Annotated in this window: 53 protein-coding genes (2 of these 53 only partly in view); 28 read left to right on the forward strand and 25 right to left on the reverse strand. The window is 55.5% G+C overall.

Annotated elements, in window-relative coordinates; translation table 11 throughout:
* Positions 1-376: the 3' portion of a bifunctional transcriptional activator/DNA repair enzyme AdaA gene (locus tag NKT35_RS05835; protein WP_254299711.1), read on the forward strand. Its footprint begins 821 nt before the window's first position; the window shows 376 of its 1,197 coding nt (coding positions 822-1,197); its start codon lies beyond the left edge, outside the window; its stop codon occupies positions 374-376.
* On the opposite strand, the gene NKT35_RS05840 is transcribed toward NKT35_RS05835, so the two are convergent.
* A complete protein-coding gene (locus tag NKT35_RS05840; RefSeq protein ID WP_254299714.1) occupies positions 358-1,674 on the reverse strand; it encodes an MFS transporter in 1,317 nt (438 codons plus the stop codon). The genes NKT35_RS05835 and NKT35_RS05840 overlap by 19 nt on opposite strands.
* 704 nt (positions 1,675-2,378) lie before the next feature.
* Here NKT35_RS05840 and NKT35_RS05845 point away from each other — a divergent pair.
* From NKT35_RS05845 to NKT35_RS05860, 4 genes are all read left to right on the forward strand, one after another.
* Positions 2,379-3,755, forward strand: coding sequence for a radical SAM/SPASM domain-containing protein (locus tag NKT35_RS05845; RefSeq protein WP_254299716.1), 1,377 nt, complete (start codon positions 2,379-2,381; stop codon positions 3,753-3,755).
* A 91-nt stretch (positions 3,756-3,846) separates the two neighbouring features.
* Positions 3,847-3,990, forward strand: coding sequence for a hypothetical protein (locus tag NKT35_RS05850; RefSeq protein WP_254299719.1), 144 nt, complete (start codon positions 3,847-3,849; stop codon positions 3,988-3,990).
* 85 nt (positions 3,991-4,075) lie between these two features.
* Positions 4,076-4,225, forward strand: coding sequence for a hypothetical protein (locus NKT35_RS05855; protein ID WP_254299721.1), 150 nt, complete (start codon positions 4,076-4,078; stop codon positions 4,223-4,225).
* A gap of 213 nt (positions 4,226-4,438) precedes the next feature.
* Complete coding sequence (locus NKT35_RS05860; protein WP_254299722.1) at positions 4,439-4,582, forward strand: hypothetical protein; 144 nt, start codon at positions 4,439-4,441, stop codon at positions 4,580-4,582.
* 432 nt (positions 4,583-5,014) lie between these two features.
* Here NKT35_RS05860 and NKT35_RS05865 read toward each other — a convergent pair whose 3' ends face one another.
* From NKT35_RS05865 to NKT35_RS05900, 8 genes are all read right to left on the reverse strand, one after another.
* Entirely contained in the window at positions 5,015-5,596 is a 582-nt protein-coding gene (locus NKT35_RS05865) for a LysE family translocator (RefSeq protein ID WP_254299723.1), read from the reverse strand.
* 78 nt (positions 5,597-5,674) lie between these two features.
* On the reverse strand, positions 5,675-6,646 hold the full coding sequence (locus tag NKT35_RS05870; protein ID WP_254299724.1) for an ornithine cyclodeaminase family protein: 972 nt from the start codon (positions 6,644-6,646) through the stop codon (positions 5,675-5,677).
* 21 nt (positions 6,647-6,667) lie between these two features.
* The gene (locus tag NKT35_RS05875; RefSeq protein ID WP_254299736.1) at positions 6,668-7,210 is read right to left on the reverse strand and encodes a carboxymuconolactone decarboxylase family protein; all 543 of its coding nucleotides are present in this window, start codon (positions 7,208-7,210) and stop codon (positions 6,668-6,670) included.
* Positions 7,211-7,230: 20 nt separating this feature from the next.
* Complete coding sequence (locus NKT35_RS05880) at positions 7,231-7,809, reverse strand: type 2 periplasmic-binding domain-containing protein (RefSeq protein WP_254299738.1); 579 nt, start codon at positions 7,807-7,809, stop codon at positions 7,231-7,233.
* Positions 7,810-7,829: 20 nt separating this feature from the next.
* A complete protein-coding gene (locus tag NKT35_RS05885) occupies positions 7,830-8,798 on the reverse strand; it encodes a branched-chain amino acid transaminase (RefSeq protein ID WP_254299740.1) in 969 nt (322 codons plus the stop codon).
* Positions 8,798-10,207 (reverse strand): phenylacetate--CoA ligase family protein, encoded by a 1,410-nt coding sequence (locus tag NKT35_RS05890; RefSeq protein WP_254299743.1) that lies wholly within the window; start codon positions 10,205-10,207, stop codon positions 8,798-8,800. The genes NKT35_RS05885 and NKT35_RS05890 overlap by 1 nt, the downstream gene beginning before the upstream one ends.
* 85 nt (positions 10,208-10,292) lie before the next feature.
* Positions 10,293-10,715 (reverse strand): DUF2000 domain-containing protein, encoded by a 423-nt coding sequence (locus NKT35_RS05895; RefSeq protein WP_254299745.1) that lies wholly within the window; start codon positions 10,713-10,715, stop codon positions 10,293-10,295.
* A gap of 26 nt (positions 10,716-10,741) precedes the next feature.
* Positions 10,742-11,098 carry a Dabb family protein gene (locus NKT35_RS05900; RefSeq protein ID WP_254299747.1) on the reverse strand — a complete coding sequence of 119 codons (357 nt, stop codon included), beginning with the start codon at positions 11,096-11,098 and terminating at the stop codon, positions 10,742-10,744.
* A 142-nt stretch (positions 11,099-11,240) separates the two neighbouring features.
* Between NKT35_RS05900 and NKT35_RS05905 the strand changes: the two genes are divergently transcribed.
* Positions 11,241-11,714 (forward strand): Lrp/AsnC family transcriptional regulator, encoded by a 474-nt coding sequence (locus NKT35_RS05905; RefSeq protein WP_254299750.1) that lies wholly within the window; start codon positions 11,241-11,243, stop codon positions 11,712-11,714.
* A 146-nt stretch (positions 11,715-11,860) separates the two neighbouring features.
* Here NKT35_RS05905 and mnmE read toward each other — a convergent pair whose 3' ends face one another.
* From mnmE to rpmH, 5 genes are all read right to left on the reverse strand, one after another.
* Positions 11,861-13,213 (reverse strand): tRNA uridine-5-carboxymethylaminomethyl(34) synthesis GTPase MnmE, encoded by a 1,353-nt coding sequence (gene mnmE, locus NKT35_RS05910; protein WP_254299752.1) that lies wholly within the window; start codon positions 13,211-13,213, stop codon positions 11,861-11,863.
* Between the two features lie 691 nt (positions 13,214-13,904).
* The gene (gene yidC, locus NKT35_RS05915; protein ID WP_254299754.1) at positions 13,905-15,536 is read right to left on the reverse strand and encodes a membrane protein insertase YidC; all 1,632 of its coding nucleotides are present in this window, start codon (positions 15,534-15,536) and stop codon (positions 13,905-13,907) included.
* A gap of 19 nt (positions 15,537-15,555) precedes the next feature.
* On the reverse strand, positions 15,556-15,765 hold the full coding sequence (gene yidD / locus NKT35_RS05920) for a membrane protein insertion efficiency factor YidD (protein WP_254299757.1): 210 nt from the start codon (positions 15,763-15,765) through the stop codon (positions 15,556-15,558).
* A complete protein-coding gene (gene rnpA / locus NKT35_RS05925) occupies positions 15,741-16,106 on the reverse strand; it encodes a ribonuclease P protein component (RefSeq protein ID WP_254299759.1) in 366 nt (121 codons plus the stop codon). Before rnpA ends, yidD begins: the two co-directional genes overlap by 25 nt.
* A gap of 4 nt (positions 16,107-16,110) precedes the next feature.
* Positions 16,111-16,245 carry a 50S ribosomal protein L34 gene (gene rpmH / locus NKT35_RS05930; protein WP_043571661.1) on the reverse strand — a complete coding sequence of 45 codons (135 nt, stop codon included), beginning with the start codon at positions 16,243-16,245 and terminating at the stop codon, positions 16,111-16,113.
* A 330-nt stretch (positions 16,246-16,575) separates the two neighbouring features.
* On the opposite strand from rpmH, the gene dnaA reads away from it, so the two are divergent.
* From dnaA to NKT35_RS05960, 6 genes are all read left to right on the forward strand, one after another.
* Positions 16,576-17,979 carry a chromosomal replication initiator protein DnaA gene (dnaA, locus tag NKT35_RS05935; RefSeq protein WP_254299761.1) on the forward strand — a complete coding sequence of 468 codons (1,404 nt, stop codon included), beginning with the start codon at positions 16,576-16,578 and terminating at the stop codon, positions 17,977-17,979.
* Positions 17,980-18,021: 42 nt separating this feature from the next.
* Positions 18,022-19,131 (forward strand): DNA polymerase III subunit beta, encoded by a 1,110-nt coding sequence (dnaN, locus tag NKT35_RS05940; RefSeq protein WP_254299763.1) that lies wholly within the window; start codon positions 18,022-18,024, stop codon positions 19,129-19,131.
* Positions 19,132-19,273: 142 nt separating this feature from the next.
* Positions 19,274-21,664, forward strand: coding sequence for a DNA topoisomerase (ATP-hydrolyzing) subunit B (gene gyrB / locus NKT35_RS05945; protein ID WP_254299765.1), 2,391 nt, complete (start codon positions 19,274-19,276; stop codon positions 21,662-21,664).
* A gap of 191 nt (positions 21,665-21,855) precedes the next feature.
* On the forward strand, positions 21,856-23,256 hold the full coding sequence (locus NKT35_RS05950; protein WP_254299767.1) for a 3'-5' exonuclease: 1,401 nt from the start codon (positions 21,856-21,858) through the stop codon (positions 23,254-23,256).
* A complete protein-coding gene (locus NKT35_RS05955; protein ID WP_254299769.1) occupies positions 23,253-23,945 on the forward strand; it encodes a DarT ssDNA thymidine ADP-ribosyltransferase family protein in 693 nt (230 codons plus the stop codon). The genes NKT35_RS05950 and NKT35_RS05955 overlap by 4 nt, the downstream gene beginning before the upstream one ends.
* The gene (locus NKT35_RS05960; RefSeq protein WP_254299771.1) at positions 23,942-25,726 is read left to right on the forward strand and encodes an ADP-ribosylglycohydrolase family protein; all 1,785 of its coding nucleotides are present in this window, start codon (positions 23,942-23,944) and stop codon (positions 25,724-25,726) included. Before NKT35_RS05955 ends, NKT35_RS05960 begins: the two co-directional genes overlap by 4 nt.
* A 175-nt stretch (positions 25,727-25,901) precedes the next feature.
* On the opposite strand, the gene NKT35_RS05965 is transcribed toward NKT35_RS05960, so the two are convergent.
* Positions 25,902-26,846 (reverse strand): Abi family protein, encoded by a 945-nt coding sequence (locus NKT35_RS05965; protein ID WP_254299773.1) that lies wholly within the window; start codon positions 26,844-26,846, stop codon positions 25,902-25,904.
* Positions 26,847-27,328: 482 nt separating this feature from the next.
* On the opposite strand from NKT35_RS05965, the gene NKT35_RS24150 reads away from it, so the two are divergent.
* Positions 27,329-27,550 carry a transposase gene (locus NKT35_RS24150; protein ID WP_371926493.1) on the forward strand — a complete coding sequence of 74 codons (222 nt, stop codon included), beginning with the start codon at positions 27,329-27,331 and terminating at the stop codon, positions 27,548-27,550.
* A gap of 11 nt (positions 27,551-27,561) precedes the next feature.
* Positions 27,562-27,783: a hypothetical protein gene (locus tag NKT35_RS05970; protein ID WP_254299775.1), complete on the forward strand. Its 222-nt coding sequence runs from the start codon at positions 27,562-27,564 to the stop codon at positions 27,781-27,783.
* Between the two features lies 1 nt (position 27,784).
* On the opposite strand, the gene NKT35_RS05975 is transcribed toward NKT35_RS05970, so the two are convergent.
* A complete protein-coding gene (locus tag NKT35_RS05975) occupies positions 27,785-28,108 on the reverse strand; it encodes a hypothetical protein (RefSeq protein WP_254299776.1) in 324 nt (107 codons plus the stop codon).
* 655 nt (positions 28,109-28,763) lie between these two features.
* Between NKT35_RS05975 and NKT35_RS05980 the strand changes: the two genes are divergently transcribed.
* The 8 genes from NKT35_RS05980 (at position 28,764) to NKT35_RS06015 (ending at position 39,195) form a co-directional block, all read left to right on the forward strand.
* Positions 28,764-29,687 (forward strand): hypothetical protein, encoded by a 924-nt coding sequence (locus NKT35_RS05980; RefSeq protein WP_254299778.1) that lies wholly within the window; start codon positions 28,764-28,766, stop codon positions 29,685-29,687.
* A 9-nt stretch (positions 29,688-29,696) separates the two neighbouring features.
* Positions 29,697-30,137, forward strand: a complete 441-nt coding sequence (locus tag NKT35_RS05985) for a hypothetical protein (protein WP_254299780.1) — start codon at positions 29,697-29,699, stop codon at positions 30,135-30,137.
* A 2-nt stretch (positions 30,138-30,139) separates the two neighbouring features.
* Positions 30,140-32,200: an AAA family ATPase gene (locus NKT35_RS05990; RefSeq protein ID WP_254299782.1), complete on the forward strand. Its 2,061-nt coding sequence runs from the start codon at positions 30,140-30,142 to the stop codon at positions 32,198-32,200.
* A 1,082-nt stretch (positions 32,201-33,282) separates the two neighbouring features.
* Positions 33,283-34,056 (forward strand): Tn7 transposase TnsA N-terminal domain-containing protein, encoded by a 774-nt coding sequence (locus NKT35_RS05995; RefSeq protein ID WP_254299784.1) that lies wholly within the window; start codon positions 33,283-33,285, stop codon positions 34,054-34,056.
* Complete coding sequence (locus NKT35_RS06000; RefSeq protein ID WP_254299786.1) at positions 34,053-36,089, forward strand: TnsB C-terminal domain-containing protein; 2,037 nt, start codon at positions 34,053-34,055, stop codon at positions 36,087-36,089. Before NKT35_RS05995 ends, NKT35_RS06000 begins: the two co-directional genes overlap by 4 nt.
* Positions 36,086-37,078, forward strand: a complete 993-nt coding sequence (locus tag NKT35_RS06005; RefSeq protein WP_254299788.1) for a TniB family NTP-binding protein — start codon at positions 36,086-36,088, stop codon at positions 37,076-37,078. Before NKT35_RS06000 ends, NKT35_RS06005 begins: the two co-directional genes overlap by 4 nt.
* A complete protein-coding gene (locus tag NKT35_RS06010) occupies positions 37,075-38,922 on the forward strand; it encodes a TniQ family protein (protein ID WP_254299789.1) in 1,848 nt (615 codons plus the stop codon). Before NKT35_RS06005 ends, NKT35_RS06010 begins: the two co-directional genes overlap by 4 nt.
* A gap of 15 nt (positions 38,923-38,937) precedes the next feature.
* Positions 38,938-39,195, forward strand: coding sequence for an XRE family transcriptional regulator (locus NKT35_RS06015; protein ID WP_254299790.1), 258 nt, complete (start codon positions 38,938-38,940; stop codon positions 39,193-39,195).
* A 734-nt stretch (positions 39,196-39,929) separates the two neighbouring features.
* Here the strand turns inward: NKT35_RS06015 and NKT35_RS06020 are convergent.
* On the reverse strand, positions 39,930-40,442 hold the full coding sequence (locus tag NKT35_RS06020) for a hypothetical protein (RefSeq protein WP_254299791.1): 513 nt from the start codon (positions 40,440-40,442) through the stop codon (positions 39,930-39,932).
* Positions 40,443-40,709: 267 nt separating this feature from the next.
* On the opposite strand from NKT35_RS06020, the gene NKT35_RS06025 reads away from it, so the two are divergent.
* Positions 40,710-41,078 carry a helix-turn-helix domain-containing protein gene (locus tag NKT35_RS06025; protein WP_254299792.1) on the forward strand — a complete coding sequence of 123 codons (369 nt, stop codon included), beginning with the start codon at positions 40,710-40,712 and terminating at the stop codon, positions 41,076-41,078.
* A gap of 63 nt (positions 41,079-41,141) precedes the next feature.
* A complete protein-coding gene (locus tag NKT35_RS06030) occupies positions 41,142-41,936 on the forward strand; it encodes a hypothetical protein (RefSeq protein ID WP_254299793.1) in 795 nt (264 codons plus the stop codon).
* A gap of 145 nt (positions 41,937-42,081) precedes the next feature.
* Here NKT35_RS06030 and NKT35_RS06035 read toward each other — a convergent pair whose 3' ends face one another.
* From NKT35_RS06035 to NKT35_RS06045, 3 genes are read right to left on the reverse strand one after another with little or no spacing between them, the layout of a single operon-like run.
* A complete protein-coding gene (locus NKT35_RS06035) occupies positions 42,082-43,269 on the reverse strand; it encodes a type VI immunity family protein (RefSeq protein ID WP_254299794.1) in 1,188 nt (395 codons plus the stop codon).
* A 13-nt stretch (positions 43,270-43,282) separates the two neighbouring features.
* Positions 43,283-44,461, reverse strand: coding sequence for a VRR-NUC domain-containing protein (locus NKT35_RS06040; protein WP_254299795.1), 1,179 nt, complete (start codon positions 44,459-44,461; stop codon positions 43,283-43,285).
* A complete protein-coding gene (locus tag NKT35_RS06045; protein ID WP_254299797.1) occupies positions 44,461-47,316 on the reverse strand; it encodes a type VI secretion system Vgr family protein in 2,856 nt (951 codons plus the stop codon). Before NKT35_RS06045 ends, NKT35_RS06040 begins: the two co-directional genes overlap by 1 nt.
* A gap of 418 nt (positions 47,317-47,734) precedes the next feature.
* Here NKT35_RS06045 and NKT35_RS06050 point away from each other — a divergent pair, with 418 nt between their 5' ends.
* From NKT35_RS06050 to NKT35_RS06065, 4 genes are all read left to right on the forward strand, one after another.
* Positions 47,735-48,103, forward strand: a complete 369-nt coding sequence (locus tag NKT35_RS06050) for a hypothetical protein (protein ID WP_254299799.1) — start codon at positions 47,735-47,737, stop codon at positions 48,101-48,103.
* Between the two features lie 119 nt (positions 48,104-48,222).
* Positions 48,223-48,543, forward strand: a complete 321-nt coding sequence (locus NKT35_RS06055) for a helix-turn-helix domain-containing protein (protein WP_254299801.1) — start codon at positions 48,223-48,225, stop codon at positions 48,541-48,543.
* A 437-nt stretch (positions 48,544-48,980) separates the two neighbouring features.
* Positions 48,981-49,352: a helix-turn-helix domain-containing protein gene (locus NKT35_RS06060; RefSeq protein WP_254299803.1), complete on the forward strand. Its 372-nt coding sequence runs from the start codon at positions 48,981-48,983 to the stop codon at positions 49,350-49,352.
* A 66-nt stretch (positions 49,353-49,418) separates the two neighbouring features.
* Complete coding sequence (locus NKT35_RS06065) at positions 49,419-50,750, forward strand: HipA domain-containing protein (protein ID WP_254299805.1); 1,332 nt, start codon at positions 49,419-49,421, stop codon at positions 50,748-50,750.
* A gap of 618 nt (positions 50,751-51,368) precedes the next feature.
* Here the strand turns inward: NKT35_RS06065 and NKT35_RS06070 are convergent.
* The 5 genes in view from NKT35_RS06070 to NKT35_RS06090 are tightly spaced (at most 17 nt apart) and all read right to left on the reverse strand, a layout consistent with a single transcriptional unit that may run on beyond the window.
* A complete protein-coding gene (locus NKT35_RS06070) occupies positions 51,369-52,463 on the reverse strand; it encodes a DUF8606 domain-containing protein (protein WP_254299807.1) in 1,095 nt (364 codons plus the stop codon).
* Between the two features lie 17 nt (positions 52,464-52,480).
* Complete coding sequence (locus NKT35_RS06075; RefSeq protein ID WP_254299809.1) at positions 52,481-53,338, reverse strand: HNH endonuclease family protein; 858 nt, start codon at positions 53,336-53,338, stop codon at positions 52,481-52,483.
* A complete protein-coding gene (locus NKT35_RS06080; protein ID WP_254299811.1) occupies positions 53,335-55,125 on the reverse strand; it encodes an AAA family ATPase in 1,791 nt (596 codons plus the stop codon). The genes NKT35_RS06075 and NKT35_RS06080 overlap by 4 nt, the downstream gene beginning before the upstream one ends.
* Before the next feature lies 1 nt (position 55,126).
* Entirely contained in the window at positions 55,127-57,103 is a 1,977-nt protein-coding gene (locus tag NKT35_RS06085) for a restriction endonuclease subunit S (RefSeq protein ID WP_254299813.1), read from the reverse strand.
* Positions 57,103-57,671, reverse strand: partial view of a class I SAM-dependent DNA methyltransferase gene (locus NKT35_RS06090; RefSeq protein WP_254299815.1) — the end only. Its footprint extends 1,207 nt past the window's final position; only the last 569 of its 1,776 coding nucleotides appear in the window; the start codon falls outside the window, past its right edge; its stop codon occupies positions 57,103-57,105. Before NKT35_RS06090 ends, NKT35_RS06085 begins: the two co-directional genes overlap by 1 nt.

Below are 57,671 nucleotides of genomic sequence, written 5' to 3' on the forward strand. Positions count from 1 at the left end.
CCTGGCCCGCCTGCGCGCCATGCTGGATCTGGCCGCCGATCCGGACTGCATCGCCAGCCATCTCTCGCAAGACCCTGTACTGGCGGAACGCATCGCCGACCGGCCCGGCCTGCGGCTATTGGGCGCCTGGAGCGCTGCGGAAGCTGAGTGGAAACAGGCTGGAACACGCGATGAGCAAGCCGAATGGCTGGCACGGCATGGCCATCCGCTTGCTGCCATTGCCGCGGATTTTCCCGCCATCCGCTACGCCTTTCCCCAGACCGGCCAGCTAGACGACACGCCGCGCCCCGCCGACCCCGACCATGGAGCCGCTTCGGCTCCCGATCTTTGGCGGCCTTGGCGCGCTTATGCGCAACGCTATGGCGAGCGCGTTTGAACAGCCTCGCCAAACACTTGCGGATACTCGCGCCGATACCAATCCGTCGCCTGCTCATGGTTCAGCGTCAAGAACTCCCGGAAGCGCGGCACCCACAGCATGCCCGGCACAGACGCCATCATCAGCAGTCCCGCCGCGCCGTACACCGCGCCCACGCTCCAATGCAGCAGGGCCGCGCCGACCAGCGCCGGGCCGATGGCGCCCGCCGTCTGGGTGCACAAGGCCGACACGGCGTATAGCCGCACCCGGTAATCCTTGGGCAAAGCCAGCGAACGATGGGTGGCGCCGACCAAGCTCATCGCCGCATTGCAGAAACCCGCCGCCAGCAGCGCGCCCAGCAGCCATGCGCCGGAGGGTGCGAACCCCGCGGCGGCGAAAGCCAAGCCCTCCAGCAGGCCCACGCCCAGCCTCACCCGATAGCGCCCCAATCGCGCCGCCAGCCATTGCGAGCCAAACGCGCTGCCCAGCAGCACGCCCAGCGACAAGGCGGCCAGGCAATTTCCCAGCCAGTCGCCGCTCAGGCCCAAGGCATGCGCCTTGAGCGGTATCAGCATGCCGGCCGACGGCCCCTGGAAAATCCACAGCACGAAGTTCACCAGCGTCCAGCCCCGCTCCATCGGCATCCGCCACTTGGCGCGAAAACCCTCGGCCAATTCCGACATCCAGGCCCGCGGACGCAGCGCCTGCCGGCGGATGGAAGTTTCGCCAGGCACCCACGCCATGGCCAGGCCGGCCAGCAGATACAAGCCGGCCGCCATCCACAATGCGCCGGAGATGCCCAGCCAACGCACGCCTGCCGCTGCCAGCAACGGCCCCAAAATGCCGCTGAGCGACAAACCGGTCTTGCGCCAACGCAGCGCTTGCGGCAAAGCCTCGGCCGCCACTCTTTCCGCCAGGATGGTGTTGCGCGCCTGATCGGCGAAGGCCCAGACCAGCATTTGCGCGCAGCCTAGCAACAGCACCGCATCCAGCCGAAAGCCGCTATGCGTCGCCAAGCCAGCCAGGGCCGCGCCCAAAATGGCCAGCAAGCAAGAAGCGCGGCCGATCTGCGCCGACTTGCCCCACTTATCCCCCAAGGGCGCCGCCAGCAGCACTGCGGCAAACGTGGCCGCCGCCATCGCCGCGCCGAAACCGGCCAAGGCGCTCGCGCCGCCTTGATTGGCGATCCACCAGGGCAGCACCGCGGCCTCGGCCAAGCTGGCCAGCGACAACAAGCCATCGGCTAACAGCAAGGCTCGCAGTACCCGATGGGCGTGTGATAGAGCGTCGCGATTCAAAGCGGGGGGAGGCGCATGCATGGAGGTCTCCCTAGGCGGGCGCCGGCAGGATCAGAGCATTCCCAAAACATATAAAAGCAAACAGCCCTCTGCACCGATGCGCCAGGGATGAAAGCAAGAAAATCACCTCCAGTACGACCAGCATCATAAAAGGAATGGCTCAAACCCAACCCTTCAATCCAGCACAATCCACTCATCACAACAAGAATATTAATTTTAAATTCCTTTAACAATGACGGACAGACAAGATTCGACCACAACCTATCATTTGTTGCATTGGCACAATTGAACACTAGCGTCATTGTGGTCGCTACCAAAAGCTCCTCTCCTAGCAATTTTCCAAATTAACTCACTCAGAGCCGATGTGCCAAAGGCAAATGGAAATTTGTCATCTTCTTAGATTCGAATAAGAACAGGAGCCCCTTCAACATAGACCGTATTATTTTCATATAAGTATAGATTTTATATTGAATACAATATTTCATTCGTACACCTCAATAAAATCTAGCAATTCAAAATTGATAGCACACACTTCTTAAAATACCAGTTCAGTTTATAACTAAAAATATTCGAAACAGAAAATTAAGGAAATCCCTTGAAAATTTAACTACGTATTTATACGTATTGATTCAATTCATCCTTACGTGATTAAAATTAATTGATATTAATGACATTGTTATTTTTAGCCTGCAGGAAATTTAATCAAAATATCGGAGAGGCACCTCGTGGAGCTAAAACTTACCGAATACCATGTAGCATCTGAAATACTACCTGGATCTCAAGATTCCCCAGCCAGAATCATCTATGTCACAAGAACAGGTAAAACCGTACGTCTACATGACCAGGCATATCTGGCTTTGCGAGCTGGAAAATTTGATAGTTTAGACCATCCCATTCTTAGCAAGCTAACTGAGATAAAACTATTAGTAGATAAAAATGAGAATGAATTCCAAACTGTTCTACTCCAAAATAGAGAAGAATTAAAAGAGAATAAGAGTCTCAATGTTACGATACAACCCACTGCCAACTGCCAACTAGGTTGTCATTACTGCGCTCAAGATCATAAAAAAATAAATGTAAATGATGAGATTGCCGATGCCATGATAAATCGCATCATTTCCAACATTGAAAATGGTAAGAAAAAATCCATACATTTAAATTGGCATGGCGGTGAGCCATTGCTCGCTTACAGGAAGGTTTTATATATCAGCGATGCGCTTATTCACTATTGTAACGAGCATGGCATAGAATTCCGGTCATCAATGGTGACCAATGGAGTGGGACTGAAGCCGAACATATTCAAAACACTTCTTGATAGGAAATGTCAATATTTCCAAATTACATTGGATGGCCCTGCTGAAACTCACGATAAAAATAGAATGACTAAAGAAGGCAAACCTAGCTTTGACATCATTCTCGACAATTTAATTGCAGTCACTAGCCTGCCTGAATATGAAGAATCAGGATGCAAGATTTCAATCAGAACTAATATTTCTAAAGAAAATGCAGCGGCGATTCCAACTCTGATCAATCAGCTCTCCAGTCTTAATCTTCAGGAGAAGATTGTTTTTGACTTCCAACCCATCAGAGATTGGGGCGGAAATGGAGCAGATCAGTCAAGTTTGGAAACCGATAATTTTGCAACAGCAAGATTGGGATGGATATTGCTCGCCATAAAAGCTGGATTCAAGTTTCAGGGATTGCTTCCGAAAAGAACCTTCGTTCCCTGTGTTGCAGCTGACCCGTCAGCTGAAGTATATGATGCAATGGGAAATGTATTTCAGTGTTATGAACAGCCTTTAGTTTCAGCATATTCTGACGAAAAAAATAAGCTTGGCCACATTCAGACTATAAAATTTGTACGCAATCATAAACCAGCCCTAGGAAACTGGTTAAATGACGTTGAGGGTGATATCGCACCATGTAAATCATGCTCTCTATTCCCTGTCTGTGGTGGCGGATGCTTTAAATACTGGCATGAGGGAGGAAGTGCTTGCCCGCTATTCAAAAGTGACATCAAAGATATGTTAGTGCTTGACTATTTGTTAAAAAACCAAAGAAAAACATCAAGCGCCCTTCATCCATCACCGCTTCCCGCATAAATTAAATTTAAATTCCATGCAAGTGTAAGTATGCAACTAAAGCATAAGCATGGCTTTGACGTAGTACCAATCTAAACAAAGGAGATCTAAGATGAGCAATATTGAGCTGAATATTAACCTGAAAGAAATGGCTGAGTTGGTTGATTATACCGCGCCTTGCGAAATCGGCGCGGAAGAGGTTGAAGAGATTTCTGGTGGCCACAACTGCATATTCCAGTTCATCTTTGAGCGATAAAAAATAATCTCCCTCATAACCGCGAGAGAGATATTCATACCCTATATTTTAAGATGCAAAGGCTAAAAAGCCATAGGAGATAACAATGAGTGCTATTGAAATCAACAAAAGTTTTCAAGATCTGGCAGAACAACTAGACTACTCCACTCCTTGCGAAATCAGCACTGCTGAAGTAGAAGAAGTATCTGGTGCTGGCGGCTTCATTTGCCTCATCCAAGTCATTTACACTTTTTAACATGCTAGCACTTCTCCTTATTGAGCATCATAAGGGGAAGCTTACCGAGTACGATTGCTGAAAATGGCCAATTTTAATGCCACACAAAGCAGTAAGGCAGGCTGAATGAGGTTGCTCTCTGCTGTAAACAATGCCTTCCTGATAGAATTTTTCATCAAAGAAAGCCATTATTCAGTAATCACCAACTTGTCTCTCTGAAAAAGGAAAAACATCATGACAAAATTCGAATTGAAAGTGAATTTGCAAGAACTGGTCGAGCAAGTAGACTACACCGCTCCTTGTGAAATTGGTGCAGAGGAAGTGGAAGAAATTTCTGGTGGCCATAATTGTCTATTTCAATTCATTTTTGAAAAATAAGAAATAGATATCAGCCCTCCATGCTGTTTCAGATGGAGGGCTGATCTTTAATAGATTCATTACAATCCTTAATTGAGGCATACCCTGTGATTCATTACAAAGGCATTGAATTAGCAGCTCAATGAAAATCAGACAATTGGTACTTTAAACAAGTCTGATCAAGATCAAAACCATTAGTCACATCCCAGCCAAACAATAACAACTTCCAACCAAAACATATCGCACCAACCAAGCTTGACGAAAAAAATTAAAATGGAAACCAAGAGAACGCATAATCAAGCAAAAGTTCAATTCGGCATACCCAAAGCATAATAGACAATAATTTGCGCACTGGCCGTAATGCAAGAAACCACCTCGCAAGGTGGTTTCGCATGCTGATTTTGCATGGCGACAGCGTGGAAGCTGTGCTCCGCGCGCTATCAACGCGGCGATCTAGAGCGTCTTCGCCACCATCCCAAACGCCGCCAGCATCATGATGCAGCCCGCGGAGCGGAATAACATGCGCTGCGCTTCCGCGCTGGTCAGGAAATGACGAATCCGGAGCGCGGCGAGGATGAATACCGCCCCCACCGCCAAAAGCACCAGAAAAGTCAGCGGCACCAACATCATGCCCCATATCTGCAAGGAAACATTGTCCAAAGAAATCACCAGCGGCAGGATCGCCAGATAAAACGCGATGGTCTTGGGGTTGCCCAGCGTGATGGTCAAGCCTGAAAACCAGGCGGACGCCAGCTGGCGCTTGGTCGCCTTCTGCTCGATATTGACGGCCTGCGGCTTATGCCGCCAAAACTGCCATGCCAATAAGCATAAATACAGCGAAGCGGCCCAGTTGATCAGCGTGAAAATAGAGGTATAGGTATGCGCCACCACCGCCAAGCCAAAGACCGCGATGGAAAGGTATATCAAATCCCCCAGGATCAGACCGGACAGCATGATAAAACCTGTTACCGCGCCTCCGCTTACGCTACGCGCAACCAGCGCTGTCATGCCAGGACCTGGAATGGCCGCCGCCAAACCCAAAGCGGCGATATAAGAGATGATTTGAGCGGTTCCTAGCATAGTTATTCCTGTCGACTAGAGATAGGGAAAGGATCATCCGGCCTGCGCAGCCACAGGCGGCTTGGACAAAGCCACCACAGCCCGGGCGAAAACCAGATCTTGGGCTGCCAGCCCAACTGACTTGAATAAAGTTTTTGGAGCGCCGCCTCCAGTTGAAGACTCGCTGTTCGCGATCAATTCGCCAATTTCCGTGCCAGCATCGCCATCCGGCAAAAAGCCTTGCTGCCTGGCTTGCTGCATACAGCTGGAGGCGTTCCATGCCGCCTCTCTGGAGTCCACGTACAAACGGACCGCGGCGTAGATTTCGGGCGATAATTCCTGAAAGCCGAGCGCGGAGGCGCCAATCGCATTGATATGGCAAGCGTGAGGCAGGTCCTCCCCATACAGGAATGCCTGTTTCGACGCCGTCACGCTGCAAATGATTTCAGCATCCCGCACCGCCTGGGCAGGCGTGGCCGCGACGGTCACGGCCAAGCCGAACTGTTGCCGGCACCAGGCTGCAAAGGCGGATGCGCCGGCCTCACTGCGCCCCCATACCGATACCTGCCGGATCGGACGAACCGCCAGCATCATTTTTAGATGATGCTGAGCCTGCACGCCGGTGCCAAGCATCGCCAGACGGCTGGCTTGCGCCGGCGCCAGCAAATCCGTAGCCAGCGCAGAGGCCGCGGCGGTGCGCAGCTCGGTCACAGAGGCCGCGTCCACCAAAGCCATTTCGCCCTCGTCGGCGGCATCAAACAGGAGAATGCTCCCCTCATGGGATGTGCGCTTGTCGCTATGGCTAAAATCGACCTTGACCGTTTTAACGCCAAATCCCGCGTAGGGCCCTTCCGCGATATAAGCCGGCATGGTGCCCATCAAGCAGCCGTGATCGGAAGCAATCACGCTGCGCAGGGTCTGCCTGACTTTGCCCTGGCTAACCAGGGCGAAAGCGTCGCGGCTCAACTGTAAACAGGCGGCTGGCGATAAAACTCGCTCAACTTGCTGACGATCAATGATCTGCATCGCGAATCCGTCCTGCCCTATTCACGCCGGCGTGGTCTGGAATTGCGGCTCAACCTGAGTGCCCGCGATACTGTTCAGCAGCGTGGACATCGTTTTTTGGGAGACGCCCAAAATCACATCCAGCACATTCTGCGAGCTATAGCCCGCGGCCCGCACGGCAGCAATCTCCTCTTTTGAGATCTGTCCCTGGGCCAGCACCACCTCGCGGGTGAAGCGATGCAATGCTGCCAGCTTCTCTGGCAGCGCCTCGGGCTCTTGCGCAAGCGCCTGCAGCGTCGCGGCAGGAACGCCCTTATGCTGCGCGATCCAAGTATGCGCCTGCACAGTATAAGCGCACTGGTTTATCGTGCCGGTTGTGATCCAGACAATCGCTCGCTCCTCCTCGCTCAGCGAGCAATTTGAAAACGCATCATGGGCAAACTGATAAGATGACAATAAAGCAGGCGACTCCGCCATATAAGCACTTTGCCAAGGAATCCAGCCGAAATTATCAATCGAGCTTTGCAACAAAGCCCGGCTACCGGATGGAGCGCTATCAAGATCATGCATTTTCAGCGTAGTCATTTTCATTCCTTACTGTGATATCAAATTACCGGCGCAAACACCGACCAGAGCATATGGATGGGGCGAGTTCTCGAAACAAACGCAAGACCATGCAGTTTGGCTGCGATTTCTGTCGTCAATGCCATATCCACCTCACCCTCCACTACCGCTTGCGCCGCGGCGCTTGTGGAAGATTTTTCCACAATGGAGCCAATACTCAAACCAACAGGCAGCAGCTCCTCGATTAATGGAGTGGGCGCCGGATGAGTGGCGATGGTCAAAGGCCTGGCAGGAAGCTCTTTATTGGCCACCAAGCCATACAGCGGCGTATCATAAAGAAATGAAGCCAATAATTTCAGGCTGGCATCCATATAAAAATCATTGATCTTTGCGTAAGCATTCGCAACCACCAGCAAGCCTTTATTATCTTTGATCTTGCTTCGCGCTAATTCATAAGACGCATTCAAATGAATTTCATCAGCATTCCTCGCATATCTTTCTTTCATCCAATTATGGAAGAACTGCGAAGCATACTCACTACTAGTTCCTGCAGGCCCCAATGTATAAACCGGAAAGTTCACTACATCGCCCAAACCCATATCCATAAAATGATGGCGCATTTTTCACCTAAATATTTGAACTAGCAAACGCATGTCAACCAATGGCTAAACGCATCCAGCTCTCCACGGACGATTTTTTTATATAAATCTCTGATGGTCAGCGATATGCTTTGTGGCTCCATGCTGCGTAACGGGTGATGATCAATCCGGAAAACCGGCGATATTTCAACGCCCGTACCTGTTAAGAAACACTCATCCGCGGTCAACAATTCAGACGGCAAGATGTCACGCTCGACAACTTTCAAGCCCAGCACATGGCTTGCAATGGCAATAACGGTATCCCGTGTGATGCCCTCAAGGATATGCGCGGTAATCGGCGGGGTAATCAGCGTCTGATTTTTTACGATAAAAACATTCGATGTCGTTGCCTCTGCAACATAGCCAAGGTTATTCAGCATGATCGCATCATCATGACCACCGATTTGCGCAGCCTCCATCGCCAGCGCGGAATTAACATAACTGCCGGTGATTTTTGCCCGCGCGGGTATCGAATTATCCGCAACGCGACGCCAGCTAGAGATAGTGCAAGATATTCCATCCTGCTTAACATATGCCCCCATGCTCAGGCTATTCACCGTCAAACCATTGCTGACGCCAGACAACTTCACGCCAAATCCGCTGCCGGGCAGCAAATTACGTTTGTACGCAATCGGTCGGATATAACAATCGCCGCTTGCCTCATTGCGCTTCAAGAGCGTCAGCACCAACTCCCTGAATGCCTCGAGCTTGGGCAAGTCATGGATCAACAATAGCGATGCCGACTGGGAAAGGCGGGCCAGATGATCATCCAGCCGGAAAATATTCACTTTGCCATCGGCGCTGGATTGATAGCCGCGAATACCCTCAAATACCGCAGTGCCATAATTGAATGCCTGCGTGGTAATCGGCAGGGAAGCGGACTGCGCTTCGACAAATTCGCCATTGAGGTAGCTCCAGCGGTGATGCGCTGGCTTTGCCTGGCTTGATTTTTCAGTTTCCGCGCCAGCCATTACTTGAAACCTCGACTGATCAAGGCAAGAGCCGCTTCGCGATCCGTATTATCGGCAGCCGGCCGCAGATCATGAATGCGCGCAGCCTTCCAGCTCACCATCGCGGAAGTGCCGGTGACGCTGCTCGTCTCGCCATTCACAATATGAACCTTCACGCCCGTCAAAGCCTGCTCCATGTGCTGCTTGACGGTTTCCAGCACAGCGCTGACCTCGGATTCTTTATTAAACATTTCAACGGTGATATTCAGGATATCGATACCGTCATGTCTATCTATTTGAATGGCGTAATCCAGGCAACCATTCAAGCGCTCCAGAAGCGCGGCTTCCAAATCCCATGCGCAATAAACGGTGCCATTCAGCGTAAGCACGTCGCGCACGCGACCAATCGGCACAATCTTTTGCCTGCCATCTGGCATAGCCGTTGAACGGACCATATCCCCGGTGCGATAACGGATAAGAGGCTTTTGGCCTTTATATAGGTGGGTAATCACCAACTCGCCGGTTACCTGCCCCTGCGACGCGTCATAATTATCTCCGCTTAGCGGATCGATAATCTCGTAATGATTATTCAAAGGAACGGTATAGAGATGGCTATCATCGGCGCAGACGGCCAGAATCGAAGCCTCTTGCGAGGCGTACATGCAGCTGTATACTTGCGCGCCCCATACTTCGCCGATATTTCGTAGCAAGGAGGGCGTTGTCAGCTCTCCGACCGTCAAAATCAATTTCACGCTTGTCGTAGCTGGATCCTGGCCGGCGTCTTTGATGAAGCGGGCAACGGAAATAGCGACTGCGGGCGTGCAAACCAGCGCTGTGATCTGCAGCTCATTGATCAAGGCCATCGTGCGTTTCATGCCCACCACCGGCGAGCGGGGCCACATCTTGACTACACTATGCCCCAAGCTGCGGAAGACATCTTCAAACGTATCGCCGGTAGAATGCAGCTCGGTAGGCCCCATCACGCCAACGACATGATTCGAGCCATGGCGCTCCAATATCTTCTTATAATTTAAGATAAGCGGCGTATTGTTATGAATGGAATCAATTTCATTGCGAGGGCACGGCGTTGGCTTTCCTGTTGTGCCTGTCGTCTCATAATAGATCCAACTTTGATGCAAAGGCGCAGCGGCGAGCGCAGCGCCATGCGTCCTCAGATCATCCTTGGTCGTAAAAGGCAGGGCGCTGATGGAATCAGTCGTCAAGGCCTCGATGTCTGAAGCCGTTAATCCCTTGAAATGCTCATGATAGAAAGGCGAGTTCTTGGCAACATACTGGATGATCTCTCGCAATGCATGACTCTGGTGCGCATGAAGCTGATCTAAACCAACCGATCCCTGATCGAAGTCCGTATGTTTTTTGTATACTTCCTTCGCCTTTAAAAACATCTCTTCTTTAAAGATTGCGTACATTTTTAACCAATCAAGGTTGAGTTAGCTATTTTAATCTGCGTGATGAATCCATAGTCACTGGGCATGCTCAAGCCATGCGCAGCGGTTATTTAAACAATGGCAAACTACCCGTTACTTTGTTAATTTTCTTCTTGGGGCCAATCAAGCCAACCGCAACCAGCTCGATATCGCTGCTATCGACAGAAGAAATGCGCTCGCCATACTCGTCATAGGTTTTACAAGACTGCGCCAGCGCGCTGAATGGCATAATATAAATTTCGCCATCATCATCAAAACTGTCTAACATCTCTCGAATATAGTCATTCGTCGCCAGCAATATGGGAAGCGGGCTGTAAATCACCCCAGGGTAATTCACTTGATCTTGGCTCTGCATATCAGGCCCGACCAGGTTTTCCACCTGACGGCCAAAACTGATGCCAATTACGCTTGCGGCGTTTATAGCCAAACCGGTTGGAAGTTCTTTATCAATGACGATTGCGCAACGATGTTGGGACGCATCAAATTTCATAGCCAATCCTTATAGCCTACGATTCATCAATATGCGCCAACCAGATTATTCAACACTGATAGCAGGCCGCTATTCAACGTCGTCTCGCTTGACACCTCCACATCAACAACTTTCCAGTCCGCAATGGCTTTCCATTTCATTACGCCAAGCTGATGGTTCGGATGAATAATGTAAGCATTAAGCTCTTCTCGATTTTCAAACAAACCCACCACCACGAAGTCCGCGGCGATATCGCGCTTGGTTGTATTCCGCCCGCAAGTCCACCCCTTGATTTCCGCAATATGATCGGGATGCGCGTGAGTGGCTTTTTCCGCGTCGATGGCTTCTTCCGACTCCCAGCTCCAAGGCTTCTTGAACGTAAACAGCACGATATGCATCAACATGCGACTAACCTTCTTATGACAATTGATATCTAATTTATTATGCAATACTCAAAGTGGAATTTTTTGCCTAAATGGCATGTTCTCTCTACAATTTTGGAAAGAAATTACCCTTGCCGAATCGAAAGCAGAAAGGAACTCCCCCTTGGCGCTCAGCCAGACCGACATAAAGCTCCTAACGCTGCTGCAGGACGATGCGCGGATGACCAACCAGGAGCTCGCCGAACAGATAGGCATATCCGCCTCGCCCTGCTGGCGGAAAGTACGCAAGCTTGAGGACGACAACGTTATCCAGGGCTACCGGGCGGTGCTGAATCGCAAGAAGATAGGCTTGGGAGTGATGGTCTTCATTCGAGTGGTGCTGGATAGCCACAGCGAAGCGGAAGCCAAGAAGTTCGAAGAACAGGTGTTCGCGATGGAAGATGTGGTGGCCTGCTACAGCATAGGCGGCGATGCCGACTTCCTGTTGCAGGTGGTGGCGTCGGACCTGGACTCCTACGCCGACTTCGCTATGTCGGTGGTGCGCCGGCTGCCGGGCATGAAAGAGATGCAAAGCATGTTCGTGCTGAAAGAAATCAAGCCGCTGGACAGCTTCCCGATCAAGAAGCTGGCGCCGTAACAGCCAGCCGCATCATCGGGGCTGATGATGCCCCTCACGTAGGGCGGAAACCCGGCTTTACCGGGCGTTCCGCCGCTGGATGGCTGGCGCGGCGCGGGGTGATCCGTCAGAGCCGTTCGACAACCTGCCCGGCCCTGGTTACAGCTTTACTTGCCAATGCAGAAGCGGGAGAAGATCACCCCCAGCAGGTCATCGGCGGAGAACTCGCCGGTGATCTCGGACAAAGCGTTCTGCGCCATGCGCAATTCCTCGGCGAAGATTTCCACCTGTTCCCAATCCGCCTCGGCCAGCTCCAGATGGTCCGCCGCGCGGGCGATGGCGTCCAGATGGCGCTGGCGGGCCAGGAACACGCCCTCGTCGGCGCCGCTGTAGCCTATCATCTCCAATAGCTTGGCCTTGAGCACGTCCACGCCCTGATGGGTGCGGGCCGACAGCCGCACCAGCGGGTGGCCGTTTTCCTCGGTCAGGCCCGCCGCCTCGCCGGACAGATCCACCTTGTTGAAAACCTGCACGCGCGGCAATGCCGGCGGCAGCCGTTCCAGAATGGCCTGCACTTCGGCGGTCAGGCCTTCGCGGCTGTCCACCAGCAGCAGCGCCATATCGGCGCGCTCCACGGCCTGCCAGGTGCGCTCTATGCCTATCTTTTCCACTACGTCGTCGGTATCGCGCAGGCCGGCCGTGTCGATGATGTGCACCGGCACGCCGTCGATGACGATCTCCTCGCGCACCGTATCGCGGGTGGTGCCGGCGATGTCGGTCACGATGGCGATGTCGTCGCCGGCCAGCGCGTTCATCAGGCTGGACTTGCCGACATTGGGCTGGCCCACCAGCACCACATGCATGCCCTCGCGCAGAATGGCGCCCTGTTTGGCGGTGGCTTGCACATTCACCAGCGTGGCGCGCAGACGGCGCAGGCGGCCGATGGCGTCGGCCTGCTTCAGAAAGTCGATTTCCTCTTCCGGGAAGTCCAGCGTGGCTTCCACCAGCATGCGCAGATTGATCAGCTCATCCACCAAGCCGTGCACCTCACGCGAGAACGCGCCCTTCAGCGATTTGAGCGCGCTCCTGGCGGCGGTTTCGCTGCTGGCGTCGATCAAGTCCGCCACGCTTTCCGCCTGCGCCAGATCCAGCTTGTCGTTGAGGAAGGCGCGCTTGGTGAACTCGCCCGGCTCGGCCAGCCGCGCGCCCAGCTCCACGCAGCGCGCCAGCAGCATCTTCATCACCACCGGCCCGCCGTGGCCTTGCAGCTCCAGCACATCTTCGCCGGTAAAGCTGTTGGGGCCGGGGAAGAACAGCAGCAGGCCGTTATCGATGGCCTGGCCGTGGGCGTCGAAAAAGTCCGTGTAGGTGGCGTAGCGCGGCTTGGGCGTTTTGCCATTGGAAATGGCCTGCGCAAACGGCAGCAAATCCTTGCCGGACACGCGGATCACGCCGACGCCGCCGCGGCCGGGGGCGGTGGCGACGGCGCAAATGGTGGCGGGGGTGTAGCTGAGGTTCATCGACATTCCTTGTTTGCTTGCTTGGCCGCGATGGGTCTGCCTGCTGTTTGGTCATAGAGGAAGAGCGGACGGCTTGCATTCCCGCCCTCCCGGACATTCATGCTTCACGCGCTCAGGCGCGGTCATCGCGGCGCATACACGGCTTCTATTATCCCGCAATTCCAGCATTCCGAAGCCGCTTTCGGCTCAAGGCCTGGCCCGGGATGGCCAATAATCTGCTGCTTGATAATCTTTTTTGGGGAAGGGCGCGACATCGCCCCCCTCTCCCCAGCCCTCTCCCGCAAGGGGAGAGGGAGCGGTCTAGGCTGCCGCACACCCGCGTTGACAATGGCAGGCCTTGCCGGCGCTCCAGCGCTTCGTCGTTCGTCGTTCGTCGTTCGTCGTTCGTCGTGCTGCGTGCTGCGTGCTGCGTGCTGCGTGCTGCGTGCTGCGTGCGGATGATGTATCAGTCACTCGCCGCATAGCTTTTCCAATTGTATTGAAGCGCCATCCAGAGGCACGCCCTGGCGGATCGCCCCGCCGGGGCATCCGCCCTACAACGGGCATATGAGTGATGCCCATCCCCCGCGCAGCCACCTAGCCCCTCTCCCCTCGCGGGAGAGGGGTTGGGGAGAGGGGGCAAGCCATCCCAGCATAAAAAAACCCGGCCAGTGGCCGGGTTTCAGCAGTCATCCAGGAACAGGCCAGGCACTTAGGATTGCAGCGCGGCCTTGTTGTTCTTTTCGATCTGCTTGTTGATGAACCACTGCTGGGTAATCGACAGCACGTTGTTCACCACGTAGTACAGCACCAGGCCGGACGGGAAGAAGAAGAACAGCGCCGAGAAGGCCAGCGGCATCACCTTCATCATCTTCGCCTGCATCGGGTCCGCCGGCGGCGGGCTCAGGAAGGTCTGCAGGAACATCGTGGCGGCCATGATGGCCGGCAGGATGAAGAACGGGTCCGGGCGGGCCAAGTCGGTGTACCACAGAATCCACGGCGCTTCGCGCAGCTCGACCGAAGCCAGCAGCGACCAGTACAGGCCGATGAACACCGGAATTTGAATCAGCATCGGCAGGCAGCCGCCCAGCGGATTCACCTTCTCGGTCTTGTACATTTCCATCACGGCTTGCTGGAACTTCATGCGGTCGTCGCCGTACTGTTCCTTCATGCGCTCCAGACGCGGCGCCAGCGCCTTCATCTTGGCCATGGAACGGTAGGACGCGGCGGTCAGCGGGTAGAACACCGCCTTCACCGTCACCGTCAGCAGCACAATCGCCCAGCCCCAGTTGCTCACCAGGCCATGCAGCTTCACCAGCAGCCAGAACAGCGGCGAGGCGAAGATGTAGAACAAGCCGAAGTCCTTGGCGTATTCCATGCCGTCGGCGGCTTTGGTGATCAGGTTGTACTCTTCCGGACCGGCGTACAGCGGCACGCTCACGCTCAGGCTCTTGCCCGGGGCGATGGCGGCGTAGTCAACCAGCGCGGCGGCGGAGTTCAGGCCGCCGGTTTCCTTCAGCTCGAAGCGGCAGGACTTGTCGTCCTTGCACACGCTCTTGCCGTCCAGCGGCTGCAGAATCCAGGCGGACATGAAGTAATGCTGCACCATGGCCACCCAACCGTCGGTGGTGGTCTTGGCGTAATCGCCCTTGCCCTTGGCCAGGTCTTCAAAGCTCACCTTCTGGAACTTGTGTTCCGAGGTGTACACGGCCGGGCCGGTATAGGTGTGAGCGAAGCGGCCTTCGCCTTCCGGCGCCTGGCTGTCGCGCAGCAGGCGGTAGTAGGCGGTGGGGGCTACCGGGATGGAGCCGTTGTTGACGATGTCGTAACGGACGCCGATCTCGTAGCTGCCCTTGGTGAAGGTGTAGACCTTGTTCACCTTGACGCCGTTGGCGTCCGGGGCGGTCAGCTTCACTTCCAGCTTGTCGCCGTTCAGGGTGTAGTTGGCCTGATCGGCGGTGAATACGGTTTTATGGGTCGGCAGCGCCGGGTTGCTGACGGCAACCAGGCCGGTCTGCGCCACATAGGTGCGCTTGGCGTTGTCCTGGAACAGCTTGAACGGCTGATTGCGGTCTTCCGCTTCGCCGTGCTTCAGCAGTTGCAAGGAACGCAGATCGCCGCCCACGGTATCGATCTCGGCTTCTACCAAGTCGGTCTTGACGTGGATGCGCTGACCGCGGGTCAGCTTGTTGGCGTCGGCCGGCTGCACGGCGTTGGCTTGCTGCGCCGCGCCTTGTGTTTGCGCCGCCTGCTGCGGGGCGTGCTTGGGCATGAAATATTCATTCCACCCAAACAGGATGCCCACGGACAGTACAACAAAAATAATCAGTCGCTTGGAATCCATCTTCTCGATACCGGAAAGTTCAGGGAACCGGGTCATAGCCGCTGCCGCCCCAGGGGTGGCAACGGCAGATGCGTCGGGCGGCCAATGCGCCGCCTTTTAAGGCGCCGTGCTTGCTCACGGCCTCGATCGCGTAGCTGGAACAGGTGGGCTGGAAGCGGCAACGCGGTGCCAGCCACGGGCTGATCGCCAGCTGGTAAAAACGGATCAGGAGGATGAGGAAGCGTGACATCGCGCCAGTTTAGCAAACAGAACAGACAAAGCGGTGACAGCTTCGTTTCTCTGCTCGCGGGTAAACGCCGTTTTTGCGCGCACCACAAAATCCACGCCGCCCAGCTCTTGCTGGTTCAGGCGGAACCACTCGCGCACGCAACGCTTGATGTAATTTCGGCGAACCGCCCGTTTGGCCACTTTCTTGCCAACCACCAAACCCACGCGGGGGTGGCCCAGATCGTTGGCGCGGGCGAACACCTGGAAAAACGCATTGCTGCGCTGAAGCCGCAAACTAAAAACGGATGAGAACTCATCCGTTTTTAACAGCCGGTGCGCACGGCGAAAGCGGTAAGCCGACAAAGGCTTAAACGGCCAGCTTCTTACGGCCCTTGGAGCGGCGAGCGGCGATAACGGCGCGGCCACCACGGGTCTTCATGCGGACCAGGAAGCCGTGAGTGCGTTTACGGCGGGTATTGGAAGGCTGGTAAGTACGTTTCATGATATGGTTTCCTGTTTCGAAACGGAAATAAACGCGTGATTTGACTCGAATTCCGGCCGTTTGTCAACGAGGAATTTTCGCCAGCCCTGTGGATAACTTTGGAAAAAACCGTTAGAATGTCTGGGTTTATCGCTGTCGTTCCGCTGCCCAACAAATGAACGCCCCCGGACATTCCGGCCTTGGCGCGTTCCATCCCCGCAGCTGGGCGGCCGCTTTCATGCCAAACATTCCGTCGTACGCCCCAGGCCTTGACTGGGCGCGGACGGCCTCTCCCGCTGTGATGGGCCTTGCGCCGGCAGCGGGTTTTTCGCTTTCACATGCGTGTATGTAATGACTGAACTGGATCAATTCTGGCCTGCTTGCCTCGCCCGCCTGGAGGCCGAACTGTCTTCGCAACAGTTCAATACCTGGATCAAGCCGCTGACCGCCGAAGCCGGCGACGAAGGCATTGCGCTGTTCGCGCCCAACCGCTTCATCATGCAGTTCATCAAAGACCGCTTCCTGCCCCGCATCGAGGAGCTGGCAGTGGAATTGGTGGGCGAATGCCTGGTGGAGCTGCGTCTGGGCGCGCCCACGGCCAAGCCGCTGCAGCCGGCCATGGCCAGCAGCCAGCCCAAGGCCAAGGAGCCGGCCAAGCCGGCGCCCAGCGCCCCGGCCGCGCCCTCCCCCGCCAAGCAGGCGGCGGTGAAGGCCATTGGCGGCAGCCATGAAAGCACGCGCCTGAACCCCTCGTTCACCTTCGACACGCTGGTGACGGGTAAGGGCAACCAGCTGGCGCGCGCGGCGGCGATGCAGATTGCGGAAAACCCGGGCGACCAGGCTTACAACCCGCTGTTTGTCTACGGCGGCGTGGGCCTGGGTAAGACTCACTTGATCCAGGCCATCGGCAACCACGTGTTCCAAAAGAACCCGCAAGCCAAGATCCGCTACATCCACGCCGAGCGCTATGTGGCCGACATCATGCGCGCCTATCAGCACAAGGCGTTTGATGAATTCAAGCGCTATTACCATTCCTTAGATCTGTTGCTGATTGACGACATCCAGTTCTTCGCCGGCAAAAACCGCACCCAGGAAGAATTCTTCTATGCCTTCAATGCGCTGATCGAGGGCGGCAAGCAGGTGATCATGACCTGTGACAGCTACCCCAAGCAGATTGAAGGGATGGAAGAGCGGCTGATCTCGCGCTTCTCCTGGGGCCTGACGGTGGAAATTCAGCCGCCGGAGCTGGAAATGCGCGTGGCCATTTTGATGAAAAAGGCCGAGGCCGACAGCATCAAGCTGGAACACAACGTCGCCTTCTTCATCGCCCAGAACGTGCGCTCCAACGTGCGCGAGCTGGAAGGCGCGCTCAAGCGCGTGGTGGCCTACGCCCGCTTCACCAACCAGAACATCACGCTGGAACTGGTGAAAGAAGCGCTGAAGGACATCCTGGCCGCCGGCAACCGCCAGGTGACGGTGGACGCCATCCAGAAAACGGTGGCCGAGTACTACAAGATCAAGCTGTCCGACATGCACAGCAAAAAGCGCAGCCGCGACATTGCCCGGCCGCGCCAGGTGGCCATGGCGCTGGCCAAGGAGCTGACCCAGCTGTCCTTGCCCAATATCGGCGACGCCTTTGGCGGCCGCGACCACACCACCGTGCTGCATGCCTGCAAAACCATTACCGAGATGCGCGCCAACGACGCCGACATCGCCCACGATTACGAAGCGCTGCTGTCCATGCTGCGCAACTAATATCATGAATCGACACTTCACCATCCGACTGGAGCCCGCCACATGCTGATCCTGCAAGCCGAACGCGATGCCCTGCTCAAGCCCCTGCTGGCAGTCACCGGCATTGTCGAGCGTCGCCACACCCTGCCCATCCTGTCCAATGTCCTGATCGAGAAAAAGGGCGGACAGGTAGGCTTTTTGGCCACCGACCTGGAAATTCAGATCACCACCGCCAGCAGCGACGAGCTGCCGGGCGAGGATTTCCGCCTCACCACTTCGGCCAAGAAGCTGCAGGACATTCTGCGCGCCATCCCCGGCAACACCACCGTGACGCTGGAACAGCTGGACGGCAGCCGCCTGGTGCTGAAGGCCGGCAAGAGCCGCTTCAACCTGCAAACGCTGCCGGCGGAAGATTTTCCGCTGCTGTCGGTGGCCAGCGCCGGCGAATCCAGCTTCACGCTGAGCCAGCGCGAGCTGAAGCGCCTGATCTCCCAGGTGCAATACGCCATGGCAGTGCAGGACATCCGTTACTACCTCAACGGCTTGCTGATGCAGACCGACGGCAACCAGGTGCGCCTGGTGGCCACCGACGGCCACCGCCTGGCTTTTGCCAGCGCCGACGTGGTTGCCACCCTGCCCAAGGCCGAAGTGATTCTGCCGCGCAAGACCATTCTGGAGCTGTACAAGCTGCTGCAGGACAGCGACGACGAAATCAAGATCGAAGTGCTGGCCAACCAGGTGCGTTTCAGCTTTGGCGCCACCGTGATCATCAGCAAGGTGGTGGACGGCAAGTTCCCCGACTACAACCGCGTCATCCCGCTGGATAACGAAAAAATCTTCCTGATCGAACGCGTGGAGTTCCTGCACGCGCTGCAACGCGCCGCCATTCTGGCCAACGAGAAATTCCGCGGCGTGCGCCTGGTGCTGGCGCCGGGCAAGATGTCCATCCTGTGCACCAACAGCGAACAGGAAGAAGCGGAAGAAGAACTGGAAATCGCCTTCCAGGGCGGCACGCTGGAAATCGGCTTCAACATCAACTACCTGCTGGATGTGCTGACCAACCTGCCGGCCGACACCCTGCAGCTGGCGTTTGGCGATTCCAACCGCAGCGCGTTGTTCACCATTCCGGATGTCAGCAACTTCAAGTACATCGTAATGCCGATGCGCATCTGACGCGGCCAGGCCACGGAGAGCGGGCGGCCGCGTAGCCAGCGGCCGCTCCAAGCGGGAAGCCCCGGCTTCCCACCGGATTCAAGATTGACCGGCGGCGCGAATCGTCCCCCGACGACCACGCCGCCTTATGGAAAGTGTGAGTATGAGCGAACAAGAATACGGCGCGGACAGTATCAAGGTGCTTAAAGGCCTGGATGCGGTGCGCAAGCGCCCCGGCATGTACATTGGCGACACCCAGGACGGCACCGGCTTGCACCACATGGTGTTTGAAGTGCTGGACAACGCCATTGACGAAGCGCTGGCCGGCCATGCCGACACCATCAAGGTCACCATCAATCCGGACAACTCCGTTTCCGTGGAAGACAACGGCCGCGGCATTCCCACCGACATTCACCCGGAAGAAGGCCGCTCCGCCGCCGAGGTGATCATGACCATCCTGCACGCCGGCGGCAAGTTCGACAGCAACAGCTACAAGATCTCCGGCGGCCTGCACGGCGTGGGCGTGTCGGTAGTGAACGCGCTGTCCGACTGGCTGAAGCTGAAGATCTGGCGCGACGGCAAGGTGCATGAAATGGAATTCCGCCGCGGCGACGCGGTGGCCCCGCTCACCGTCACCGGCCATACCAGCCACCGCGGCACCGAAGTGACCTTCTTCGCCAGCGTGGAAACCTTCGGCCACATCGAATTCCACTTCGACATCCTGGCCAAGCGCATCCGCGAACTGTCGTTCCTGAACCAGGGCGTCGGCATCCAGCTGATAGACAAGCGCAGCGGCAAGGAAGAAAACTTCGCCTTCTCCGGCGGCGTGGCCGGTTTTGTCGAATACATGAACCGCAACAAGACCGTGCTGCACCCGAAGACCTTTTACGGCATCGGCGAAAAAGACGGCATGACGGTGGAAGTGGCGATGCAGTGGAACGACTCTTACCAAGAGAACGTCCAGTGCTTCACCAACAACATCCCGCAGCGCGACGGCGGCACCCACATGACCGCGCTGCGCCAGGTGATGACCCGCACGCTGAACCAGTTCATCGAAGAGTCCGAAGTGGCCAAGAAGGCCAAGGTGGACACCACCGGCGACGACATGCGCGAAGGCCTGACCTGCGTGCTGTCCGTCAAGCTGCCGGACCCCAAGTTCTCCAGCCAGACCAAAGATAAATTGGTTTCCAGCGAAATCGGCCCGGTGGTCAACGAAGTGATCAGCGAAGCGCTGAAGACTTATCTGCTGGAAAACCCGAACGACGCCAAGATCATCTGCGGCAAGATCGTGGAAGCCGCCCGCGCCCGCGAAGCCGCGCGCAAGGCCCGCGAAATCACCCGCCGCAAAGGCATCATGGACGGCCTGGGCCTGCCCGGCAAACTGGCCGACTGCCAGGAAAAAGACCCGTCGCTGTGCGAACTGTACCTGGTGGAGGGTGACTCCGCCGGCGGCTCCGCCAAGCAAGGCCGCGACCGCAAATTCCAGGCCATCCTGCCGCTGAAGGGCAAGATCCTCAACGTGGAACGCGCCCGCTTCGACAAGATGCTGCAAAGCCAGGAAGTGGCCACCCTGATCACCGCCATGGGCTGCGGCATCGGCAAGGACGAATACAATCCGGACAAGCTGCGCTACCACCGCATCATCATCATGACCGACGCCGACGTGGACGGCGCGCACATCCGCACCCTGCTGCTCACCTTCTTCTACCGCCAGATGGCGGAACTGGTGGAGCGCGGCCACATCTACATCGCCCAGCCGCCGCTCTATAAGGCCAAGCACGGCAAGCAGGAACGCTACCTGAAGGACGACTACGAGCTGAACCAGTACCTGCTGCAACTGGCGCTGGAAAAAGCCGAGCTGATCCCGGCCGAAGGCGAAGTGCCGCTGGCCGGCGACACCCTGGCCGAAATCGCCCGCCAGTTCCTGCTGACCCGCGCGGTGATCGAGCGCGAAAGCCGCGTGATCGACCCGCTGGTGCTGGAAGCCATGCTGAAGAGCGGCCCGCTGTCGCTGCAAAGCCAGACCGAAGCCGCCGCCTGCGTCGCCGCGCTGCAAGCGCTGCTGCCGGCCGAAACCATCGACCTGCAGCTGCTGCGCGACGAAAAGAACGACGGCCACCTGGTGAAGATCATCCGCAAGCTGCACGGCAACGTGCTGGTGACGGTGCTGGACCAAAACTTCCTGGACAGCGGCGACTACGCCGAGCTGAAGAAAACCGGCGACCTGCTTAACAACCTGCTGCGCCAGGGCGCCCAGGTGAAGCGCGGCGAAACCGTGCGCCCGGTGGCGGAATTCGGCGAAGCGCTGGACTGGCTGCTGGCCGAAGTGAAAAAGGGCATGAACATCCAGCGCTACAAAGGCCTGGGCGAGATGAACCCGGAACAGCTGTGGGAAACCACCATGGACCCGACCGTGCGCCGCCTGCTCAAGGTACGCATCGAAGACGTGATGGGCGCGGACGACGTGTTCACCACCCTGATGGGCGACGAGGTGGAGCCGCGCAGGCAGTTCATCGAGGGCAACGCCTTGATTGCAAGGAATATTGATGTGTAATTTTGTAGTGTAGATAGACGCATAACCTGAGAAAACGAGACCCATAAGTTGAGAAATTTATGGGTCTTTTCTCGGAGTCAGATTTTCCAACTTACCCGTAAGAAGAAGCCCATCACCATCGAAAACTTCCACAAGGAGGTGGGCAACTTAGGCTAAAACAGAGAACGGCTGAGAGCGGCGACAGAATCTATATGGCATTACCAAAACCAATCGGAAAGCAGCGGGAAGTGGTGTGCCTGCCGGCAACCGGACACCATGTCGTACTCGGAACTGCAGGTAGCGGCAAAACTACGATGGCTATCGCGCGCGCTAGATATTTGACGAACAGCCTGCTTCCTGATGTGGGTCGGACATTGATTGTCACGTACAACAAGGCGCTGATGAATTACATCCGTAGCTTTGGAAGCGAAATTCCCGGAGATGTTGACGTTCGGAACTATCATCATTTTGCCCGGGGCTATCTCAAATCCATTGGCAAGCTGCCTGACAGGTGCATCATAGATACAAGACTGCGGGAGCAGTTCATCAAGCAGGCGATTGAAGATGTCAAAGAAGGCTACGACGACCTTCCTTTCTTCCGCCGGCCATTGAAGTTCTTCCTCGACGAAATACAGTGGTTGAATGGACGCAATATCGAGTCGGTCGCCCGTTACAACGAAGTAACTCGAACAGGCCGAGCTTCCGCACAGATGAACCGCGTATTGCGGCCTATCATGTGGGAAATACTCGAGCGCTACCGGGAGCTCAGAGCGGGAAGGGGAAAGCTGTACGATATGGATGACATAGCGGCGGCGGTATCAGCTTCGCTCGACCAGGACACTCGCCCCAGGATGTACAAACATGTCATCATCGATGAAGGACAGGACCTCTCTCTCGAGATGATTCGGTCCTTGACGAAGGCTGTCCCGGAGGACGGGTCCATTACATTTTTCGGGGATGTGGCGCAGCGAATCTATGGCCACGGCCGCGGAATGAGCTGGCGTGAGGCAGGTCTTCAAACGCGCCAGGTATGGCGTTTTGAGCAAAACTATCGGAACACGCGAAACATCGCCAATCTGGCCGTTGCCGTTTCCGAGATGTCATATTTTTTGGGCGGCCAAGACATGATTGCGCCGATTGTTTCTGCTGCTGATGGGCCAAAGCCGACACTCGTACACTTCTCTGACCGAGAAAAAGAGCGTGAACTGGTTGGTACGGTGGTGGCTCAGCGTCACCGGGCTCAGCGCGTGGCGGTTCTACTGCGCACCCACGAGAAGATTCGCGAAATCCGTACATATTTGCCGGATGAGGCAATACAGCTGAATGAAGAGGGGGCAAATTGGCTGGCCGGGAACGGAGCTTACTTTGGTACGTACCATTCAGCCAAGGGCCTCGAGTTTGACCTGGTAATCCTTCCCTTCCTTTCTGGTTCCGAGATACCAAGCTTAGAAGACATTGAGGCTGACGAGGTGGACGAGATATTCGCCGAGGACGGCAGACTCCTCTATGTGGGGATTACGCGGGCAAAGACCTCGCTTGTGCTCACTTATACAGGCGATGTTACGGAGTTGCTGCCCACGGATGAGGCGCTTTACAGCCGGATTTCACGATGACCATGAACAAAAAAATCCGGGATGATTGTGCTAATCGTGGCATCACTCGCCTGTGTCACTTTACACCATCACGGAACCTCCTCCACGTCTTGGACTCAGGATATTTGAAGGACCGTCAGACGCTAGACATGGAGGCCCGTGGCGAGGTCAACCCAACTGACGCATACCGCCGGGACGGGCATTTAGACAAGATTTGCTGTTCTGTCGAGTATCCCAACAGCTACTACCTCGACATCGTGACGAGAAAGGAGCTGATTTTTCTCGACTGGGTAATTCTTTTCATTGACCCGGAGGTGTTGTGGTCATCCGGGACGCTCTTTTGCCCGCGGAATGCGGCTGCCGAGAACGGCGCGCTGATAGCAAGCGGGTGGCCAGGATTCGAATCTATGTTTGCCCCACGAATCCAAGGGGCGGGAGGGCGGGTTTTCCGGCGTCAAGCCTCACACCTGCCCTGTTCTCCAACGGACCTTCAGGCAGAGGTTCTAGTACCGGGACCCATTCCGATAGAAGCGATTCAGGGGTTAGCTATGCTGACGGAGAGGCAAGTACACACTGAGCGTGCGCGCTGGGATGCGCTAGGACTGTCGCCACTGATGGTGCCGACAGTCGTTGCTCCGGACTTGTTTGATAAAATGACGCTGAAAGACCAAATTTGGGCGGGACGTCGTCCGACTGAGACTGCCGTATGAGCGAGAGCAACCTGAACCATCCCGTCGAGCAAAAAACCACGACCAGCCCCGAACGCGCCCTTGCCGCATATATTGGTGCCGCCGTCGGAGATGCGCTCGGCTGGCCATTCGAGGGTAGAGCAGCTAACAAGCTTGACGCTCGGAAATGGGACGGCCAGTTCGTCGACTGGAAGAAGCGCAGCGGCAGCAGATTTTCACCGCGCTGGGAGCAAATCGATGCGGGTGCCTACAGTGATGACACCCAACTAATCCTTGCCATCTCGCGCTCGCGGGCAATAGGGCCGCGCTGGTGGGAGTATTTTGCGCGCGTCGAGTTACCCTTCTGGACCTGCTACGAGCGCGGAGGGGGAGGGGCTACGAAGCGCGCAGCCGTTTCGTGGCTGGCGGGAGTCGCTCCTTGGGACTCCAAGGCAAAAGACGTTGCCAAGCGATACTTTGAGGCGGGTGGCAATGGCGCGGCAATGCGCGTGTTACCACATTGCGTATTTCATGCGAGAGATGATGATTTCTCTACGTTAGCGAAAAATATTCTTGCCGACGGTGTGATAACACATGGCCACCCGCGTGCGCTCGTAGGTGCGCTCGCCTTTGGATATATATTGTGGAATGCCTTCAAGAGAGTGGACACGCTTGACTATGGGTCTCTGCTTCGTCGATGCGTGGAAGAGGCAACTGTCTGGGGAAAACTACCCGACATTTCGCATCACTGGCCTTCATGGCTTCCGGCCACACAAAAGCATGTACAAGACTTCAACGGCCATTGGTCTCTCGCGGTAGACGAGGTTTTAACCCTTTGTCATCGCGCCATCGCTGGTCTCGATGGCGGTGTACTGTCCGACGACATGGTGATAATGAAAGAACTTGGCGGCTTGAGTCCGAAAACAAATGGTGCAGGTACGACCACAGCCGTTGCAGCACTTTATTTCGCGTCTCGGTATGCCGCTTCGCCATTGGAAGGTATGCGCTGTGCGGCTGCATCTGAAGGTGCAGATACAGACACTCTCGCCTCTATGACTGCCAGCCTCCTGGGTGTAATAAATGGGATGTCTTGGCTACAGGATTATGAGGGCAAACTACAGGATGCCGCCTACATACGGCAAACTGCGGAGCAGCTGGTTTTTATGTACAAGACCACTACGACTTACAGCCAAGTAACCAAACGTAATCTCATCGAATTCAAACGCCAGCTCGAAAAAAATGAAGTACCATCGGGTTTTGCACTGCCCATTGGATTGCAAGTGACATCCGTTGAGTGCTGCCAAGAGCAACATGGTGAACGCGCTGCCGAGATACGCATTATTGCCACGGACGCTGGATTAACATTATTTATACCAAGCAGCCAAACCAAGAAGGTGGAAAGTTCCAAAAAGACGGAGCTGAAGGTCGAAAGCCTTGACGGTCCAACGCAGATTTCATCCTCCTCCGATAGCGATTTTGAACCCGCAATCGGTATGACTCTCCTCGTTAGAGACCTCGGGAAATCACGCGAATTCTATGAAAAGTTTCTGGGATTAAAAGTCACTGGCGCATCGCAAAAAGTAGTCCGTTTTTCGTCAACCCTTGCTCTGCGAGAGGACCCTAGTACTCCACAATTTTGTGGAGGAGTTAAGCTTTTCGTTAACGTCTCCGACGTAAGCTCATGTTTCGAAAGAATGACCAAGGCAGGAGTCAAGTCCTCAAGGATAGTCGTACGAGGTAATGCTCGTTCTTTCGAATGCCTGGACCCTTCTGGATATGTCATAGAAGTATTTGAACGACTAAAGACTTATACTAAAAGTTAATAGGCTAACCTGAGAAAACGAGACCCATAAGTTGAGAAACTTATGGGTCTTCTTTCTCTCATATAACCGACTTACCGGCGTTACGTTCATGTTGGTGCATATACTAATAAGAAACTGATGCATAATGCGAGAAGGCCATCTTATCATGCCGCACAGCCTAATCATTAATGGTTATCTATCTTACTTTAAATAGCCCATATAACGAGCCGCCATACTCCCATGCAACTGTTGAGTTTTCATTCTTTGCTTTTGAAGAAATACTTCTAATAATTCGCTTTTTCTTTGCCGTAAGCTTTGGCTCAGCATGAGCGTATCTATAAATATTGAGCTGGTCCATTGCGCAGACCCTCCTAGCCTGCGAAACGATACCGACTTTCTCAAGCAGAGATAGTAGCCGCTGGTCAATGGCACTTAAAATAAGCTCCATCTTATTTATTTTCCTCCTGATGGATTCTATTGCGCCAATATCATTTACGCCCCCCGAGCTCGAACTAACCCATATTTTATCGTGATGAAAAAGTCTATTTCTATATTCACGAATTTCACGAACTATAGCTAATATGTCGTGCCTAGCCTGCGTACTACTAGCGCTTATAATATTGTATTTCCGAAAAACCTTGCCCATTGAGCGCGGCCAAAGATAATTTGACTCTTGAGCCCGATTTGGCGCAGAAAAAGAATCCTTTAAAACATGCTCCCAGGTACTGAAGTCAGTGGCAGCAATAATCTTGTCATGCGACCAAGTAGGAGGCGAGCTTGGCAACGCGGCCCCTGAAGGCAAACCCAATCTAATACGCTCAGCTTGTTTCCATGCTTTATCTAGCGAACTCTTGGCTTTGTTTATATTATCTATAAAATCTTTAGTGTTAGCATTATTAAATTGCGGGAGCATCCACCACTTATCGCCAAAGCGGCGACGCGCCTCATTGTCTATTGAATTCCGTAGCGCTATTTCTACGTTATTAGTAAGAGGATAAAGCGAACCAACCGCGTGCTGCGCCCAAACATAAACGCCATACAATTCCTTTTCATTAGTAGGACTAAATGTAAGTTGATAGCTAGCCAGTCTCTGTGGCGACGCCAAGGGGAGAATTTGAGAATAATTGAATGTGTGCGGCATGTTATTCGCCATTATATGATTTACGTTTGCGCCCCTTACGATAGCACTACTGGTCATTTTTGGATATGGTCACGCTTGACATGCCCTCCATCTCGTGGCTATACTCTGCGTACACAGTGCCTGCATGCCCTCTTCCCATCATTGATGTTCTAGTCGGCATGCGTCTGTAGGCAAAACGTAAGAGAAGGCTCGCCTCTGGCGGGCCTTCGCCATTTCAGGCGTCCAGAGTGGTGACTGCCCCTGTGTGCGCGACCAATTCGGGTCCTGTTCGTGTGGTGGCTAATGCGTGGCCTGCCACATCGAAGAGCTGAATGAAGCCAGTGGGCGGCTTTGTTGCACAAATAAAGGCTTGCGTCTGCTTGGTAGAGTGACGGCCTGAGCAAGCCCCTCCCTCCAAAGTACCAAACCACCAACTGGCAGACCTACAACCAGTCCCTCAGACAACGAGGGCTACTCCTTCGCATGCCCAGCAAAGACATGAACTGGCAGACTGGGCCGCTCCCGACTTCAGCACGCTTTCCCGCCACCGAAAGACTTGCAGGGTGTGCATCCCGATACAGAGGAAGCAGGGGTGTCTGCATCTGCTGGTGGATAGCACTGGTATCAAGATGATGGGCGAAGGCGAGTGGAAGTTGAAAAAGCAAGGTGCAGATTGCCGCCGCCAATGGCACAAGCTACATCTGAGCATTGATGTGCAAACGTAGGAATCCGTGCTATGGATACAACCGACAATCGCACCGACGATGCCACGATGTTGCTGGAATTGCTGTCACACATTCCAGAGGCAAAGGAGCTGGCAACGGTGACGACGAATGGGCCTTACGGCACACGCCTGTGTCACGCAGCGATTGCAGAGCGTGGAGCTGCAGCTATCTCACCCGCGTCGAAACGGCCAATTTTGGAAAGGGAATTCACGGGGCAATCAGGCTCGCAATGAGTCACTGCTCTCCATGAAATATCTGGGGCCAACTCTCTGGAAAAGGTGGAGTGGCTACCCGCTCATCAACCGTATCGAATACAACCAACTTGGCGGAAAAGTCCGTGGCAAGACCCGCGTCGTCAACTGCGAAAATGCCTACGTCCGAAACATCAACAGAAAAAGGATGCTGAAGACTGTCTACCGTGGCCGCAATCTGACCAGTCGTATTGTCGGGAAGGCGCACCGTCCTTTGCTTTTCGTTAGATGCATCGTGTCCTCGGTCCCAGAACCAAACAGACCATTGCTTGTTAGGCGAGTGGTGTGACAAGATGAAATCCATCATGTCTTCAATTTTTGATGGATTACGGATAGGCTCACATGCGGACTCTGCCGGCGCATCAGACGGATGTCGAGGAACTGGTGCAGGTACTGTGCGAGACTTCAGTCCCCAAAAAAACCGTGCAGAATTTTTAAGATTGCCATGTTCGCGCTTACCCGTTTGAGGTAGCTCTGATGGGCACGCTTATTATGCGCGAAAATCCATGCGGAACATCTTCGTGTGGCGTCCCGCCCACCCACCTATAGTCACAAGCCGCCAGCATCACAGCTCCGCCTGGTTGCGTCTTCGATGCGCACAAGCTTGCTGAGGCGAATCAACTGGGGAGCGGCGCCAGCAAGTGCCAGACCGGACAGGGTTTGCTTGACCGCGGTTGCTCACTGGTCGGGAGAGAGCGAGGCTCTCGAGGCGCAAGTCTCGGGTTGGTGGCCCCAGAAGGTTGCGATTTTTGAATAAATACCTATATTTTTGCTACCAATCAAAAAAATGCTCGATATTGGAACGCTTCTGCGCTTAAATGCGTTATAGATAATCGGATGACGCGGGTCTGTTGGTTGACAGGCAAACAGTAGAGGCGTCAACTCGACTCTCAGGGGGCCGTCGGCAAGCAGGTGCCAACGATGGCGCCATGAGTCGCCAAGACACCAGGTAGGGGCACCAGTTGATTCAAACAGATTACGGAACATTCGACGGTACAAGCTGGGAGCGCTTATGCCAGAAAGCGTTCAAGCTCAAATTTGGCTCACTCTATCAACGGATGCCAGCATCTCCCGGAGACTATGGGATAGAAGGCTGGACCATTGATGGCATGGCATTCCAATGCTATTGCCCCGAGAAAAACTACACTCAGGATGAGTTACGTAGTGCCATCCAAAGCAAAATCACGCGGGATGTCTCCAAGTTAAAGCTTTACCAAACCCAAATTGCCAGTCGTATCGGCAATACGAAGATTCAAAAGTGGCTCCTTGTTACCCCTGTTTTCGAGCATAACAATCTGCACGAACATGCCAGAAAGAAAGAAATAGAAGCACGAGAATGGGAGCTTTCAATTCTTCACGATGATTTCACGATTCTTATTCAGGATGCGGGATATTACGCTACAGAGTTCGAACAATGTCGTCGCTCGGAAGGCCTTCCATTGCAATTGGGGCCAGTTGTGACCGCTGAAGATGTGCTTCCACAGGCGCCAGAGGAGTTTGAAGAGCTCATCGACCGTAAAAACAGGGTGCGACTCCGAGATAAGGCTGGTTTAACCTCGTTCGAGACCGAATTACAAAAGTTCAATACACTCACTGCAACTAAATTTTTAAAATGTGATGAGCATCTCGCCACTATAGAGCGGACGTCACCCCAAGCGTTTCAACAAATCATCCGAGTTATTGGTCACTACGCCGAGGAGATGCAGGAACTCCAGGTTGCTTGGGTTGGCGAGCCTAACGGATTGGTCGAGGAGGTGAAAACTGAACTCGGACGTCGACTCGAAGAGGATTTGAAGGGAACTATGGGTTTTAGTGATGCTCGACGATTGGCAGATTTAATGGTTTCACGCTGGCTGGCGGTCTGTCAGCTGGACTTCACGGAGTAAGTTGAGCTTATGAGTCACCTTGCCTTTAACTTACGTCCGTCGGTAGTACTTCCTGACCATCGTCCCTTATACAAGATTACTCAGCTATTACTGGTGCTTATGCTCGCATCACACGGCAAGAAATCCAGCACAGTTCGACTTCATCTTTTTAATTGGATTCTGAAAGATGGCGCCCGGCGTACAAAACTCACCCACGCATCGGTTACCAAAAGTCTTCAGTTTCCGGCATGGGGTTTAGACCCGGCCCTCGACACAGCTCTCGCGTTTGCAAAAGCGGATGGCCTTATTGAAAGCACATCCACAGGTGTAAAACTGACGGCTCATGGTCAAGAGTTTTGTACGCGTGCGCTGAAAGCCGGCCTCTTTGAAGAAGATGAAGCGTATTTAAAGAAAATAGGACTTACCATCACTGAGAAGATGGTCGGGACAATCGTCGAAAGGTGGACTTGATAATGTTCATCCGCGCAGTCGAGATACGTATCAACAGTGGTAACGAGCGCTTTGGTTTCCGGTGTAAATTTGATTCTGGCCTCAATATCATCAAGGGAAGGAACTCGTCCGGGAAAAGTACGCTTGTTAACACCCTTATGTATGCTCTAGGGTTAGAAGAACTTATTGGAGTCAAAGGTGAGCGTGCGCTCACATCTGCAGTACGGGACCGGTTCCAGTATGACGGGCGACCTCATGAAATTCAAAAGTCTGCCGTTCTCGTCGAATTACAAAACTCTGCCGGAAATGTCGTTACTTTTCGACGGCCAATCCGGAATGACGATAAGTCAACGAAGCTTGTCGAGGCTTTTGATGGAGCAATACTGACTGGGCCTGTCAGCGACCGTGCTTTGGCGACCCCGCTATTTCTCCATGACCCAGGTGCAGCTCTGTATGAAGAAGGATTCTTAAAATACTTAGAGTCCTTCCTTGGGCTGCAGCTTCCACGGGTTCAATCCTCCACGGGTGGTCTTACTAGACTCTACCCGCAGGTAGTTGCTGCGGCTTTGTTCATTGAGCAAAAGCGTGGCTGGACCGATTACATAGCAAACATCCCCTTCTATCAAATACTTGGAGCTCCGACTAGAGTCGTACAATATCTCCTCGGGCTTGAATGCTTTGAGCTAGAAGAAAAGAGGGCGCTCAATGAGCAAATGATAAGTCGACTCCAATCCGACTGGGCAAATTTGCTGTCGGAACTTACCGGTGTCCTCCAGCCTCTTGGTATCGCAACACGTGGTATCCCGAAGGTCCCAACCTCGACATTTTCCGCAGATAACGCTTCTATTGTGGTGCGTATCAACTCGGAGGACGTACTTGTATCCGAAGCTGTTGCAACAAAAGCTAAGGAATGGGACGTTATTGAAGAGGCGCGTGTAGGTGGCCCGAAGTCAGCGTCTCCGGATGTCATTCAGTTGTTGAATACTGAAACGGTGAAACTTGAACGTCTTGCTCAGCAGTATGAGGAGCTTTCTAGCGAGGACCGACTTCACAGCATCAGTCTTCAAGAGTTCACGCAGCTGCTGAATCAGGCAGAGTCAGACCTGCGGAAAAACAAAACCACGCGTAAGTTGCATGACCTAGGAGCACAGGTTGGCCTTAGGACCGCCGAAGACCATTGTCCGACATGTGGCTCAGAGGTTGAGAATACGCTTTTACCTCGGACCGAAGGCGTCCTTCAGATGGACCTTCAGTCCAATATCGATTATCTGGAGGCACAGATACGCATGCTGAAGAGGCAGATTACGGGCCTTGAACATGTGCGCGAACAGAGTAAAAGCTCGCTCCAGCAGCTTGGAGCTAGTATTAATGAGCAGCGAGCATATGTTATTAGCATTAGGAAGGGTGTCGTACAGTCAGATGCAACTTTAGAAGCGAGTATCCGTAAACAGGTTTTTCTTGAACGAGAGATACGTTCGCTGCAAGCCGCCGAGGCACGTTTTTCCACATTCATCGAGCATGCGAAAACTATAGCGTTAAAAATGGAGAGTGCTGAGAAGTTTCGTAAAAGTCTGCCTAGTGACCTTTATTCGGAGACAGACCGAGTCAAGATTACATTGCTTGAGAAGAATTTTCGCGCAAATGCTTCTTCGTTCGGATATACAAGCGCGGAGCCTAGCGAGGTAACAATTAATCGCGGCACGCTTTTGCCTGCCCTTGGCGACATTACTCTTCGTGAAGTGCTCAGGAAAAATGTGAAGTCTGAATCTTCGGCAAGTGACTTCGTTCGGCTAATCTGGGCTTTTCTATTGGCGATTTATCAGACTTCCAGTATGAAAGAGTTTGTCGGAAATCATCCGGGCTTTCTGCTTTTTGACGAGCCTGGGCAGCACTCAATGAGTGAGGTAAGTCAGAACGCTCTCATGCGGCTATTCTGTGGTGCTCAAGACTTGCAAAGTGTTGTAGCTGCTTCTTTCGATGAAAGTGAGGACCTTTTTCTTCGAGTTACGGAAGGTAGTAAATTTCACCTTATAGAACTGCCGGACAAAATCATCGCTCCAATGGCGCATGATGGAGTTATGTAGTTGGCCTTCTGTTTGACGTACTGATGCTCATCACTAGACTATTGAGTACAACCGCTCGTAGCATAGTCCATCATGCAATTATTTTAAATTCATAGTTTGAATTTAGAGTCGCTAACAACACCTCAGGCTGCCGCTTGTAAGTCGCTGATTTGCCGTGTACGAGATTGCGAAGGATGTAGGTTTTGTTAGCGAGTCTTAGTAACAAATTCCGCTGCTGAAGGAAGGCATTTCGGGATGGCTTTTTCCTGCTCAAGGTAAGCAATTGTTCGGATAATTGCACACGCGGCGAAAATTGGACATGGCGCGTGCAAACTATCGGCCTATGCAAACGGGCCGGCCTTGAAAAACATGTTTCCACCTACTACGGTGAAATTCTGTCAGTGCAACGCTGACCTGCAGTTTTGAGTGTGAACCTGTCTGTTCGATGTGAGCCGCTACCGCGGTCGTACTCGCTATTTATGAGAGGGTACGATGCGGGAGCTGGCCATGGGGCGGGTTGTCTGCAGTAAGGGACAGTCGTTCAAAGTCCGGTCCAAGCCGGAGGAGGCTGTTTGCGCCTTTTTCTGGCTGAATGTGAGAACCGCTTATCCCGAACTGCCGGGAGCCACCAACAGCCAAGCGCGGCGGTGGGGCCTCGTTGCTGAACACTCCCCTGTTCGTCATCACGACCAACCTAGCCGAGTTCGTCTTGCAGGCTCTCCGACCGGCCACGCGATTACCCGTTTTAACACACATTGTCTCGAGCGCTGCAGCATAGGTTCACCACTCCGTGCGACGCCATCACTACACCTTGTAACGCTAACGTTACATGCGCGTAACGCGAAAAAAATTTCCGCCGAAGCCCTCTCTGCCGAATCAATAATTTCCCGTTTTATTGCTTGTAACGTCTGCAAATTAGCCTCTATTTTTCATAAAAACACTCAGATAAGCTGCGCGGTTTATCGTTCTATTGACCGCCTGATGTTGAGCAAAATCCGCACTTCATATTTCCCTTCCAGCCCTTCCGCCGCAAGCGTCATTGTGTATGCCAGGACTCGTGGCCAGAGCGTTCTGCTATGCCGAGCCTCCAAGGGAGGTGTGTCATGAGCCGAACCTCTGCATCCTATGGCCGTCGCGGTCGGGTGGATGATGCCAACACGGGAGTCCGTCATCCGGCCCCCACCTACGGTAAAGCCAAGCTGGGTACGTACAGCCAGAAGGCAAATGGGAACATCAACGTCGAGCAGGAGGCTGAGCGTTTCGTTTCACATCTGCTGGCGATTGACCCACGCGTTCGCGGTTTTCAGCCGCAGCCCTTCTGTGTCGACTTGATTGACAAGTGCTTGTTACTGACCAAAGCCGCCCGAAGCGCGGCCTGGCACGCGTATCGCGAACTGCCAGGGCCGAAACTCTACACCCCCGATTTCAGTGTGGTCTGGCAAGACGGGCTGCATTACGCGGTTGAGGTCAAGCTGGAAGGTTTCGAGGGTGACGAAGCGTACTGGGAAAAAATCGCGCGCGCCCGTCCGATTCTCACGGCCAATGGCTACCCGCTGCGCACCTTGGTCATGCCGACGAACACAGCCCATCCGCTGAGGACGAACGCGCGCCTCCTCAAGCAGGCCATGCATCAACGTCATACCTACCTTACCGCAGCGCTGGTCGAACGCGTGAGAGAGCGCTGTGAAGCGGGGCCGGTCACCGTACGTACCCTGTGCGAAGACCTCCAGCTATTGCCCGACCTGATGCCGGTGTTGCTGGTCAGCGGTTTGCTGACAGCAGACGTGGCCCATCACCCCATCCGCGGCACGCTTGAGGTTTCCCTCGCGCAGGGTGACCTGAGCCACCTGTGTTTGCTGGAGGAGGTGGAACGATGATGCACACCCTCCTGTTGAATGACCGGCTGGCACCGCCGATGAACCACGACGCCTACCTTGAGGTGCTCGACCCGCGCCCGCGTGACGGCTGCGTCAGAGTATTCGATGCCGCCAAGCGTGCCGACCGCTATGTGGAGGTGGCGATGCTCACAGCGGACCTCTACGCAGGCAAGCTCACCCTGTTGCGCGCAGGCAAACCGCGCTTCAGCCAAGCCGCCCAACACAGTGACACGAAGCTTCACGATAAAATCCATGTCATCCAGGAGGCAATGCGGCGCATCCGTGACCTCCAGAAGCGGCTAAGCGTGAGCTTTGCGAAGGCCTACCACTACGCGGCCGAAGCGTATCGCGATGCAGCGGGGCCGCAGTCGGAGCCCTTTCCTCCGCAGTCGACGATGTATCGCTACCGACAACGCGAGCTGGCCGGTTTGCCCGTGCTGCGTGGTGACCGAAACAAGGGCAACCGCTCGCCGCGCTACTCCCAAGAAGTCATCAACACGATTTGCATACTGGCGGAGTTGCACTATCTGGTCCCCCAATCGCGCTGGTCACTCGAAACCTTGACCAACACGGTCAACCGGTCGGTACGGGGCAGTCTTGTCCCGCTGGATTCCCCAAGGATTAGCAAGAAGTTCGTCAGGAACACCATCCGGCGTTTTGTCCAAGCGAACCCGGACGACGACCGGATGCTGCCAAGCCAGGCTATTGCGGGAACCGCCATTGCGAAACAGCGCATCCGGGTCGAAATGCCCTTTGAGCGGGTGGAGCAGGATGCGCTGCATCTGCCCTTTGTCATCCAGACCCCTAGCGGTGTCAGCAGCCAGGTCTGGCTGGTGCATGCCATTGACTGTTGTACGGGCCATCCCATGGGTTGGCGGCTGGTGGTGGGGGCGCCCACCGACACCGACTCGCTGGCCTGTGCGGAGATGTACATGGCGCCCGTCAGACTCAAGCGCCTAGCGGCCTTGGGCATTGACTGCACCTGGGCCGCGTGCGGCACGCCAGGACTTCTCGTCTTCGACAACGGGGCCGAAGCCAAGACCTGGCGCATCGAAAAGCTGGAGCGGCTTGGCGTCGACGTCAGACATTGCCGCGCCCGCGCCGGGCAGGAGAAACCCTTCATTGAGCGTCTGAATCTCTCGCTCAAGAAGGCGCTGGAGGCCTTAGCGGGCTGTACGCGCTTCGATGGAAAAGATGGGCAGCGCGACCCCATTGCGCTGGGCGACCGACTCATGACGCTCGAGGAACTCGAACGCTGGATTGTGCGCTGGTTGTATGAAGACTGGATTCATCAACCCTTAGACCGTCTGACTTGGGAGGTGGTCCTCTCAGAATCCACCATCAAGGGAGAGACCCCGGCCACGCGCTGGCAACATTTCGAATCATCCTGCTACGCGATTTCCCTGCCGCCGTCGCGCGCAGAATGGTTGTCGGCACTCTACGAACATACGGCGCGCACGCTGAACCGAAAGACCGGTATCTCGCAGGAAGGAATGAACTACAAGGGCGATAGCTTGCCCGCGTTGATTCACCGCCATGGCGAAGGGCAAATGGTGCACGTGCTCTACAATCCGGACGACTTTCGTTACATCTACGTGGATGACGGTGATGAGCGGCCGCTGGTCACGCTGGTCAACGAGCACGTCCGCCCCGAAACACCCGCCTGGACATTTCAAGAGGCCAAGGCGCGTTTGAAGCTTCAGAAGTCCAGCATCGAGCTTGCTCCCCAAGCCCAGAAGTTCAAGGACGCACTGCACGAGCAAGTGGTCGCGGACTCGCTGGCACCTAAGCGCAAAAAAGCCAGCAAGCATGAACGCAACCGCGAAACGGCCCAACGGGAAAAGCATGCTCGCGCTGTGACGCGGGCATCCCAGCAACCAGGGCCACGGCCGCCACCGACCGTGTCTGGACGCAGCACCGACTGGACGTCAGACAGCCCGCCAGCGTCCGCTACCACACCACCGGTTGCACCGTTGCTTGACGATGTCGTGCTGCTGCCGGTTCTGGCCCGTGACAGTGGGGGTCTGTTGTGACCACGCCCGGCAAACAACTGCGCATCGCTCTCGAAACCTGCGAACTGCCGCACCCGCAGTTCCTCGCGCATTTCAAGCCGCTCAGGCAGTGTATCGAGGACGCCATGGATGGTGCTGCCAGCCGTGTAGAACAGCTGGTCGGGCCTTCCCGCGCGGGTAAGTCGATGCTTATCGAGAAGCTGAAACGGGATTACCCGGAAACGAAGGTCAATGGCCGTCGGCAGGTTCCTGTCCTGGTCGTGGAGCTGGAGACGCCAGTCTCGCCCAGGCTGCTACCCTCATGCGTCCTCGCGGCGCTCGGTTTGCCTGTGCCGGAGAATGCCAGAATGGGCGCCTTGAACGCCCGCATGCAGAAACAACTGGATTTGGCCGGTACCCGCGTCGTGCTGTTTGATGAAGTGAACCATCTGGTCGAGCGGGGCACGCGCGTGTTACCTCCCGAGGCTGGCGACTGGTTCAAGGTGCTGGCGGACAAACAGAGGCGTACCTTGGTGCTTTCCGGTACGCCCTTGGTGGAGCGCATGGTCCAGCAGCACACGCAGTTGCGCATGCGTGCCTCGGCACCTCGCCGGCTGATGCCTTACGACTCGCGCGTGCCAGACCAGCTGCAGGCGTTCCATGCCTGTGTGGCAACCTATGCGAACCTCTTCAAGGAGGCCGGTTTTCCGATTGCACTGCCTGCGTCAGCGTTGACCTACCAGTGCTACCTGCTCTCCGGCGGGCTTATCGGCGTGCTCAGCAAATTCATGCGTGAACTCGTTCGTCACATGGCGTATGAGACACCACGGGCCCTGACATTTGCGGACTGTCAGGCAGCGGTGCGGACCATCGAAGTCTCCGGCTCCCCCCGCTTTCCGGCGTTTGAACGACCGGAGGTGGTGATGACGGATACTGCGCCGGCTGCCCTTCATCAGGCCTTTGTGCAGGTGATGCACGACAACGACATCCCGGTACCGCTCATTCCTGAACGGGTAGGAGGCATCCAATGAGTCTACTGGTAACGTATCCCCCGCAGCAGGATGAATCTGGGCTGGGCTATTACCGTCGGCTGGCCGCGGACAACGTGCTCTCAGGTTGGCGGGAGCTGGCCAGCATGGCTGATGTCCCGCGCAACGCTGGCGCCTTGCTGGAACAGGCGGACCTTGTCGCAGGCGTGCTGGGCCTCGAGCCAGAATGGGCACAACAGGTACGAGAGCAGGATATGGTCCGGCGAGGCTGGGGGCATCTGCATCGCAAGCAGACCGATGCCGTCTGCCCCGCCTGCCTGGCAGAGGCTCCTTATTTGCGCCACTACTGGGGCCATGCCTATGTCACAGCCTGCGCTGCGCATCGCATTCAGCTGGTCGAACGCTGCGATGGGTGTGGCGAGCGGCTGTCGCCAGAGCGTGACCACATTGACCAATGCGAATGCGGCCAAGACTTCCGTGAACTGCCGCGTCAGCCGTCCACGCCAAGCCAGCACTGGTTGTCGGCGCTGATAGCCGGAGATGGAACAAGTACCGGCCGGGCCGAGCCTAGGCTGAAGGGGGTGGACCTCGGTGTACTGGCCCAAGTAGTGGCGACGCTCTGCCTGTCCGCCGACCCGACACGGCCGATGTCCCCTCGTACTTTGGCGTACCCGCAGTCGGTATCCGCCGCGGTGGCCTTTCTGGCGCCGTTAGAATTGTTGCTGGCGGACTGGCCGAGAGGATTTCAGGACCATGTGGCAAGCCGGATTGCCGCCGGTAAGCCAGAGGCGCGAACACTCAACACCCTGCTGGGTCAGTGGTACATCAGACTGCGCAAGCTTTGTCTGGGCACGGCGCTCGAACCATTCCTGCAGGCCATCATCAACGTCGCCGCCGTGCAGTTCGATGGTCTGCTCGGGCTCGACTCGGCCAAGGCGATGGCGGAAGCAGCGACAGACCATCTGCGCGCATCGGAAGCAGCCAGGGCCATCGGTATCAGCGAGGACCGCTTGCTCAAGGCCACCCAGGCGGGCGAATGCGCCTATCGCACACGTCGTATGGGGACCCGCGGCCAAATCTACGAGATTCCCCGTAACGAAGTGACTCGCATTCAGCAACGGCGAGCCGAGTGGGTGAGTGCCGACGCCGCCTGTACGCAGGCGGGTGTGTCGCCTGCCGTACTTGAGCACATGATGGCGGCAGCTGTCATTCAAGCAGATGTGAACTGGCGCCAGGACCTGCTGAAAGGCGGCCCGGTTGCATCAGCCTCCCTCTCCGCACTATTTGACTGCATTTGTGCGGTGGCGGAGCCTGTTTCCGTGGGGGACGAAGAGACGCTGACTTGGGCAGCGCTGACCAGCCGCCGTATGGGTGACAAGCAGGCTATCCAGACCGTGATGCAGGCCATTGCTGACGGCAGGGTGAAGGCCATCACATGCGGTCGTCGGCTTGGCGACCTGGTTTTCCGGCGGGATGACGTGACCGCGTATTTTGGTACCCCCTTACTCGAAGCGGGGATGTCGATTCAGCAGCTGTCGAAATTTACCGGCTGGAAGTGGGAGAGCATTGCCTACTGGATTGATGAGGGCCTACTAGAATCCGAGTCCATTTTGCTGCGAGGACGGCCGTGTCGGGTGGTGCTGCCTCACCAGCTGCTGACGTTTCGGCAAACCTATGTTCCTCTGGCGGACCTGGCGCGCGGCATGGGCACAAAGTCGTCGGCGCTGTCGAAGCTGCTGCCTGGCATTGAGCTGGTAGGTGCGCGGCAGCTACCAGGCGGTGCGATGCGTGGCGGGCTGATTCTCATGGCAGATTTGGGCCGGCTCGCGCTTATCGGAGCCCGGGCCGGACAGGACCTCTTTGTGTCCGCTTCCCCGATTCAATGAAAAGAAGGAAACGTCATGCATCAGAAATCAGAAATTTCTTTCACGAGTCCTGCTGAAGACATCAAGTTATCGTTATTGAACGCACTCACAAGCTGGATGGACAACGGCGGTTTCTTACCGGCAGAAGCCGTGAAGAAACTCGGTATCAGCGACCAGCAAGGTCACGCGCTTCTCCAGAGGGAAACGGATGCGCTTACGATTGATGTCCTTGTTGATATGTTGCTACGTGCGGGAAAACACATTCACATCACGATAGATGAGTCATTGCCATGACGACCCAGACGGGATGGTGTCAAGAAGCATCATCGATTTTGAGGCTTCTCATGTTGGATGAAAATGCATCGCGGTATCTACATACTTCGATGGACTCGACAGGATTCTCTATCCTCTTGCCTGCCTGAAGGGCTCAGCCAGACAAACAGGTGCATACTTTTCAGCTTACCTACGGGTGGTGAGGCTGAGCCGAGCCCTCCCTGACAGGTTAGCCTGGGATGCGCCTTCACTCAGCCGCCACCCATGTACTACGGTATGGAGCCGGCCTCGCCCGACAGACTTTCGTTCCGCGCCTCTGTCTTCGCCAGCGCGCCGGATGTCTCAGAACTTCCCCCCAGCATCCGGTTTCCCCGTCGCGCTGGTGGTTAGCACCTCGTCCGCGCCGGCGGCAATCGCTGCATCACCGAAGCCCATCGATGGATGGGGCGGCCCTTCTTCCCGGCGGCATTGCGCGCGGCGGATAGCATGTAGGTCTTGCATCAGAGTATATGCATCGTCAGGGGCATGAAATGCGAATCTCGGAACATTATGTGAAAGAGGTCGGTGCGCCAAGAACATTGCCACGAGCTACGCTCATCACCCATCGCAATAACCGGTAAAATAGCTTTTACTGGTCTTTTCTGAATGATTTAAGAGGAAGAATACTACCAGTATTAGCAGGTAACCTCCTGGCGCTCCCGTCTAGCAACACACAAACGCAGATGGCATCGACACCGTTATCATTCGCCCTACGGTTAAATCGAAGTCAGCCCCAAGCTGAATTTGCCCTCTTGGCGCAGCCGTTGGTAAATGGATGTCACATCACGACGAATATTGGGGCCTAACCAAACTAGACCCTCAATCAAGCCATCGCAGACCCAACGTCCATTCAAAGGGAATACCCCGGTTCTTATGACGGAACCAGTCTCTCCCTGCCCGATGTCCCGCAAACGCTCGGTCAGTCCCAGCACACCATGCGCGCAGCTACCATCTTCGGGTAGCAACACTGAATACGCCCGCGTATCTTTGAGATAAACCCAGCGATTGAGCCGGATTAGGCGAATAGCCTCCAGCATTTCTTCATCAGAATGCCGTAGCTTGGCGCGGTAACGAGAGAGCGAATCCCGGTCCGCCTCATAACGTGCCCGGCCCAGCACCAGCCATTGAGTTGGCCGCTTGCCGCGTTTCTCCTCTGCCGTCACCAACGTGCTGAGAAAGGCCATGTAGGCATCAATGAAACGGTCTGCACTGTCACGGTCAATCAACATACCGGGCACCTTGCTGACGGCGGGAATGATGCGGAAATATCAGCTGTTTTTTTGTCATGGTGTCGAGTTTAGCAAAAGCGCCTTGCCTAGACGCACACATCACGCAGCCGACACCTCCTTCGGCCCCCGCGGAGGAGCCGCGCCATGTACATATGCACTGAACCGCCATTCACTGCAACAGATACCATTTTGCCCCTTATCGCCTTTTCCGCTTTAAGGGCATGATATTGCTTATTATGGAAAGACCCGCCACGGCGAATGAAACCGATGCCATCGCCTAGCGCGCACCTGACGCCCGCCGAACAAGAAGCCGAGCTGGGGCGTTACAGCCTGCAGTGCAACCTGAGCCAAGCCACCATGGCGGCGCGCGCCGGCATTAGTCTCCGCGCCTTGCGCAATCTGGAGGCCGGCCAAGAGGCATCGCTGACCACGTTCATCCATGTGGTTCGCGCACTGGGACGCGAAAGCTGGTTCCAGACGCTGGCCCCGATGCCGACCATCAATCCGTTGACCATGACCCGCGCAGCGACGCCGCGTCAACGCGCCACCCAGCCACGCCGCCCGCCGGGTGACATCCCGCACCGTAGCGGCTGGTCGAAGCCGGTCTGGAACTTGTTGGCGACCAACAGCAGGTGAGAATTCGGTTCGGCAAACGCCTCACGGATGTCGCGCCCATTCAGGCCGAGATAGAGGTCCAGGATGGTCTCGCTGACCGGTGCAGGGAAGGACGCCGGGTCGTCTACCTCTGAGGTTTCTTTGCGTCAAAAGGTTGTCCTGACTGACTTGGTTGCGATTTTTGCCTATATTGGTTGCATATTGCCTAAGGAGGCGATGATGACACAACATGCGACCCTGGAGGCTCCTAAGACACCTCTGGCGCCTTCCGAGACTGAAGATGCGCTTCGTATTGCCGTAGGCGCAGCCTACATGCTCGGACAGGAAAAAACCAAGGCGCTGCTCGCGCTGCCGGATGAGCAGCTGGGGCGCCTTATCAAGCAGGGCCTTTCCGAAGTGTTGGACCTTGCCGCGCAGGTCGCGCTCGGCCGAGAAAAAACTGCCGTCCGTAACAAATCCGGACGCGGAACCACGAAACCGCCTGCGGTTGAACACAGCGCCTCCTTCGATTTTGAGCGGTCTGCCTTGCTCGAGCGGCAGCCGCTGGTCGATTCTGGCAAGTTGCTACCCGCAGCGAAGGTCTGGGAGGGCCTGGGCATGACGCGACAAGCACTTAACAAGGCTGTCGCCTCTGGCCGCATTTTTACGGTCGACGTCGGCGCTGCCCAGTTTTACCCGGCCTTTTACTTAGCGGCTGACGTGGACCGAAAGACACTAGCGAAGGTGACTCAACTCCTCGGTAGTCTACCTGGGTGGAGCAAATGGCAGTTCTTCACGACACCCAAGGCGTCGCTGGGTAATGTCACGCCGCTCACGGCACTGTCGCACGGGAAGGTGGAGCAGGTCGCAAAAGCCGCGGCTGCTTTTGCTGAACGATAGGAGCGGCCTTTGACGTTGACCGCTCCGAGGCTTTGTTGCATATCTAAACTTTGTGCCACTGCACGACAAAAAATACCGACAAAATTGCTGAAATTGATGTGAAATTTTCCACATCAAACCTGCCGCATTTTGGCATGATTTTGAGTTATGCAACAAAGTCGTCTAAATACCAAATCGTGCTCCCATACGCCGAGTTCGGGAAATTCGGCATTAACTCCCCCTGGGTAAAGTGGCGGCGTGAATTCTCCATAGCAGGGGTCCACCAGTAGCCACTTTCAGGGCATGGCTTGTCAGCTTCGCAGCGCATACCCTCGATAGCGGATACTGACTCGGGCACTGCTTCCGGTAGTGGTACGGCGTCAAACCTTTCATACCAACTGACCGTGTCTGTTTTATCAAAGCCATTCTGTTGTGGCAGGTAATAGTGGAGCGAGCCCGGTTGGGTGGTACGCACCGGCTTCACGACGCGGCTTACCGCTACATAAGGGACAGGCGCGCCATCCTCTGGGGCACCCAGGTCGGGATATTCGCCGGCCTGGATAATCAAGCCGCCGGCATAGCGACTAAAAGTGATGTCCGGCCAGGCGGTGAGCTGAGCATGAATCGCGGCATCCCCACCCAATTGCTGGACAAAATGGTCTCCGAGGAGGGTGAGCCAGTTGGCGCCCTTGATGTGGTTTTGCAGCTCATGTGCACCGGCAGAAAATGACATGCTATCGACGTCGAGTCCGATGAACCGTTGCGCCAACTCATATTCGTTTGGCAAGTAACGGTCAAAGTCGTAAGGCAATACGGGGGACAACCCGCTATACCCATGGACAGGCTGAATGGCATCGCAAATGAATGCAATCAGCTTTTTAAATATATCAAGACCACTATCTTGAAATATCAATGTGTGAGGTAATGCTATCTTCAAGTATGATTTATGCCCCCACCCCTCATGAAGCTCTGCGCGCGTAAAGCACGAAATGAAATATTCCGCTGCGTAACTCGCCGTAGGCTCACTACTCACAAACCAAGCCAAAGACTGGTTAGGGTCCTTAACTGCCAACATTTTTTCACGGCATTGACGATACGAGTCGGCCGTCATTTTACGAGTTTTATTTTCCATGTACTTTTGGCCCTTTAGCTTAGAGCCAAATAGTTCATAGAAGTAATCGTAGCATTCAATGATTTTCTGTCTAACGGATGCCTTGCTGGCATTTTCAAAGAAGAACGTAGCAGTGAGCCCCGGTCGAATAACTACCGTATCATCGGACCCCAAATTCCATACAAGCTCATCTTGGTACTGTTGCAGGCGATGTAATTGCCTCGGCATCGATGTTTGTTCCATTCTCAATCCCAATCTATGCAGTGGCCGCTATCGAGGCGCCACCCATAATCCCCACACAAGCCAGGAAGCCTGCGACCAACTCCGCAGGCAACGCAAGGACCAGCACAACGGCACCGGCAACCACCAGCGCGATTCCGACGACAACCTTGCTCACATTGAGCAAAATCTGCCCCCACTCAATCTGGCGAATCTCGTTCCAGGCGATGTCGCAGTAGCGCTCAATTTTGGCCCACACCGCCTTCAGCTGTTCTTCTGTCCACCGCGCCAGCACCTGTCCCTTCTCGTTGACCCAGGTCCAGGCATGATTCGCCTGGTCGCGCACCCAGCGGCCCGACTCTAGCAGCCAAGCCGCCTCGCTGGCCAGCCAAGCCTGGGTATCTTGCGCCAGCCCAGTCATGCCTTTTTTGGCGCTAGCCCACATTTCATTCAACTCGCGCTGCAGCTGTAGACCCCAATCCTGGATGTAGCCTGGCGTTGAGACCGGAACGGGGCTGTAGATGGGCGCGGGTACTCGTTGGCTTTGGGATTTAGATTTTGCCTGCGGCTGAGGGCTGAAGACCGGCACTTTCGAAGATTGCGTGGCTTCCTTTTCTTTCTTACGGTCGCGGACATCCAGCACTGTAAAGTGCCCGCCATCTCCCGCAATGGAGATATAAGCATCCCGCTGCGGGATGCTGAGTTCGTCACCGGGGAATTTTATTTCCACAACCCTAGCCAAATTATCTCCATGCGGCACACCGTCATGGTCCGCAGCCGCGCGTCCGGGCCATCTCGTTGCTTGGTCTTTGACAATGATAAGGTCAGGTCGTCGAAGAAAGTTTTTTGTCAGCCCCTTAGGAAAGGGGTTGATGGTATGCCGGCGATTGGCGCCATCGGCACGCAGACTCGAGCTGAGGAAAGGTACCGGCGGGTTGCGCGTCAGGTCGAAACTCACCTCGGCCTTGTAGAACCACTTGAAATCATGGCTCAACTCATCCAGACGAATGAAGTTCGACATGGTGATTTGGCGCATGTTGAGATTGTAAGTGCGTCCGGTCTTTTTACTCGTCACGCCTACCGACTTGGGCGCCAGAATCGCTACGTCGGCCTTCTCGGTCAGGTAGGGCTTGTTATCGGGTTGCGGCAACTTGGCGTATTCTGGGCGCTCCTCCACGATGGTCATTGCGCCGCCTGCGGGTTGGTACTTGGCCATCAGGCATCTTCTCCGTTGTCTTTCAACTGCAGCCCGCGCTCCGCTTGGCCGGTGCCATAGCCATACAGTTGGTGGTTTTCCTCGACCGGCGGCTTGGGCGCCTCCAGTTTGACGGGCTGGGCATTGGGCGTGAAGGCCGTGCTGGTGCGGCCCTCCCAGTCCGTGTAGCCGGGCAGCGTACGGCCATTGGGCAGTTTGAGCCGGTAGGCGTGTCCGACCAGCGGCTCTCCGGTCTTCTCGTCTTGCAGGATATAGCTGCGCTGATAGCCCTTGGGCATCGTCGGCATCGGCATCGATACGCTCGCCGGGCCGCTCAGCGCATGGCTGGCGCCCTTGACGCTGACGGTGCCGGGGCAATGCACCTCGATATTGCCGCCGGCCAACCGGATATAACCGCCATCGCAGGTCAGCAGGATTTCCTCTTGCGCGGCGATGGTGACGCGGTCCTTGCATGAGGTGATGGTCACGTCCTTGTCGGCCGTCAGCTCGATGTCGCCCGCCTGCGCCTGCACCTGAACTTTGCCCTTGGCGGCAATCAGTTTCATCGCGGCCTGGTTTGCTACGCCGCTGACGAACAGGCTGATGTGCTTGCCCACATTCGCGAGCCAGCGCCGACCCGTGGTCTGATTCATATCCCGCTGCGCCACCAGGTCCAGATTGGTGCCGGCAGCCAGGGTCTGGCTTTGCTCGGTGACGCTCGCGATGCCAGCCGGCGCAGACAGCACGAGTAATGGCTGCTGGCCAGCCTGGTTGCCCGCCACTGTCTTACCATCCGGGTCGGTATTGGTCCCCGCCTCCCAGGCTTTCAGGGCGTCGAGTTGATGCTGCAAATGGCCTTCAGGGCGTTTACGACCTTTGGCGTTGTCGGCTGTGATTTCCTCGGGTCCGGTCTCCATCGCCTCCGCCAGCTGGGCTTCCGCGGTTTCCGCCAGCACCTGGCTGAGGGCCAGCGCCGACTGCAGCTGACTGCTGGCATGTTCGCGCGCTAGCTGTTTGCCGCCGGCGCCGTTCTGCGCCTCGGTGCTCAGCAACAGACCATTGGCGGCGCGAATGGCGCCATGCTGGTCGGTACGCAGCTCGAAACCTTCGCCGCGCGGCTGCGCTTTGCCATTGCTGCGTGGATGGGTGAGGTAGCCTTGGTTGAGCTGCGTCTTGCCGGGTTCGCTACTGAGCTTGGCGCGCACTTCGCCGGGCGTGTCGTCGAACAATAATTCGTTGTATTGGCCGCCGTGGTGTTCCTGTGACTTGATGCCGGACAGGGTCTTGTTGGCGGGAAGCGCGCCGGCGCCGCTGAAGCTAGGCGTCGGATGGCTGCCGTTGTACAGCACGCCGGTGATGAGGGGGCGGTCGATGTCGCCTTCGATGAAGTCGACCAGCACTTCCTGACCGATACGGGGAATGAACTGGTGGCCAAAGCCGGCACCGGCCGAAGGCATGGCGACGCGCAGCCAACACGAGGAATGTTCATCCATGCCAGCGCCCATAGTGGGGTGTTCTTCGCGACGCTGCCAATGCAGCTGCACCTTGATGCGGCCCTGCGCGTCGGTGTAGACCTCTTCGCCCGCCGGTCCCACCACCGTGGCGGTCTGCTTCCCCAGACTGGTCGGCTTGGCATGCGCGGTATTCGCGTACAGCGGCGTCAGCGGCGTCCCGCGGCGTTGCGCCTGAAAGGTGGCCTGGAAGGGAGACGGGCAGGCAGACGCGGGGGCCAGCTTGAGCCGCGGCGCCGCCGTCTGCAGCTGCTGGTTCAAGTCGGCCGGCAGGTTGTTCTGGGCGCGGAACGTTTGCCGGGTGACAACGAATTCGCGCTTTTCGGGAGCATCGGCCGCGTGCGCGGGATGGTCATCCAGCCGGAACCATTCGCCGGCCAAGAGGCCGCGGACCGCGCCGCTGCCGGAGAATTGCTTGGCCTGCAGGTCCTGGGCCTGCTGCCGCAGCTGGGCATAGCGTCCCAGTTGTTCGCTATCGCTGGCGTAATACAGTCCTGGCGCATCGTAATGCTGCAAGCTGGATTGCAGCGCCATGCCGCCTTGTCCTTGCTGTAGCGGGCTCGTCTGCGCGGCATGTTGCGTGGCGACCGGCTGATAGTCGAAACTGGCCAACGCCGTTTGGCCGGCCACCACCTGCCGTTGTGTTGCCCATCCTGTCAGGCCGTCTTCCTGCTCGGTCGCATCGGCACGATGGAAGCGCACGCGCGCTACCGCGGCCTGCGGCAGGTTGTGCGCATCATCGAACACCACCAGCTGGACCTTGGGACCATCATCCTCCTCCAAATGGGCGAAACGCCATGCCAAGCCTTCCTCGTGCAGCAGGCGCACAATAAAATCGAAGTCGCTTTCTTTGTATTGCAGGCAGTAGCTGCGAGGCGGGAGGCTGCCGGCCTCGAAGGCCAAGGTCTGGACACGGGCGAACACCGGATTGGCGGCCTGATGCTCGGCAAAAATCTGCTGCACGATGTCCGGCACGGACAGGTCCTGGAACACGCGAGACGTCCGCCGCAGCCGCAGCAAGCTAAACGGGGACTCAATCGTCAGGCCATACTGCGCGAAGCCGCCATCGGCGCCCAACTGCTGAACCTGGCTCACCACACCGCAGCGCACCGTCTCCACCCCATCAGCGCCAACGATGCCGATGCGCGCCGGCAAGCCAAGTAGGGTTTTGAGTTCGATGCCGACGTCCGGCGACAGGCAGGTCAGCTGATAACGATAGCCCTGCGAAACCCCTTCCTCGCCCTCCAACTGCTGCGGCAACAACTGCTGGCTCGCAATATGCCCCTCTCCCAATTGCAGGGTGAACAGGCGTTGGCGCTGGTCGAACGCGGAAGCGAAACTGGCAAGCAGGGAGCTGAGGTCCATCGACAAATCCTGGAAGCAGAATAAGAAACACCCTCAGCGAGGAGGGTGGCGGTCGTGACATTACGTAATTTAGATGGCGGTAATATTTTAAATTTCCCTCGCCGACCCAACAAGGCATACATCGGCGCTCCCTGGCTTGCTGTCCCAAATCCATCCTTTTGGTCAGGTGGAAAATGCAACAGGCTTTCTCGCCTGAGGCATGAAGTCTATCGTCCGCCCCCCCGCCCCAGAGCACGCTATCATTCGGTCTGACGATAGGGGCTGGTGAGCGCACGTAGAATAGACGATGGGGTGGGCTGTGGGACGTTTGAAAGCGGTAGTCGATAAGCTGTACCACCCACCGACGGATGGGCGGCGCCAGGTATTCGCCTTATCTCGCCCTGAAGCAGAAAAACTGCCCCGATTGCCGACGGTGGCCATGATTTCCATCACCGCGCCAGAGCGACCGATTGCTGCAGTGGACGGCTTCGCGTACTTGCTGCGCCTGAGCTTCGCTGATGTGGACTTCCTGAACCCCTTGCTCTCCCCAAAGGCCCGGCAAAAAACGCCAGATGCGTTCACGCCTGCTCAAGCCGCCCAAATCGTCGACTTCGTGAATGGCTTGCCAGGCGACGTTCATTCAATAGTTGTGCATTGCGAAGGCGGATTTTCCCGCTCATGCGCGGTTGCCCTGGCACTGCATCAACGATTTGGTTACCTAGCCGAAGTGGAGCGCTTGGCCAAGGGAAATCCGAGCGTACTGCAACTGATGCTGGCGTGTCGCGCGCCCAATGAAGAAAAACGCTGACACAGGTCGTAGCCAAGGCACCTCGCAACAACCAGCAAAAATGTGCCGCTTATTAGCCAATTTCATGTATAAGAGGAAAAATATTGCCCGCTGTTGTGAGCGGCTTTCAGGAGGTGGGTATGGCGATGAACACGGTTATCAAGTCTCAAACGGTCGACGAGATAGAAGCGGAACTAGGCGAACGGTTGAAGACGCTGCGCATACATCGCAACCTCGACCAAAAAACGATTGCCGCCCGCGCGGGCATCAGCGTTCGCACGCTGCGAAACTTGGAAAGCGGCAGTGGGTCATCGTTGCGTACGCTGATTCTGGTGGTTCGGGTCTTGGGACGAGAGTCGTGGTTCGAGACGATTGCGCCTGTTCCGAGCATCAATCCGCTGATGCTGACGCGGACAGCCGCGCCCCGTCAGCGGGCCGGCACGCCCAGGAAGCACAAGTGACTATCTGACCGCCACGAGCCAGTACCTGCCTCTGGCCCCCCCTCCTTGCAATCCTTTTCCAAGCCTGGAGCTGGATTCCCCTGCGTCATAGTCGTAATCCTACAAAATTCAGACAAAAATAACGGGCTCAATGCGGCAATCCGACAGGCATCAGACCGCCGAGGTTTGACATACCACACGCCACAATCTCCTTCACATACCGAGGAAAATCTCCTTCCAAGCGTTCCAGAGGAGCAAAATCCTCACTATTTGCAGGAACAGTGCTGTGCCATTTATATCTCCATTAAAATCCTTCACGGAATGAGGAATATCTCACACCTCTCGCCGGACTAGGCTATAATCCTTCACAGGATTAGGAAAATATCAGCATGCTCCGGCAAGCAGATATAATCCGCCATACATAAAGGAATCCTGCAGTTAAACCTTGAGAGGTTCTGATGAAATTTAAGCTCGACTCCCCCGACCAACTTGGCAAATTGGTACGCGCAACCCGTAAACACCAAGCGATACGGCAGGACTTATTTGCCGAAATGCTCGGTGTCAGCGAGAACTTCATGGGACGGCTCGAGAACGGCGCGGACACCATGCAGTGGGGCAAGCTGTTTGGCGTGCTCGAGGCTCTCGGTATCAAAGTTATTGTCGACCTCCCGGATGGAGCCGCGGAGGAACTGGCTCTTCGCGAGAAGAAAAGCCGCCAGGCCAAGACATCCACCCCAGCTCACTGGACGAACCCAAACTTGCTACGGGGGCGGATAGAGGGGGATGGAGAGGCGCTCGCTGATTGTGGGAAGCTCCCATCGACGAAGTAAATGCCATACTTTCCGCGAGTACCCAGCTTGCGGATAGCCAAAGCCCCCCCATCAGAAAGGGTACTGATGCAGCTGAACGGTCGACAATTGATGGTTTACATCAACCGCCAGAGAGTTGGCCACCTAGCCGAGGCCGGTAATGTGTGGTCGTTCCAGTACGACCCGAGCTGGCTCCAACTAGACTCGGCCTTTCCGCTCAGCCCTCATTTGCCGCTTCAGGAGGAACAACTGCTCGATGGTGCGACTCACCGTCCGGTACAGTGGTACTTCGATAACCTGCTACCCGAGTCCGCACACCGCGAGGCTCTAGCCAAGGATGCGAACGTGACAGCCGGCGATGCATTCGGTCTGCTCGAGCACTACGGAGAGGAATCGGCCGGCTCGTTGACGCTGCTGCCAATAGAGACCGCGGTTCCTGCCGGCGGCCAGCGCCGCTTATTAGATGATGCCAATCTGACTCGGCGCATTGAGGACCTACCGCGGCTACCGCTCACCCATGAGGCTCCCAAGCGGATGTCGCTGGCCGGGGCCCAAAACAAGTTGGCGGTGGTGTATGAGGATGGCGTGCTGTACGAGCCCGAAGGGGCATCCATGTCGACGCACATCCTGAAGCCAAACCATGAACATCCTGCCTACCCGCACTCGGTCATCAACGAGTGGTTCGTGATGAAGTTGGCGAGCCGGCTGCGAAACACTCATTTGAAGGTACCAACGGTCTATCGACACTACACACCGTTGCCTGTCTACCTAGTTGAGCGCTTCGACCGTGTAGAAAAGAACGGGTCCTGGGAGCGGCTGCACATCATTGATGCTTGTCAGCTTGATAATCTGGCAGCCATCTACAAATACAGTCAAGGCAGCCTGGAGCGATTACAGTCCTTCGTCGGACGCTGTCGTATCCAAGCCCAGGTGCGCCTGAAACTGTTCGAGTGGTTGGTATTCAACGTGCTGGTCGGCAATACCGACGCCCACCTGAAGAACCTGAGCTTTTTCATGACCAGTAGCGGTATTGACCTGACGCCAACCTACGACCTGCTGTCCGAGGCCGTGTACGAGACTGATGCTGTTCGCGATGAAGGGGGCGCGAATTGGAAGCACCGGGAAATGGCATGGCCTTTGGATGAAGGCGTGGTGCGGCTCGAGCAGATGAATCGGAAGGTTCTGGTAGAGGCCGGCGTGAAGCTAGGCTTGCCTGCTAAGGTTGCCGAAACGGTGTTGAACAATCTGCAGGGGCAAATCTTCGAGCAGGCCAAGCAGCTGCACGATGAGATGACGACCGAAAATGCCCAGCTAAGGCAACAACGCCCGGAACTGGCCCACCGGCTTAACGGCGAGGAACGGCTGGTCCGTACAATAGTCCATGTCGTCATCCAAGAGATGGCTCAACAACTGGCCTGATGCTACAGGGACGCCAACATCGGGCGGGATACCTCTTTCGTTTTTCGAAGGTCTCCACTTCCCAGTCAGCCCTTCCCAGCAGGGTTTATCGACGCCAAGGCCCTCCCAACTGACGAACTTACTGAGGTGATGTACGCCGCTGGACCTTACCTCAGGTAGAGGATGACAAAACACCTTCGCACACCTGCCGTCAATACTGAATCGTCTTAGATTGACTACTCCCATCAGGGAAAACAGGCTAAAATCGCCTTGTACTACAGGTGATTTTTGAATCATCACCGTTGATGGTGACCACGCATGCTGATGGTACGGCCTGACTCTCTGCGACCCCCGCGGCACCTCTTGGAAAGGCTACGAGAAAATTTCTTAGCTTACGCGTCTGGTTTTCCCATTTTATGCGGCCATGCCAGCCGTAATGTCTTGTTCGGAAAAGCTAAGGATTCTCAAGTTATTCATCCATCTACATGTAGGATCCCACGAATATCTAGATTTTTCCCACTTTTCTAGATTTTTGGGATTTCACACACAGCCTACGCCGTGAGAAGGATGGCCTCCAGGTTTGGAGGCCATTTTTTATTACCAAACAGTCGTTTTGATTCATGAAGCAAGCGGGGTAACTTATCCTGCCCAATTGGGAAAGAATTTTTTGAGCCGGTCAACGGTGTGACGCCACTTGGGAGTCGTAGGCTGACAAACAGTGTTCTGATTGCCAAACAAACCAACCTCATTCACCGCACGGTTCTCCGGGACTGCATCTAACCAATTTACCCGCACAAAATATTCAGCACACTCCGCGTCTTCGGCTGTTGAACGATACAAATCTGCGTGTTTTAGTAAATCCAAAGCAGGCTGCTCACCCATCTCAGTCTGAATTTTAAAATCCAGCACAGGCTGCACCTGTTCCTGTACGACTCCAACTCCTACATAGCCCTTCTTCGGAATTTTGACCCATACTCGGTCTCCAGGGGAGAGTAACTTCAAAGTCTGGCTATACCAACTCCCCCCGCCGCCACTGATGAAGCCAAAACGACGGGCATCCTCCCAACTCCGCGAGGTTGCATCGCCAAATGACACATAGAACTCACCGTTCCATGGTTCTTTTTCACCTTTGGCGGAGCTAGTCGTAGACGCAACATTGGCTTGCGTCTCACCAGGGTCAATAAGCCATGCCCGGCTCAATAACTTCTCGTTACCATGCTCGAAGACCTGAAAGAAGACCGCATTCACTGCGATATCTCGGGCATTCAGGTAGCTGATAATGCGCTCTGTCGATGGATCAAGCTCTGCTGCCACTATGATGATTTGGTGCGACTGGTTAAGGATCTCCTCATCCAGAACCACCCCGAAGCGCTCTTGAAACGCGACATCAAGGCTTTTCCCACCGGAAAAGCGCTGGAAGATTTGCGCGATGCGATCTGGCTTCAACTGTTCAACCCATGACGCATAGTCCAGAGCCTGCGCAATAATCTCGCGTGGCGTACGGTCCCGCTTTAGCTCGATAAGTACCAGCGACGCATCCGGCGCAATCGCCAGCAGGTCAACTCGCCCACCATGGGATGTCACCTCTTGACGACCGATTAGCATCCACTCACTGGACAGAATGCGCGGATCCTTCACGATCATGTCTTCGAGTAGCTGCTCGCTGGCAAGTCTGCTAGAGGCAAGCGGCACCGGCTTTTCACCCACTAGCCATATTGCATGGTTTATCGGCATGATAAATTATTCATTATTTATGCTATCAGCCTGGAAAGCTGAGGATCATTTCGCATCAGTAAACACCAACGAGCAACCGAAGATAATTCGGCCGACGGGTTGGTCATCTCACGAACCCGCATGCGAACCTCGGTCAATTTAGCCTTAGCTGCAGGGTTATTTCCTGCCACACACCGGGCTTTGGCTTTAGTAAAATCATCGATCAAACGATCTACTTGCTGCCAAATTTTGCGGCGCGCTTCTGCCAAGGGCACATGTTCATTAAGTTTGAGCCTCTTCACAGTCTCGTTAACACGCGCCTGCTCCCAAGCAGAAGCACCGGGAATTGGAATGACCTTGCCCTCTTCGTCGAAAGCAAGCAGTGCTACATCATCGTCATCAATCGGATCAAGGAGGTAGCGCGTTTCAGACTCCTCACAGGGCACGGCGTAGGTGGAGCACAACGAGCCATCCTTGAGCGGAAACCAGCCGCCTTTTTTGCGGTTACCAACATTGCCGCAGACACGGAAATTCATGTAATCAAAAGCGAGCCACCAGTAGCCGTCACGTAGGCTGGTATCGAGTGCTTTGGCCTCTTTTTTGGGTCGAAAGTGTTCCACGTCGTAGTGCGAGTAAAGCTCACGTACCTCTGAAAACCAGCACTTACCCGCAGACAGCGCCAATAGCCATTCCTTTAATGCCCCCCAGTGGGCGCTGTTAGTATCAATCAGGGCGTTGCGTTCCTCTCGCTTTCCGACAGCGTCCAAGGCAGCCAGATCGGCTACCAGCCGCGCAGATTTGGCCAACCAAGTTTCCCACTGTGCTTGAGTCCACGGCACCCAGTTGGGGATGTCGGCATCCGTGGGGCGCTTGTGTTCAAGGTCGATCCAAATCACTGAGCACCCTCCTCACGTAGGATTTCATCGATGATGGCGTCTGCAATAGCGTCCTGCTCGGCTTGCTCCTGTGGGGTGAGCGTTGATTTGCGGAAGCGCTTATGCTGCGCCATCTTACGCACGAACAACGCGTAATCCGGGTCGCGAAAATCGGCGGTAGAAAAGCCAAGGTCGGCCAGTTCGGCAGAGAGACGGCTGAGCTCGGCATCCTCTTCTGCCGTGCGCGGTGTTTTCACGAACAACTCATTGCGGCGGAACAGGCGACGCTCGGTTTCAATATCCAGCGTGGATGACAGGCCGAACAATTCGCTTTTAAGCAAACCCGTCACGCCCATGCCCTGCGGGTCTTCGTCAGGCACATCCACCGCCGTACGGTCGCCATTGCGGCGCAGGATGTGCACTTGCTCACGCTTGAGGCTGCCCACCATCATCGGGTCGTGGGTAGTGATCAGGATTTGCGATTGTCCAGCAGACATCTCAAAGACTCTGCTATCAACCGTGCCACTCTCGAATCCGTCTGCATGGCTATCACACAACACGCCTTCGATGTCATCAAAGTAGCGCAGCTTCCAAATCGGGTTCAGATGGGTGTCCGGTTCATCCAGCAGAAACAAGCAGTGGTCTTCACGGGTGATGCGCATCAAGCCCAGCACGGTGAGCATTTGCAGCTCCCCTTCCGATAAATGGGTAAAGCTCACCTTGCCACCGTGCTCGTCCCGTTTCTTGACCGTGATACGCACCTCGTCGATCAAATCGCCAATGTAGGCGCCTTCGGCGTAGCGGAAGAAACTGTCAGCACTGCCGACCATTTCGCCCAGCTCCTTGAGCTTTTCCTGGCTCGGGACAAACAGGTAAAGCTGCTTCTGCTTTTCGCTGCGGCCACGAAAGTCGATCTGCTTGGTCGCTTCCTGCTCAATGGGTGCCCAAGCCACTTGCCAGAGCTTGTCCAGAAACTCACTCACCACATTGCCCCGCGCATACCAGAAGCGCGGGTCACCTCCGTTGAGCTCCCGCTCGTCGAACTTGCCGCCACGACGCTTTTCACGCAGGCGGTGCGGCTCTTTCAGCACAAATAAGGCGGATTCCAGCGACTCAATGTGCAAATTTTTCAGCACCTTCTGGAATACCGGGTCGTCGGACAGCAAACAGGCTAACAATACCAATTGGCTGTGGCCACCGCGACAATAGAACAGGCGGCGCAGGCGGTCGTCACCGGCCTGTTTCTGCCGTGCGTCGCGGCGGCGTTTGGCCTCTTCAATGGCGCGGATATCCGACTCAGAACCGGTAAAATTCTCTAGTAGCTGTTCGGATAGCACTTCGTCTGCGGTGATTTCCTGGCGCAGATTGAAGCGGCGCTGGTGCTCCTGAAATAAAGCTTCGATACGTTCGTTGCGGCCGGAATAATAGGCAAAGATGTGCGCCGGCAGCAGCTCGCGGTTTTTCAGCAAATAGCCCTGTGATTCGGCCTTGCCATCCACCCATACATAAGGCCTTTTCTGTTTGGCCGTGTCGGCCTCGATACGCACCACATGTCCGCGAATGCCGTATTCCAGCGAGTAATCGAATGCCGCTTCGCGGTCCAGATCGACATCGCGGAAGATAGTGATCAGCGCCTCGATCAGGTTGGACTTACCGATGCCGTTCTGGCCAATTAGCGCGTGGCTACGAATGAGCTTGGGCTGTGCGCCCGCTGGCGCACTGGCGGCGAGCGGCAAGTGTGTCTCGAAAACGATGTTGAGATCGCGCAGATTACGAAAAGCCGGAATGCCGATGCGGAGTAACTGCATATCAGGCACTCACCGAGTCAGCCAGCTTCTCGCGCATCTCAGCAGGCGCGGGTTCCAAAATCCAGCCGTGCGCCACTTCGGTTTTCAGTTGCGTGTAAAAGGCATCAATCTCGCCGCCAAAGCGCTGCCACAAATCCTTGGCGCTCATCTCGCCATGATGCCGGGCTAGGATAGTGGCCAGCGGTGCTTGTGCCTTGATGTCAGGTGTTGTCCCCAAGCGCAGCGGGGCGACCAACTCGGTTTGCGGGGCTTTCATGGGTTCCTCTTCTTGTTCGATAGTGATGCCGGTGAGGCTAGATACAACGGCACCTGCGAGAAGTGTCGACATCGCCTGCTTACGCTCCATCTGGCGACACCACTCGTTGCAATGTTTGGTCAATTCAGAGAGCACTGAAAGAATTCGCTGCTGCTCGATCAGTGGCGGGATCGGGAGAGCAAAACTGCGAAGCTGTGTCATGTTGATAGAGGCAAGATTCGTCGTTTGCTTAGAGGCACCAGCAAAATAGTCTCGTCCGACCCCCGAGTTGAAAACTAATTCAACCCATTCATTAAGCAGTTGCTTACTGGGAACTCGAGCTTTGAATACGTGATTTTGATGTAGGCAGTTCGTAACACCGCCACGCCAAAGCGCAGTGCGGCCGACCTTGTCCCAATCCCCACCTTCTGTGATCAAAAGATCACCTTCGTGAACCTGGTACTTCGCCAGCTCGTCGGCAGCAATCTCAATAGACTTCAAACCTTCGAGTTTGAAATGCCCACGCTGCACATTGGCCACAGACAAGTACGGACAAACCATCACCTGTTTGCCACGAAGATCACGACCTTTAGTAACACCGCCAATGACAATTGCCACCTCATCGAAGGCAGTGACCGCCCAATGAGCAGGGTAAGTTTCTTCACAATCAGCCATGCCAACTAGCTTCTGGCGACGTATCAGACCGTCAGCAATGTAACGTGCACGCATTTGTGCACAATCAATTTTAATGGCCTCTAGATCAGGAGATGTTGTGGATGCCTCTGAAAGCAAACCACGAACTGCCAAATTTTTCAGTTCAGCGACAAGGTCATCCACATCCTCCGGCTCATGAAACAGCCGCCCGAAGTTGTCGGCCAGGCATGCCCAGGTGGTTTGCAGTTCGTGAGGACTGGTGGCGCTAGCGACAGCTTGCAGGGTGGACTGGCGCAGGGCATTTTGCAGTTTGCGGCGGGCTTGCTGTTGCGCCTCCAACTTGTCGCACAAGGCCATCAGCTCATCGACTTTGGCGACGATGCGGGATTGTTCTTCCGTCGGTGGCAGTGGAACAACTCCTGAATAGAACTTTTCGTCACTTATCGCGGGATAAGCCATTCCGATTTGAACGCTTTCGACATACCTCACAAAAATCGGGCTGCGCAGATAAAAATACAGATAGCGCCCTGAAATACCTTCCCATGGATGAACGATTGCAAATGCAGTACTTGCAATCGGCTCAAGGTCGAAGTCGCGATCAATGATTGCGATGTTTAGCAGATAGGGCCGCACGGTTGAGTAGACCAGCGTCCCTTTTTTGACGACTTTCCTTGCCCTGCTCGGGGCTGCACTTGCGCTTATAACCTCCGGGCTCTGCCTAAGAACCCCGGCCTTGTTATCAATTGAAGAAACATCGATGTACACGAATGAATCTTCGGGCTTCTTTTGGCCCCATGTGTGTCCAACAGTGCTCAGGCTTACCCAACTCCAGTGTTTTGGAATTTCGTATGGGCCGACCAAGTTTGTTGTTGTATTGCTTTGCCTAGTCAGGCGTTGTTTTCGTGTCTCACCATTGAATTCCAATCGTTGGCGTTCGATGTCATCAAGCAAGGTGGCACTTATCTCATTTGAAGGGACGCATAGCTCACCTTTGAAAGCCAGCGAAAGAATCAACTCCCTCAGCTTGCCCACGCCGCCCGGCGCATTTGCAATATGACCAAACTCCTCCAAAAACTGCTGCGCATCCATCAGGTATCCTCTCCGACAAAGTGATGGGCCAAGGCAGCGGCCAGTTCACTCTTGAGCTGATTTTCTGTTTCTTCAATCTCGCCCAGCAGTTTTGTGTACTTCTCCAGCAGAAGGTCCGGATCGTGGGTTTCTTCCTCCGGCGCGTTGGGGTTTTTCAGGTCGAGATTGAAGATAGGCCAGTACAGGCGATCTCCTGTTGCTTGGGCATCCCGCGCTTGCAGGCGCAGCGGCTCAGCTTTGGCGCGCAGTTCGGCAATCTGCGCTTCGATTTTTTCGCGGTAGGCGGCATCGGTGCTGCCGACCAAGCTGTTGCGCAGGTCGCGGGCCTCGGCCTCCAGCGCAGCGGCTTGGTTGTCTAGCTCTTCAGCGCGTTGCCAGTGCGGTTTAGCAGCAGCCTCCGCTTGTTCGCGTTTGGTTTTGAAATCCACCTTCCAGGCATATTCGTTTTCCACGCGCTCGGCAAAGTCATTCTCCTCCTTACCCCACCAGTCTTGCTCAGGCTTGAATTCTTCAAACCGGATAGGCTTGGTTTTGGAATAGCTCTTGTAACCCGGCGGATAGGGATGTT

The organism is Chromobacterium sp. IIBBL 290-4, assembly GCF_024207115.1.
Classification (GTDB): Bacteria; Pseudomonadota; Gammaproteobacteria; order Burkholderiales; family Chromobacteriaceae; genus Chromobacterium.

What these genes read in the sequence shown, in the direction of transcription:
- NKT35_RS06045 (WP_254299797.1), bottom strand. Translation starts at nt 47,316, where the DNA reads ATGGACCTCAGCTCCCTGCTTGCCAGTTTCGCTTCCGCGTTCGACCAG.
- yidC (WP_254299754.1), bottom strand. Translation starts at nt 15,536, where the DNA reads ATGGATTCCAAGCGACTGATTATTTTTGTTGTACTGTCCGTGGGCATC.
- NKT35_RS05850 (WP_254299719.1), top strand. Translation starts at nt 3,847, where the DNA reads ATGAGCAATATTGAGCTGAATATTAACCTGAAAGAAATGGCTGAGTTG.
- NKT35_RS05975 (WP_254299776.1), bottom strand. Translation starts at nt 28,108, where the DNA reads ATGATGGATTTCATCTTGTCACACCACTCGCCTAACAAGCAATGGTCT.
- gyrB (WP_254299765.1), top strand. Translation starts at nt 19,274, where the DNA reads ATGAGCGAACAAGAATACGGCGCGGACAGTATCAAGGTGCTTAAAGGC.
- NKT35_RS05995 (WP_254299784.1), top strand. Translation starts at nt 33,283, where the DNA reads ATGAGCCGAACCTCTGCATCCTATGGCCGTCGCGGTCGGGTGGATGAT.
- NKT35_RS06040 (WP_254299795.1), bottom strand. Translation starts at nt 44,461, where the DNA reads ATGGCCAAGTACCAACCCGCAGGCGGCGCAATGACCATCGTGGAGGAG.
- NKT35_RS05870 (WP_254299724.1), bottom strand. Translation starts at nt 6,646, where the DNA reads ATGCAGATCATTGATCGTCAGCAAGTTGAGCGAGTTTTATCGCCAGCC.
- NKT35_RS05955 (WP_254299769.1), top strand. Translation starts at nt 23,253, where the DNA reads ATGACCATGAACAAAAAAATCCGGGATGATTGTGCTAATCGTGGCATC.
- NKT35_RS06065 (WP_254299805.1), top strand. Translation starts at nt 49,419, where the DNA reads ATGCAGCTGAACGGTCGACAATTGATGGTTTACATCAACCGCCAGAGA.
- NKT35_RS05900 (WP_254299747.1), bottom strand. Translation starts at nt 11,098, where the DNA reads ATGTTGATGCATATCGTGCTGTTTACGTTCAAGAAGCCTTGGAGCTGG.
- NKT35_RS05840 (WP_254299714.1), bottom strand. Translation starts at nt 1,674, where the DNA reads ATGCATGCGCCTCCCCCCGCTTTGAATCGCGACGCTCTATCACACGCC.
- NKT35_RS05960 (WP_254299771.1), top strand. Translation starts at nt 23,942, where the DNA reads ATGAGCGAGAGCAACCTGAACCATCCCGTCGAGCAAAAAACCACGACC.
- NKT35_RS06085 (WP_254299813.1), bottom strand. Translation starts at nt 57,103, where the DNA reads ATGGATGCGCAGCAGTTTTTGGAGGAGTTTGGTCATATTGCAAATGCG.
- NKT35_RS05890 (WP_254299743.1), bottom strand. Translation starts at nt 10,207, where the DNA reads ATGTACGCAATCTTTAAAGAAGAGATGTTTTTAAAGGCGAAGGAAGTA.
- NKT35_RS06020 (WP_254299791.1), bottom strand. Translation starts at nt 40,442, where the DNA reads ATGTTGATTGACCGTGACAGTGCAGACCGTTTCATTGATGCCTACATG.
- NKT35_RS05880 (WP_254299738.1), bottom strand. Translation starts at nt 7,809, where the DNA reads ATGCGCCATCATTTTATGGATATGGGTTTGGGCGATGTAGTGAACTTT.
- NKT35_RS06000 (WP_254299786.1), top strand. Translation starts at nt 34,053, where the DNA reads ATGATGCACACCCTCCTGTTGAATGACCGGCTGGCACCGCCGATGAAC.
- NKT35_RS06080 (WP_254299811.1), bottom strand. Translation starts at nt 55,125, where the DNA reads ATGCAGTTACTCCGCATCGGCATTCCGGCTTTTCGTAATCTGCGCGAT.
- NKT35_RS05950 (WP_254299767.1), top strand. Translation starts at nt 21,856, where the DNA reads ATGGCATTACCAAAACCAATCGGAAAGCAGCGGGAAGTGGTGTGCCTG.
- dnaA (WP_254299761.1), top strand. Translation starts at nt 16,576, where the DNA reads ATGACTGAACTGGATCAATTCTGGCCTGCTTGCCTCGCCCGCCTGGAG.
- NKT35_RS05860 (WP_254299722.1), top strand. Translation starts at nt 4,439, where the DNA reads ATGACAAAATTCGAATTGAAAGTGAATTTGCAAGAACTGGTCGAGCAA.
- NKT35_RS05985 (WP_254299780.1), top strand. Translation starts at nt 29,697, where the DNA reads ATGAGTCACCTTGCCTTTAACTTACGTCCGTCGGTAGTACTTCCTGAC.
- NKT35_RS06055 (WP_254299801.1), top strand. Translation starts at nt 48,223, where the DNA reads ATGGCGATGAACACGGTTATCAAGTCTCAAACGGTCGACGAGATAGAA.
- NKT35_RS06030 (WP_254299793.1), top strand. Translation starts at nt 41,142, where the DNA reads ATGGTCTCGCTGACCGGTGCAGGGAAGGACGCCGGGTCGTCTACCTCT.
- NKT35_RS05855 (WP_254299721.1), top strand. Translation starts at nt 4,076, where the DNA reads ATGAGTGCTATTGAAATCAACAAAAGTTTTCAAGATCTGGCAGAACAA.
- NKT35_RS05990 (WP_254299782.1), top strand. Translation starts at nt 30,140, where the DNA reads ATGTTCATCCGCGCAGTCGAGATACGTATCAACAGTGGTAACGAGCGC.
- NKT35_RS05875 (WP_254299736.1), bottom strand. Translation starts at nt 7,210, where the DNA reads ATGACTACGCTGAAAATGCATGATCTTGATAGCGCTCCATCCGGTAGC.
- NKT35_RS06070 (WP_254299807.1), bottom strand. Translation starts at nt 52,463, where the DNA reads ATGCCGATAAACCATGCAATATGGCTAGTGGGTGAAAAGCCGGTGCCG.
- NKT35_RS06035 (WP_254299794.1), bottom strand. Translation starts at nt 43,269, where the DNA reads ATGGAACAAACATCGATGCCGAGGCAATTACATCGCCTGCAACAGTAC.
- yidD (WP_254299757.1), bottom strand. Translation starts at nt 15,765, where the DNA reads ATGTCACGCTTCCTCATCCTCCTGATCCGTTTTTACCAGCTGGCGATC.
- NKT35_RS06050 (WP_254299799.1), top strand. Translation starts at nt 47,735, where the DNA reads ATGATTTCCATCACCGCGCCAGAGCGACCGATTGCTGCAGTGGACGGC.
- rpmH (WP_043571661.1), bottom strand. Translation starts at nt 16,245, where the DNA reads ATGAAACGTACTTACCAGCCTTCCAATACCCGCCGTAAACGCACTCAC.
- NKT35_RS05965 (WP_254299773.1), bottom strand. Translation starts at nt 26,846, where the DNA reads ATGCCGCACACATTCAATTATTCTCAAATTCTCCCCTTGGCGTCGCCA.
- NKT35_RS06060 (WP_254299803.1), top strand. Translation starts at nt 48,981, where the DNA reads ATGAAATTTAAGCTCGACTCCCCCGACCAACTTGGCAAATTGGTACGC.
- dnaN (WP_254299763.1), top strand. Translation starts at nt 18,022, where the DNA reads ATGCTGATCCTGCAAGCCGAACGCGATGCCCTGCTCAAGCCCCTGCTG.
- NKT35_RS05885 (WP_254299740.1), bottom strand. Translation starts at nt 8,798, where the DNA reads ATGGCTGGCGCGGAAACTGAAAAATCAAGCCAGGCAAAGCCAGCGCAT.
- mnmE (WP_254299752.1), bottom strand. Translation starts at nt 13,213, where the DNA reads ATGAACCTCAGCTACACCCCCGCCACCATTTGCGCCGTCGCCACCGCC.
- NKT35_RS06015 (WP_254299790.1), top strand. Translation starts at nt 38,938, where the DNA reads ATGCATCAGAAATCAGAAATTTCTTTCACGAGTCCTGCTGAAGACATC.
- NKT35_RS05895 (WP_254299745.1), bottom strand. Translation starts at nt 10,715, where the DNA reads ATGAAATTTGATGCGTCCCAACATCGTTGCGCAATCGTCATTGATAAA.
- NKT35_RS06025 (WP_254299792.1), top strand. Translation starts at nt 40,710, where the DNA reads ATGCCATCGCCTAGCGCGCACCTGACGCCCGCCGAACAAGAAGCCGAG.
- NKT35_RS06010 (WP_254299789.1), top strand. Translation starts at nt 37,075, where the DNA reads ATGAGTCTACTGGTAACGTATCCCCCGCAGCAGGATGAATCTGGGCTG.
- NKT35_RS05970 (WP_254299775.1), top strand. Translation starts at nt 27,562, where the DNA reads ATGGATACAACCGACAATCGCACCGACGATGCCACGATGTTGCTGGAA.